This is a genomic window from Caulobacter sp. GW821-FHT05F04 (genome assembly GCF_059419665.1).
The window spans coordinates 53,109-107,901 of sequence record NZ_JBWKSF010000001.1 but is presented as its reverse complement, the minus strand read 5'-3'; the positions used below and the strand labels follow the sequence as shown (position 1 = coordinate 107,901).

The window sequence follows — 54,793 nt, the reverse complement described above, 5'->3', positions numbered from 1 at the left end:
ACATGGCCGAGATGAAGGCCGTGATGTCCGGCGTCGGCCGGCTGGGCAAGGAAGCCCGCCGTCGGACCCAGGCCGTCATGGGCCGCCTGGTCAAGGTCCCAGAGCCTTTCGACGTGGCCGAGGCCCGCGCCCGCTTCGACGCCGCGTTCGACGGCAAGTACGCTTGAGCACGGGCTTCCAGCCGACCTTCGACTTCGCGGCCGCCAACGAGGCGGCCGAGGACGGCGCGGCGCTGGTCATCGACATCGACGGCTATGAAGGCCCGCTGCACGTGCTGCTGGCCCTGGCGCGCAGCCAGAAGGTCGACCTGCTGCAGCTGTCGATCACCAAGCTGGCCGAGCAGTACCTGGCCTTCGTGCAACAGGCTCGCCGCGTGCGTTTCGCCCTGGCGGCCGACTACCTCGTCATGGCCGCCTGGCTGGCCTACCTCAAGTCCCGCCTGCTGCTGCCCAAGCCCGAGCGCGCCAAGGCCGAGGAGCCGCCGGCCGAGGAAATGGCCGCCCAGCTGGCCTTCCGCCTCGCCAAGCTGGACGTGATGCGCAAGGCCGTCGAGGCTCTGAAGGACCGCCCGATCCTGGGCCGCGACGTCTTCATGCGCGGCGATCCGGACGCGGTAAGGATCGTCTCCTCGACCCGTCTGGAGGGCGATCTCTATAGCCTGATGAGCGCCTACATCACTCAGCGCAAACGCGAACATAGCCGCCACTACGCCCCGCGCCCGCCGACCGCCTATCCGCTGGAAGACGCCCGCGACCGCCTGCGCGGCCTGCTGCCGAAGATGCAGGACTGGACGGTCCTCTCCACCGTCGCCCCGATCGAGCGGGCGCTGGAAGAGGAGGACGGCCCCACGCCCGCCTCCTACCTGGCCTCGACCCTGTCGGCCTCGCTGGAGCTGGTCAAGGAGGGCATTCTGGAGGCGCGGCAGATGGGGGCGTTCGAGGACATCTACTTGCGGACCAGAGCGGAGCCGCTGGAGGTTACCGAGTGATCTTCCCCTCTCTCCCGATCTCCCCGGCGAAGGCCGGGGTCCAGATCGAACCCACCAACGCCCGACAAGCCGACAGGGCGTTTCTCGGATCATCCCAAGCCGCCCAGGATGAATCTGGGCCCCGGCTTTCGCCGGGGAAATCGGATATGGGGTTTGAATGACCGTCGAACTCGAACCCCTCTTCGTCGAGCGCTGCATCGAGGCCCTGCTGTTCGCGGCGGCCGAGCCGCTCAGCGACGTTGACCTGGCCAAGCGCTTGCCGGCGGGGGCCGACATCGCCGCTGGCCTCGCGGGCCTGCGGACGCGCTACGAGGGCCGGGGAATCGAGCTGGTCTGCGTGGCCGATCGCTGGCGTTTCCAGACGGCGACCGACCTGGCGTTCCTGATGACGGAGGAGCGCGAGGAGCCGCGCCGCCTGTCCAAGGCCGCGCAGGAGACCCTGGCCATCGTCGCCTATCACCAGCCCGTCACGCGGGCCGAGATCGAGGCCGTGCGCGGGGTGCAGGCCAGCCGGGGCACGCTGGACGTTCTGCTGGAGCTGGGTCTGATCCGCATGCGCGGCCGCCGGCGCACGCCGGGCCGGCCGGTGACCTTCGGGACGACGGACGCTTTCCTTGAGCATTACGGCCTGGCCGCGCTGTCGGACCTGCCGGGCATCGCCGAGATGAAGGCCGCGGGCCTGCTGGAAATGAACCTGCCACCAGGCTTCACCGTGCCCGATCCGCTGGGCCTGCGCACCGATGATGAGGATCCGCTGGATCTGGACGACGGCGAAACGCCGGAATTCGCCCAGGACTTCCTGGGCGAGCCGGAGAAGGCGGATCGCTAGGCGAGGACGTCGGCGATCTGGCCGGTCTTGTCCTTCTTGTCCGGATCGTTCTGGACCTGCTGCTTGATCATGTCCTTGAGCTTTTGCTCGATCTTGGCCCGATCCTCGGGGCCCATCGCCTTGAGCTGCTCCTCGGTGACGCCCAGCTTTGCCAGCATCGCGGCCCGCATCTTCTGGGCCGGGGTCATCGCCTGGTACTTCAGGAACTCGTCCTTGGCGGACGTTTCGCCGATGGGCGACGAGGTGCTGGCGGACATGCCGCTATAGGCGCCGGCGTAGCTGGACGAACCGATGGACGAAATGGACATGACGCGCTCTCGAACTTGAGGGTGCGACACTCTGTGCAAGGCGTGGGCCACGGCCGGGAAGCTAGACTTTACAGATCCTTGGCAGGCAAGGGCGCGCTGAAAGCGTGGCCGGTCGGTCAACTCCGCCGAGCAGAACTTGCCCGGAAGTCGCGCCAGGCCTCGCGACCTCGCGACTCTCGGGCGAACCATGGTCTCCGGCCCCGCGAGCGCCTATATTCTTCGGCATGTTGTAACGACGCGTCGCAGCGGCTATCTGGCGCTGTCGCAAGGAGTCTCGATTATGGGAAGTCTAGGTCCGATTCACTGGATCATCGTCGCCGTCGTGGTGCTGCTGCTGTTCGGCGGCCGCGGCAAGCTGTCGGGCATCATGGGCGACGCGGCCAAGGGCATTCGCGCGTTCAAGGATGGCCTGAAGGACGACACCAGCAGCGAAGTCGCCGACAACAAGTCCAAGGGCGCCCTGCCGCGCACCGAGCAGGAAGCCGAAGAGCTTCGCAAGTCGTAAGACCTTGAAGCGCGCGGGGAGGGGTTCTTCGCGCGCGTCTGTCCAATCACGCGGGGAGCCATCGGCTCCGCCGTTCTAAGGCGCGTCCATGCTTCCTGATATCGGCGGCACAGAACTCCTTGTCATCGCCGCCGTCGCTTTGATCGTGGTCGGTCCCAAGGATTTGCCCGCTCTGCTGCGCAAGCTGGGCCAGTTCGTGGGCCGGATGCGGGGCATGGCCTCGGAATTCCGCGCCAGCTTCGACGAGATGGCGCGCCAGTCCGAGCTGGACGAGCTGCGCCGCGAAGTGCAGGCCATGCGCTCGGGCCAGTTCACCAATCCGACGCCGGCCGCGGATCCGCACGTCGACCAGGTCTTCGCCGACATCGACGCCTCGCTGTCCAGCGGCGCGACCCAGATGCACCCCTATGCCGGGGCCGAGATCCACAATCCGGCCCTGAGCACCGACAATTCGGTTCCGGCCCCGGCGGCCCAGATCGTCGAGAAGCCCAAGCGCGCGCCGCGCAAGAAGGCCGTCGCGGTCGCCGAGCCGGCTCCGGTTGAAACCGCGAAAGCTCCGCGCAAGCGCGCCGCCGCACCCAAGAAGGACATCACGGTCGAGGCCCCCAAGGCCGTCCGCGCGCCGCGTAAGCGCGCGGCCAAGGCCGGCGGCTCCACCGCTTCGGACATCGTCTCGTGAACGACAAGGCCATCGGATACGACCCCAGGGATGAGCACGAGGACGAGATCGAGTCCTCGCGCGCGCCGCTTCTGGATCACCTGATCGAACTGCGCACCCGCCTGATCGTCTGCGTCGGCGCGATCGCCGTCGCCTTCGGCGTCTGCTTCGCCTTCGTGAAGCCGATCTTCCTGTTCCTGGTCCGCCCCTTCACCGTGGCCGAGGGCCTGAAGGCCGTGCAAGACGCGGGCGGCCACCACGGCTCGTTCGACCTGATCCTGGCCCTGGTCGGCATCAAGCACGTGCCGCCCGCCGCTCTGAAGGACATCACCCTGCAGGCAACCGCGCCGCTGGAGCAGTTCTTCACCAACATCAAGCTGTCGGCGTTCGCGGCCATCGTCGTGGCCTTCCCGATCATCGCCTGGCAGCTGTACCGCTTCGTCGCGCCCGGTCTCTACAAGAAGGAGCGCAACGCGTTCCTGCCGTTCCTGATCGCCTCGCCGGTGCTGTTCCTGATGGGCTCGGCGCTGGTCTACTACGTGATGCTGCCGTTCGTGCTGTGGTTCTCGCTGAGCCAGCAGATCGTCGGCGACGGAGTGAAGGTCGTGCTGCAGACGCGGGTCTCGGAATACCTGACCCTGGTCACGACCTTGCTCCTGGCCTTCGGCCTCAGCTTCCAGCTTCCCGTGGTGCTGTCGCTGGGCGGCCTGGCGGGTCTGGTCACGTCGGATATGCTGCGGACGGGCCGTCGCTACGCCATCGTCGCCGTCTTCGTGGTGGCCGCCATCGTCACCCCGCCGGATCCGATCAGCCAGATCACCTTGGCCGTGCCGCTGTGCCTGCTCTACGAGATCTCGATCTGGTGCGTGTGGCTGATCGAACGCCGCCGCAAGCGGGAAGACGACGAGGAAGCCGGCAAGGACATAGTGGCCGTTTAACGGTCCATACCTCCACCCCGTCATTCCCGCCCTCGTGGCGGGAATGACGGCGGTATCTTGGACATAAAAAAGGGCCCCGCGACTGAGCCGCGGAGCCCTTCTTTTTCGCTCAGATAAGCGAGCGAAACTTGAAGCCTTAGGCGGCGGCGCCGACGCGCGCCTGCAGTTGGGCCTTGGCGGAGCGGACGGTGTCGGCCACGCACGACGAGTAGCTCACGACGCTGAAGTTCGGGCGCTGGGCCTTGCAGACCGTCTGGGCGGCGGTGCGGATCTCGGCGTGGATCTGGTTCTGGGTCTTGCCCTTCAGCGAGATGCGGACGACCGAGACGGTCTCGACGGCGGCCGGCTTGCCGGTGTCGCGCGCGCGCATGATCGAGGCCAGCTGGCGGTGAGCGTTCATCAGGGCGTTGTCGACGCAGGTCGCGTCGCCGGCGCCGCAGACCGAAACGGCGGCGGTCTTGATCTCGTTTTCGATCTGGACCGAGTTCTTGCCGGTCAGCGACACGCGGACTTCGGTGGCGGTCTTGGCGCCGGCCGGAACGGCGACAGCGGCGGCGATGGCGAGGGCGGCGAAAGCGGCGAACGTCTTCATGATTTCAAATTCCTAGGAATGATCGGGCGGCCGAGGAGGGCCGAAAAAGGACGCGTACTGAAGTTGGCGCGGCTTTTCGGCTATTGGGATTAAGTCCGTGTGACAAAGTCCGGCTAATTTCCGTTAGCGGTTGGATTTTTCGTGCCTAGGTACCGCTATCGTGCGCGATAACCGGCTTTTCGAGCCTCTTCAAAGGGAGGTATGTTCCTCGGATCTAGGCTTTTTGCGCAATGCGGGGCCGTCCCGGCCGCCCTGGCCGGGGATCACGAAGCCGTGGAGAGGCCGCCCGCCCATCCGGAAAGCTTGGCGCCCCCGCCGACGCGCCTTAGAGAGGGCGTTTCTCCATCGCCCATCTCCCGAGCTTGCGTCCGATGCACGACATCAAGGCCATCCGCGAAAACCCCGAAGCCTTCGAAGCCGCATGGTCGGCCAAGGGGCGGTCGGGCGAGGCCGCGCAGGCGGTCAAGCTGGACGCCCAACTCCGCGCGGCCCAGACGGCGCTGCAAGAGGCTCAGGCCAAGCGCAACGAAAGCTCCAAGCTGATCGGCATGGCCAAGGCCAAGAAGGACGAGGCCGAAGCCGCGCGCCTGATGGCCGAGGTCGAGGCGCTGAAGGGCGTCATGGCGACCGCCGCCGAGGAAGAGGCCCTGGTCGGCGGCAAGCTCAAGGACCTGCTGGCCAGCCTGCCCAATATTCCGGCTCCGGAGGTGCCCCCGGGCGAGGACGAGCACGGCAATGTCGAGGAACGCCGCTGGGGCGACGCCGCCAAGCTGCCGGCCGGCCGCCTGAACGCGCCCAAGGACCACGTCGACCTGGGCGCGGCCCTGGGCGGCATGGACTTCGAATCCGCCGCCCGCATGAGCGGCGCGCGCTTCGTGGTCCTGAAGAAGGAAATCGCCCGCCTGGAGCGCGCCATCGGCCAGTTCATGCTGGACCTGCAGACGGTCGAGCACGGCTACACGGAAATCAGCCCGCCGCTGCTGGTGCGCGACGAGGCGCTGTTCGGCACCGGCCAGTTGCCGAAGTTCGCCGACGACCTTTTCCACACCACCGACGATCGCTGGCTGATCCCCACCGCCGAGGTCTCCCTCACCAACATCGTCCGCGAGCAGATCCTGGCCGAGGAAGAGCTGCCGATGCGCCTGACGGCCCTGACGCCGTCGTTCCGCGCCGAGGCCGGGTCGGCCGGCCGCGACACGCGCGGCATGATCCGTCAGCACCAGTTCTACAAGGTCGAACTGGTCTCGATCACCACGCCCGACCAGTCCGAGGCCGAACACCAGCGCATGGCCGAGTGCGCCGAGACGGTGTTGAAGAAGCTGGAGCTGCCGTTCCGCACCATGCTGCTGTGCACCGGCGACATGGGCTTTGGCGCCAGGAAGACCTACGACCTGGAAGTCTGGCTGCCGTCGCAGAACATGTATCGCGAGATCAGCTCGTGCTCGAACTGCGGCGACTTCCAGGCCCGCCGCATGGAGGCCCGCTATCGCAAGACCGGCGAGAAGGGCGGCCACTTCGTCCACACCCTGAACGGCTCGGGCCTGGCCGTCGGTCGCACCCTTGTGGCCGTGCTGGAGAATTACCAGGACGAGGCCGGCCGCATCCACATCCCGGCGGCGCTGCAGCCCTATATGGGCGGGCTGACCCACATCGGAGGCGCTGCGTGAGGATCCTCCTCACCAACGACGATGGCGTCAACGCGCCAGGCCTGAAGAGCCTGGAGAGGATCGCCCGCGCCCTGACCGACGACGTCTGGATCTGCGCGCCGGAATACGAGCAATCGGGCGCCAGCCGGGCTCTGACTCTCTCGGACCCGATCCGCGTCCGCAAGCTCGATGATCGCCGCTTCGCCGTCGAGGGCACGCCGACCGACTGCGTGATGATGGCCGTGCAGCAGCTGATCGACGGTCCCGCGCCGGATCTGGTGCTGTCGGGCGTCAACCGCGGCCAGAACCTGGCCGAGGACGTCACCCTGTCGGGCACGGTGGCCGGCGCGATCGAGGGCATGGCCCACGGCATCCGCTCGATCGCCCTGTCCCAGACCATGAACTTCTTCCACGACGAGGTCGTCGCCCACTGGGAGACGGCCGAGCACTTCGGCCCCGGCGTCGTCCAGCGCCTGCTGGAGGTGGGCTGGCCGACTGACGTGATCATGAACGTCAACTTCCCGGCCGTGACGCCGGACGAAGTGACCGAGGTCGAGGTCACCCGCCAGGGCTTCCGCGACGGCCTGCTGCGCAACATGGAAAAGCGCACCGATCTGCGCGGCCGCGACTATTACTGGATGGGCTTCTCGGCCAAGGCCTCCGAGCCCGCCGACGGCACCGACCTGAAGGCGATCTATTCGGGTCGCATCTCGGTCACGCCGCTGCACATCGACCTGACGCACAACGAGACCGTCCATAAGCTGAAGGGCGTGCTGGGCGGCGCTCCGCCGAAGCTGAAGGCGGCTCCATGAGCGGAGGGACGTCCAAGGCCGCCGAGAACGCCAAGGCCGACCTTCCGCGCCTGATGCAAGCCCTGCGCGACCAGGGGGTCACCGATCCACAGGTGCTGAAGGCCATCGAGACCACGCCGCGCGACCTGTTCACGCCGGACCTGTTCAAGGACCGCTCGTGGGAGGATTCGGCCCTGCCGATCGCCTGCGGCCAGACGATCAGCCAGCCCTATATCGTCGGTCTGATGACCCAGGCCCTGACGATCGAGCCGCGATGCCGGGTGCTGGAGATCGGCACGGGCTCGGGCTACCAGACCACGATCCTCAGCAAGGTCTCGCGCCTCGTCTATACGATCGAGCGCTATCGCACCCTGATGAAGGAGGCGGAAGGCCGCTTCCACAAGCTGGGCCTGACCAACGTCATCACCAAGTTCGGCGATGGCGGCGAGGGGTGGGCCGAACAGGCGCCGTTCGACCGCATTATGGTCACGGCCGCGGCCGAAGATGATCCGAAGCGGCTGCTTTCGCAGCTGAAGCCCAACGGCGTGCTGGTCGCGCCGGTGGGGAAGGGGCCAGTTCAAAGCCTTCGCCGCTATGCCGGCGACGGCAAGGGGGGCTTCCGGGTCGAGATTCTCTGTGACGTGCGTTTCGTGCCCCTGCTGGCCGGCGTCGCGAAGGATCAGTGAAGGTTGGGGGACGCGGCGTTTCGCGGCCTCTGGTGTTAAAGGTTGATTTACCCTGGCGGCGCCCTTTGGTGGCTCCGGCGGGAAAGGAGAGGCTATGAGGCAGTTGTGGACGCGCGCGGCGGTGATCGCCCTGACGGCTGGAACGCTCGGCGCCCATGCGGAGGCCGCGCGGGCCGCGGGCCAGCGCTTCACGCCGAACTTCCCGATCACCCAGCCCCCCGCCGCCCAGCCGGCTCCGCAATCCACGGCGCCCGCGTCTGAGGCCGTCTCGACCGCGCCCGGCGAGGCCGAGACCCTGCCGCGTCCGACGCCGATCTCGACCTCTGCCGCGCCGTCGGTCACCCAGTCCGAGCTGCCGCCCCCCGCCCGCGCCACGACCTCGGCGCCCGCGCCGCAACTGCGCGCCGCCCCGCCCAGGACCGTGGTCACCACCACCGTCACCGGTCCCGTGGTCAATGTTCCCGGCAAGCCGCAGGTGCGCGTCGTCGAATCCGGCGACGCCCTGGACGCCATCGCCCGCGGCTTCGGCGCGACCCGCGCCGAGCTGGTCGAACTGAACGACCTGAAGGCCCCGTACCGCCTGAAGCTGGGCCAGAAGATCAAGGGACCGGCCAAGGACGACCAGAAGGCTTACGTAGTCCAGACCGGCGACACGATGTTCGCCATCGCCAAGCGCTTCAGCGTCACCGCGGCGGCCCTGGCCGACGAGAACGACCTGAAGGCCTCCTCGGCGATCAAGAAGGGCCAGAAGCTGATCCTGCCGGACGGCTACAAGGACAAGGGGCCGATCAAGACGACGACCGTGCTGGCCGGCGCGCCCGCCTCGCAGCAGACCGTCGCTGAGGCCGAACCGAGCCGTCCCGCGCCGAGCCGGCCGACGACCACGACGCCCTCGCGTCCGACCTACACGCCGCCCGTCGCGAGCGAGCCGGACACCACCCCCGCCACGACCTCGACGACGACGCTCAGCGTCACCGGTTCGGTCACGACCGTCGCGGGGCCGCGCCAGATCCACACGGTGAAATCGGGCGACACCCTGACCGCCATCGCTCGTAAGTTCGACGTCAGCGTCAGCGACCTGGCCGACGACAACAAGCTGAAGGCCGACAAGCCGCTGAAGCTGGGCGCCAAGATCAAGGGCCCGGCGACCACCCAGAAGGCCTATGTCGCCGTCAGCGGCGATACGCTGGCCGGCATCGCCAAGCGCTTCAATGTCAGCGTCAAGGGACTGGCCGCCGAGAACAACCTGCGCTCCACGGCCTCGGTGAAGAAGGGCCAGAAGATCCTGCTGCCCGACGGCTACAAGGACAAGGGCCCGATTCGGACCACGACCACCACGGTGGTGAAGCGTCCCGAGCCGACACGGGCGCCTTCGCCGTCGACGCCCTCGAACACCTACGCCCGCGTCGACAGCTCCGCGCCCACGGCCCCCGCGCCATCGACGCCCTCCAACCCGCAGCCCTATCAGCCCAGCGGCAACAGCTATTCGCGCCCCAGCGCGCCGGTCGCCGCCCAGCCGGTCAGCCCGCCGCCGTCCGCGCGTCCGATCATCGAGAGCAGCGCCGCCCCGACCGAGGCCGAGATCATCGCCTCGGGCAAGGGCAAGTTCGCCTGGCCGGTGCGGGGCGAGATCATCTCGACCTTCGGCGTCAAGGGCACGGGCCAGCGCAATGACGGCCTGGACATCCGCGCCGCGCAAGGCACGCCGGTGCTGTCAGCCGCTGACGGCGAAGTGGCCTATGCCGGCAATCAGGTCCCGACCTTCGGCAATCTGGTGCTGGTCAAGCACGCCGACGGCTGGGTCACGGCCTACGCCCACCTTTCCAGCATTAACGTCAAGATGCGCCAGCAGGTACGGCAGGGCGAGCAACTGGGCGCGGTCGGCGCCACGGGCGGCACCAACGAGTCCAAGCTGCACTTCGAGATGCGCTACGCGCCCACGGTCAAGGACAAGGCCAAGCCGGTCGACCCGGCCCTGGTGCTGCCGCGCTAAGGCGACGCCTTCACTGAAACCTGGCACGGCCCGCTTCGAAAGAGGCGGGCCGTTCTGCTGTTCAGCTGGGCAGCTTGACGCCCAGTTCGCCGGCCAGATCCCGCACGAACTGCCAGGCCACGCGGCCCGAGCGGGCTCCGCGCATCTGCGACCACTGCAGGGCGCGGCGGTCGAGATCGGGCGCGGTCAGGCCGAACTGCTCGGCATAGCCGCGGATGGCGGCCAGATAGGTGTCCTGGTCCATCGGCGGGAAGCCGATCCACAGGCCGAAGCGGTCGGAGACGCTCATCTCTTCTTCGGCGTTCTCGGCGGCGGCGATGGCGCCCTGGCTTTCGACGTGGTCGCGCGGCATCAGGTGGCGACGGTTCGAGGTGGCCACGAACAGCACGTTCTCGGGCGGGCCCGACACGCCGCCCTCCAGCGCCGACTTCAGCGCCTTGGCCGCGGCGGCCCCGTCCTCGAACGAAAGATCGTCGCACAGCACCACGAACCGCTCTGTACGCGCGCGGAGTTGATCGAACAGCGGCGGCAGGGCCGCGACCTCGTCACGATCGACCTCGATCAGTTTCAGGGCCGGGAATTCGTCGGCCAGGCTGACGAAGGCGGCCTTGGTCACTGAGCTCTTGCCGGTGCCGCGCACGCCCCACAGCAGCACGTGGTTGCAGGGCACGCCGAGCGCGAAGCAGCGCAGGTTGTCGACGAAACGGCCTTTCTGGCGGTCGATTCCCACCAGCAGGTCCAGCGACAGCGGATAGTCGGCCGCCGGGACGAAGGCGCCGTCCTTGGGCTCGTGCCGGAACAGGCGCGCGGACGAAAAGTCCGGCGCGGGCGGCGCGGGCGGCGCCAGGCGTTCCAGGGCTTCGGCGATGCGGGCGAGCAGGGGCGTAAGTGAGGGACTGGGCGCGTCGGTCATGGGCACGCTGCATACCGGGTGCGCTTGGATTGCAAAAGGGGAGGCGAACGCATAGCTTCCGCCGACTTGGCGCGACCCTATGAGCTTGTCTCTCTTTGGCTGGCGCGCCGCATCGGTTTTGTTGGAGACGTCATGTCCGGTCTGAACGCTCAATTCCTGCAGCTCGCGCCCATCCTTCTGATGGTCGTGCTGTTCTACTTCATGCTGATCCGTCCGCAACAGAAGCGCGCCAAGGAGCATCAGGCGATGCTCACCAACCTGAAGCGCAACGACACGATCGTCCTGTCCAGCGGCATGATCGGCAAGGTCGTCCGTGTCGAGGACAAGGAAGTCGGCGTCGAGATCGCCACCGGCGTGACCGTGAAGGTCATCAAGGGCATGATCACGGAAGTCCGCGCCAAGGGCGAGCCGGCCCCGGCCAACGACGCCAAGAACTAAGGCGATACCGAATCCGTCTCGAGGCGTCCGTCGCGGCGTCGCCTGAAAGTCACTGATCCATGCTGACCCTCTCCCGCTGGAAGATCATCGCCGTCACCCTGTCGGTGATCTTCGGCATCCTGTTCTCCCTGCCCAACGTCCTCCCGCAGAAGACGTTGGACGCCATGCCCGGCTGGCTGCCGCACCAGAAGCTGAATCTCGGCCTCGACCTGCAAGGCGGCTCGTATCTGCTCTATGAGGTCGACACCGACGCCCTGCACCGCGAGCGTCTGTCCGACCTGATGGAAGACACCCGCACTCAGCTGCGGAACGAGCAGATCCCGTTCGGCGAACTGGCTCAGCAGGGCGAGGTGATCAGCGTGCGCATCGGCGACGCCTCGCGCTACGAAGCGGCCCTGAATCTGCTGCGCAAGAATCTCGGCGCGCCTCTGGCCGGCGTGATCGGCGGCAAGGACGTCAGCGTCCAGGGTAAGGGCGACAACCGCATCGAAGTCACCTTCGTGCCGGAAGCCCAGCGCGCCGACGCCGCCAAGGCCGTCGACCAGTCGATCGAGACCATCCGTCGCCGTATCGACAGCCTGGGCACCAAGGAGCCCTCGATCAACCGCCAGGGCACCAACCGGATCATGATCCAGGCGGCCGGCGAGAGCGATCCCGAGAAGCTCAAGAGCGTCATCGGCAAGACCGCCAAGCTGACCTTCCAGATGGTCGACGAGACGGTGACGCCCGAAGACATCCAGGCCGGCCGCATCCCCCCCGGCTCGGAACTGCTGCAGAGCGAAGACCAGTACGCGCCGTATTACGTGGTCAAGAAGCGCGCCGTCGTTTCGGGCGACGAACTGACCAATGCTTCGCAAACCTTCGACCAGAATGGCCGGCCGGCCGTCGGCTTCGCGTTCAACGGTTCCGGCGCCAGGAAGTTCGGCGACATCACCCTGCGCAACCCCGGCAAGCGGTTCGCGATCGTCCTGGACAAGAAGGTGATCTCTGCCCCGGTGATCAACGATCCGATCACTAGCGGCAGCGGCATCATCACCGGCAGCTTCACCGTCGAAAGCGCCAACGAACTGTCGCTGCTGCTGCGCTCGGGCGCCCTGCCGGCCCCGCTGAACGTGGAAGACCAGCGCACGGTGACCGCCGAGCTCGGCGCCGACGCCGTCAAGGCCGGCGCGATCTCGCTGGCCATCGGCGCGGCGTCGATGTTCGTGTTCGTGATCCTGGCCTATGGCCTGTTCGGCGGCTTCGCGGCCATCGCGCTGGTGGTCAACGTGCTGCTGATCGTCGGCATCATGTCGATGACCCAGGCGACCCTGACCTTCCCGGGCATCGCCGGCCTGATCCTGACCCTGGCCGTCGCCGTCGACGCCAACGTGCTGATCTACGAGCGCATGCGCGACGAGGCCAACGCCGGGCGCACGCCCATGGCCGCGGCCGACCACGGCTACAAGCTGGCCCTGACCTCGATCCTGGACGCCAACATCACCAGCCTGATCTCGGGCCTGATCATGTTCAGCTTCGGTTCGGGCCCGGTGAAGGGCTTCGCCTGGACCCTGGTGATCGGCGTGTTCACGTCGCTGTTCACCGCCATCTTCATCACCCAAGTGCTCATCGGCTGGTGGTTCAAGACCACCAAGCCGAAGAAGCTGCCGATCGCATAGGAGAACCGACCATGCGTTGGCCACTCATTCGCTACATCCCGCGTTCGACCCACTATCGGTTCGTGCGCTGGGCCCCGGTCGCGGCCGTCATCTCGGCGGTCCTGATCGCCGCCTCGATCGGCCTGCTGGTCTTCCAGGGCCTGAACCTGGGTATCGACTTCAAGGGCGGCGTCGCCCTGGAAGTGCAGATGTCGCGCCCGGCTCCCTTGGCCGAGCTGCGCACGACGCTGGACCAGATCGGCGCCCATGACGGCCAGGTCCAGGGCTTCGGTTCGCCGAACTCGGCCATGGTCAAGTTCCTGCCGGCCAAGGGTGAAAAGCCCAGCGACGCGTCCAAGCACGTCGAAACCGAACTGGTGAAGCGCTTCCCCGACCTGAAGGTGACCAGCCGTTCGGAAGTGGGCGCCAAGGTCTCGGGCGAGCTGCTGCTCTCGGGCTTCAAGGCCCTGGGCGTGGCCCTGCTGCTGACCCTGGGCTACATCTGGTTCCGCTTCGGCCTGTCGTACGGCACGGGCGCGGTCGTGGCCGTGATCCACGACATCGTCCTGACCCTGGGCCTGCTGTCGGTCATGCGCATCGAGTTCTCGATGACCGAGATCGCGGCCCTGCTGACGGTCATCGGCTATTCGATGAACGAGAAGGTCATCACCTTCGACCGGCTGAAGGAGAACCTGCGCAAGTACAAGACCACCCCGCTGCGCGACATCATCGACCTGTCGGAAAACGAGCGTCTGTCACGGACGATCATCACCGGCACCACGGCCCTGCTGGCCCTGGGCGGCACGATGATCTTCGGCGGGCCGGTCCTGTTCCCGCTGGTGTTCACGATGATCTTCGGGATCATCATCGGCACCTATTCGTCGATCTATATCGCCCTGCCGATGATCCTGATCTGGGGCGTGAAGCGGAACGACGAGGAAGCCACGCCGATCAAGCTCGGCGCGGCCTCGCGCCCCTGATGCGTCAGCCGCCGTCCATCGACGCCTGGGGCGGCGGCGGCTTCCGGGTCTCCGGCGACTGGCGGCCCGGCTCGCTGCTGATCCTCGACGATCAGCCTCGCGACTGGTCCGCCACGTCCCTGGCCGAGCTGACCCCTGAGACCTTCGCCGAGGTGTTCGCCGCCGGCGGGGCGGTGGAGTTCGTTCTGCTGGGCACGGGCCTCAACAATGGCCTGCCGCCGCGCGCGGTCCGCGACGCCCTGAAGGCGGCGGGCGTGGGCCTCGAGTTCATGAGCACCGAAGCGGCGGCCCGGACGTACAACGTCCTGGCCAGCGAAGGCCGCAGGCTGGCGGCCGCGCTGATCGCGGTCTAGGCTGTCTGGTCGACGGTCGCGCCGGGTTCTTCGGCGCGATCCTTCTTCGCCTTGGCTTCGGCGCGTTCCTCGGCCGCCTTTCGCAGCATGCCCAGGGCCGCCTCGGCGACGCCGCCGACGCGGTTCTCGTCGGTCAGGGTGTCCAGGGCGGCCTTGGCGTCGTCCGACAACGAGACCTGCACGGCCGCGTCCTTGCCGGTCTTCTCGGCCTTTTCAGCCTTCTCCTCCGCCAGCTGCTGCTCGCGTCCATCGGCATTGGTTTGGAGGAAGGCCTTCCAGCTCTCCAGGGTCCCGGTCTGCTCAAGGCTGGCCGTCCCGGCGAAGATCATCTTCTGCTGCTGGGGCGACATCCGGTTCAGGGCGACGATCTGGTCGGCCATCACGTTGCCTTCGCGCGGCGTGCGCATACCCCGGGCGTTGAAGTCATCGGCGGCCTGGCGGATTTGCTTGGCTATGGTCGAGTTGTTCCAGGCGGCGTTCAGCGCGTCGCGATCGGCCTGGGTGCTGGACTTGAACCAGTCGGCCCGCCCCTGGTCCGAGGCGTACAGCGCCTTGCCGATGGCGACATAGGCGTCGATCTTCTGGTCATCCGAGGCGCCGGAGCCGTCGGCTAGGATCGCGGACTGGCGCAGAACCACGGCGACGCCGCCGCCACCGCTGGCGAGCTGCGGGGAGAGGGGCTGGGCGACGGACGACACTTGCATGGCGGATCTCGCTTTGGCGCAACTTGAGGTTACGGCATTCGCCTTAACGGCGTCCTAGCGGCGACTTTGCCGACTCCCGAAAACGGTCCTATGGTCCAGGCCAAGCTTTCAGAAGGACTTGGGGGAAACGATGTCCGGGCTGCTTACCAACTTCCGCAACACCATGATCGTCAGCTTCGTGCTGGCCCTGGTGATCGTGATCGGCTACGCGCACGGCCCCGACGGGCATGGCGCGATCTTCCTGCAGGCCGTTTTCCGCTGGCTGCACGTGCTGTTCGGCATCCTGTGGATCGGACTGCTCTACTACTTCAACTTCGTGCAGATCCGCGTGATGCCGCAGATCCCGGCCGAGCTGAAGCCGGCGGTCAGCAAGTACATCGCGCCCGAAGCCCTGTTCTGGTTCCGCTGGGCGGCGCTGTTCACCTGGGTGATGGGCGTGATCCTGGCTTTCAGCCGCGGCTACCTGCTGGAAGCGGCGACCCTGGGCCTGGCCGGCGGCTACACGCCCGGCGTGGACATGCAGTACACCTTCATCGGCACCGGCATGTGGCTGGGCACGGTGATGTTCTTCAACGTCTGGGTCTTCATCTGGCCGAACCAGAAGATCGCGCTGGGCATGGTCGAGGCCGACGCGGACGCCAAGGCGAAGGCGGCCAAGCTGGCCATGCTGTTCTCGCGCACCAACACCCTGCTTAGCCTGCCGATGCTGGCGACCATGGCGATGAACCAGACCGTCTTCGGCTGACGCCCGACGCGACACGCTGTAAGGGGAGGGCCCGCCAGCTCGGCGGGCCCTTCTTCGTCTTGAGACCATGGCCGACACCGAAACCCTCGACGATCTCGTCCGCCGCGTCGATCCCGACCGCTGGCTGGCCAGCCGGTTCATCGGCGACCTGGCCGCGCGGGCCGACGTCATCGCGCTGTTCGGCCTGAACTACGAGCTGGCCCGGGTGGCGGGCGGAGTCTCCAACGCCCTGATGGGCGAGATCCGCATCACCTGGTGGCGCGAGGCGATGGAAGAGATCGCCGCCGGCAAGCCGCCGCGCAAGCATCCCAATGTCGAGGCCCTGGCCGCGTCCCGGTTCGATCCGAACGCGCTCGCGACACTGGCCGAGGCGCGCTTCGCCGATCTGGACGAAGGTCCCCTGAAGGATGAGGCCGCCGTTCTGGCCTATGTCGACGCCACGGCCGGCGCGTTGGCGGTGCTGGCGGCGCGGCGGCTGGATGCGAGCGCCGATCCGCACGCCGTCAAGGGCGCGGCGCGGGCGTTCGGCCTCACAGGTCTGTGGCGGCTGAAACAGGCTGGGCGGTCGCGTCTGCCCGAGACCTGGACGCGTGAGGACGTGGTCGGGCGCGTCGAGGCGCAACTGAAGGCGGCCCGGGGCGAGGTGAGGGGGCTGCCCGTGGCGTCTTTCCCGGCCGTGGCCCCGGCGGCGCTGGCGCGGCCCCACCTGAAGGGCCGCGAGATGAGTGATCTCGAAAGGAAGGCCCGTCTCACCTTCGCGGTGGCGACGGGCCGCCTCTAGGCCTACTTCCCCGGCCGGTTGTTCCCCGTCCACTGGTCCAGCCAGTCCAGCACTTCCTTGTGCCACTGCACCGAGTTCTGGGCCTTCAGCACCCAGTGGTTCTCGTTCGGGAAGTACAGCAGCTTGCTGGGCACGCCCTTGCGCTGCAGGGCCGTGAAGGCTCCCAGGCCCTGTTCGACGGGGATGCGATAGTCCAGTTGGCCCTGCACGATCAGCTGCGGCTTGGTCCACTGGGCCACGTGCAGGGCGGGGTTGAAGGTCTCGTAGGTCGTTCCGGGCTGCCAGGGCGTTCCACCGTTCTCCCACTCGGTGAACCATAGCTCCTCGGTGGCGTAGCCCATGGCGCGGGTGTCGAAGACGCCGTCGTGGGTGACCAGGCACTTCCAGGGCTGGGGCCAGGCGCCAGCGATCCAGTTGACCATGTAGCCGCCGTAAGAGGCCCCCAGGGCGCAGGCGCGGTCGCCATCCAGGAAGGCGTACTTGCCCAGCGCCGCGCTCCAGCCCTTCTGCAGGTCCTCCAGCGGGCGGTCGCCCCAGTGCTGGCTGATCGCGTCGGTGAAGGCCTGACCGTAGCCGGTCGAGCCGTGGAAATCGACCATCACCACGGCGTAGCCGGCATTGGCGTAGATTTGCGGGTTCCAGCGATAGGACCAGCTGTTGCTGAACGAGCCCTGCGGACCGCCGTGGATCAGGAAGGCCACGGGATACTTCTTGGCCGGATCGAAGTTGGCCGGCTTCACGATGAAGCCATGCACGGTTTCGTCGTTCCAGCCCTTGAAGTTGAACTGTTCCGGCTCGCCCCAGGCTACGTCCTTGAGCGCTTCGCTGGAGACGCTGGCCACCCTCACCACCGGGCGCTTGGACCCGAGCAGGAACAGCTCCGACGGACTCTTCAGCGAGTCCGAGGCGTAGACGATGCCCGCCGGGCCCACATCGAAGCCGGTGACATGGCCGTCGCCGGTGAGCGCGACGACCTTGTCGCTCTTCACGTCGATGGCGAACAGCTTGCCTTGGCCGACGTCCAGGGCGGTGGCGTAGATCGTCGTGCCGTCCGGGCTCCAGGCGATGGAGTCGGCCGAGCGGTCCCAGTTGGGCGCCAGTTCGCGTTCCTGGCCGGTGGCCATGTCGCGCACAATGATGGCGAAGCGATCAGCCTCGAAGCCGGGGCGCTTCATGGCGCGATAGGCGGCCAGCTTGCCGTCGGGCGAGAACACCGGGGCGGCGTCCCAGGCCTTGTTGCCGGCCGTGAGGTTCTGGACCCTGGCCGAGCCGTCCAGCGGCGCGCTCCAGACGTCATAGTTGGTCGTCCAGGCCTCATCCTTGCCCGCGACCTTCGCCGAGAACACCAGACCCTTGCTGTCCGGCGTGATCGTGAAGTCGGCGTCGTCGCCATAGGGCTTGGTGGGCGTGTCGCCGTCGAAACCCTTCATCAGGTCGACCGGTTGGCCTGCCGCCACGCCGTTGGCGTCCAGCGTCCAGGCGAAGAGGTGGTTCTTGGTCCCGTCGTTCCATGTATCCCAGTGGCGGACGAAGAGGCGATCATAGACGACGCCCGTGGCCTTGGTCGCGGTCTTGGCGGCCAGCTTGGCCTCGGTGCAGGCGAAGTCGGCGCAATCGGGGAAGACGGCCAGGCCCACGACGATGGTCTTGCCGTCCGGGGCGACCTTGAAGGCCTGGACGTCGAACGGGGCCGCGGTCACCTGGGTCGCGGTCTCGCCCATGACGTCGGTCTTGAACACCTGCTCGATCCCGCCGGCGCGGCTGGATGAGAAGTAGATGGTCTTGCCGTCGGCGCTCCAGCGGCCGCTCGACGCGCCGCCGTCCGAGATCTTCAGCCGGCGCGGCGCCATCCTGGCCTTCAGGTCGGCGATCCACAGCGACATCGCGGCCTTGTTGGCCGGATAGTCCATGGTCCGCACCGAATAGAGCACATGGCGACCGTCGGGCGAGACGCGCGGATCAGACAGGCGATCCAGGCTCGCCATGTCCTTGGCGGTGAAGACGTGCGGCTTGGCGGGCGTCTGCGCGTGGGCCGCCCCGGCGAGGGCGACGGCGAGGACCGCCGCGGAAGCGGCCATGGGGGCGACGATACGCAAGCTCTTGATCATGAAACCGAAATTCCCGGAAACGGTTATCGCTTTGGCGGCGGAGCGTAGTCCTGGTTTCGCCGAGCCGCTAGGGGAGCCGGGGACCAAGATTCCCGAGCACGGATCGTCGACCGACGGTCTGTTTCCGCGCCTGCGTTTCTGTGACAAATCTGTAATCAAGTCAGTCGTTTAGCGCGTAACAATCCGAAACAGACTTTGCTTTGCCGCGACGCAGCATCCTTCCTAGATGGAAGCTGGGGCGAAAGGACGACCGCAGAGTCGTCCGTCGAACGATAAGGTGTCTCTAGTGTCGGCTTCGGGTTATTTTCAGCACACGGTCGCGGGACCGGTGATCTTCGCGGGGATCGGCCTGCACACGGGCGCGCACGTGCGCGTCTCGGTGCGTCCGTCGGCCCCTGACACGGGGATCGTCTTCGTGCGGACCGATGTGCAGAACCGCGACAACCGCGTCCCCGTGACCGCCCAGGCGGTCTGCCAGACGCAGCTCGGCACCGTGATCGGCAATGGCGACGACGTCCGCGTCTCGACCATCGAGCACCTGATGGCGGCCCTGGCGGCCCTGTCGATCGACAACTGCGTCGTCGAGGTGGACGGTCCGGAAGTGCCGATCATGGACGGCTCGTCCGAGCCCTTCGTCCAGATCCTGGATCGCGCCGGCCGCCGCAAGCAGGAAGCCGTCCGCCAGTACATCGAGATCCTGGCCCCGATCACGGTGGAGGAGGGCGACAAGCGCGCCAGCCTGTTGCCGTCGGACCGGTTCGAGGTCGCCTTCGAGATCGCCTTCGGCTCGCGGGCCATCGGCCGTCAGGCCGTGGATCTGGTCGTCGACGAAGACTCGTTCCGCGCCGAGCTCTCCGACTGCCGCACCTTCGGCTTCGTCCGCGATGTCGAGGCCCTGCGCGCCATCGGCCTGGCCCGGGGCGGCTCGATGGAGAACGCCGTGGTCATCGACGGCGATCGTGTGCTGAACCCGGAAGGCCTGCGCCGTCCGGACGAGTTCGTTCGCCACAAGGCGCTGGACGCCATCGGCGACCTCTATGTGCTGGGCAAGCCGCTTGTGGGCCGCTTCGAAGGCGTTCTGGCCGGTCACGGCCTCAATAACGCCGTGGTTCGGGCATTGATGGCCCAGCCGCGCGCTTGGCGCCTACGCGCCCTCGCGTCGGAACTGGCTGAAGCGGTCTAGATAGCGTCTCCGGGAGTCGGGCTCGGCGTTCGCATTTGCGCCTTCGACGGCGTGGTGTAGAAGCCTTGCACGGCGCTGGGGCGCACGTTTGCTTCGAGGGTGAGAGACTCCGTGCTTCGTAATTTCAAGGGACGTTCGGCCGTCACGATCGCCGCCATGCTGGTCGCCGTGTCGGTGGCGGGCTGCGCGGGCAAGGCCAAGAAGCCGACCCTCGCCTACGAAGAGCGCCCGGTCGAGCTGCTGTATTCCACGGGCGCCAACCGCCTGGACCGTGGCAACTGGAACGAAGCCGTCGACTATTTCCGCGAGGTCGAGCGCCAGCACCCTTATTCGGAATGGTCGCGCCGCTCGATTCTGATGACCGGCTACGCCCACTACATGGGTAACCAGTACGCCGACGCCATCGGCGACTCGGACCGCTTCATCTCGCTGTACCCCGGCAACCCGTCGGCCCAGTACGCCTACTATCTGAAGGCCATCTGCTATTTCGAGCAGATCGTCGACGTGAACCGCGACCAGGCCGCCACCGAGCAGGCCCTGGCCGCGCTGCGCGACGTCGTCCAGCGCTACCCGACCACCGAGTACGCCCAGGACGCCCGCTTGAAGATCGACATGGTCAACGACCAGTTGGCCGGCAAGGAAATGGCCATCGGCCGTTACTACCTGAAAAACGGCCAGACCCTGGCCGCCATTGGCCGCTTCAAGACGGTCATCGAGAAGCACCAGACCACCTCGCACACGCCTGAAGCGCTCTATCGTCTGGTCGAGGCCTATCTGACCATCGGCCTGACCGAGGAAGCCAAGCGCAACGGCGCGGTTCTGGGCTACAACTTCCCGGGCGACCGCTGGTACGCCGACGCCTACAAGCTGCTCAACGACAATGGCCTGCGTCCCGCCGTCGAGCCGCTGAAGGCCGGCGCCAAGCGCAACGTCCTTGAGCGCGTCCTGTCGAAGGACAAGGACACGACCCTGGCGCCTCCGGGCGAAAAGAAGTCCAGGAAGGGCCTGATGGGCGTCCTGGGCATGTAGAAGCGACGGGATCGGATGCCTGGTCCCGTTTCGTTCTACCTTTGCGCTTTGAAAAATCCTGATTCCCGGCGATCTTGCGCATCATGCTGATCGGCCTCTCCATCCGTGACGTCGTGCTCATCGAGAGCCTAGACTTGGCCATCGGCGAGGGCCTGACCGCGCTGACCGGCGAGACCGGGGCGGGGAAGTCGATCATTCTCGACGCCCTGGGTCTGGCCACTGGCGCGCGCGCCGACGCGGGGCTGGTGCGCCGAGGGGCCGCCGGCCACGCCTCGGCCACGGCGATGTTCGCCCTGCCGGCCGACCACCCGGCCTTCGCCTATCTGGACGACAAGGGCCTGGCCTACGCCCGTGACGAGGATCTGGTCCTGCGCCGGCAGTTGTCGCCCGACGGTCGCAGCCGCGCCTTCGTCAACGACCAGGCCACCAGTGTTGGCGTGCTGAAGGACCTCGGCGCGCTGCTGCTGGAGGTTCACGGCCAGCACGAGACCGTCGGCCTGCTGGATCCCAAGACCCACCGCGGCCTGCTGGACGTCTTCGGCGGGGTCAGCGTCGGCGCCGTCGGCTCGGCCTGGAGCGCCTGGCGCGCCGCCCGCGAGGCGGCCGCCGCGCTGCGCGACCTGGCTGGCCGCGCCGCCGCCGAGACCGAGGAACTGACCCTGCGCCTCTCCGAACTGGACCGTCTCGATCCCCGCGAAGGGGAGGAGGCGGCCCTGGCCGAGGAGCGGGCCCTGCTGAGCTCGGCCGAGAAGGCGATGATCGACATCGCCTCGGCCCAGGACGCCCTGGGCGGCGACGCCTTGTCCGGAAAGCTGGCCCAGGCCTATCGCGCCTTGGAGCGGGCCCGCGAGCGCGCCCTGCAGGCCGGCGCCCCGGCCGACGGCGCGGCCATGACCCGGCTATCCGCCGCCTGCGAGGCCGTCGACCGGGCTCTGGTCGAGGCCCAGGAAGCCAGCGCCGCCATCGACTCGGTCGCCGAGAGTTTCGAGTTCGAGCCCGATCGCCTGGAAAAGGCCGAAGAGCGCCTGTTCGCCCTGCGCGGCATGGCCCGCAAGCTCAATGTCCTGGTCGAGGATCTGCCGGCCAAGCGCGCCGAGTTCGCCGCGCGCCTTCAGGCCATCGAAACCTCCGAAGAGGCCCTGAAGGCCGCCGACAAGGAGGCCGCCGAGGCCCGCGAGGCCTATCTCTACGCCGCCGAGGCCTTGTCGACCGAGCGCCGCGCCGCCGGCGACGCCCTGGCCAAGGCCGTCGAGGCCGAACTGGCCCCGCTGAAGCTGGAAAAGGCCCGGTTCCGCGTCGCTGTCGAGCCCCTGGCCGAGGATCGCGCTGGCCCGACCGGCCTGGACCGCATCGCCTTCGAGATCTCGACCAATCCCGGCGCGCCGTTCGGCCCGATGGAGGCTATCGCTTCGGGCGGCGAACTGGCCCGCTTCGCCCTGGCCCTGAAGGCGGCGCTGGCGGGGCGCGGCGGCGGTCCGCAGCCGCTGATGATTTTCGACGAGGTGGATCAAGGCGTCGGCGGGGCCGTGGCCGACGCGGTGGGCTTGCGCCTGAAGCGCCTGGCCTCGAACGCCCAGGTTCTGGTCGTCACTCACTCGGCCCAGGTCGCCGCGCGGGGCGACGCCCACTGGCGGATCTCGAAGTCGGGCGACGACACCTCGACCCGCACCAAGGTCGAACCGCTCAGCCCGGGCGAGCGCGAGGAAGAGATCGCGCGGATGCTGTCGGGCGCCGAGGTGACGGAAGCCGCGCGCGCGGCGGCGCGGGCCTTGATGGCTTAGAGCCGGCACTACCCAGTCAAATCTATTCTTGTCATCCCGGCCGCAGCGAAGCGAAGAGCCGGGATGACAAGTGAAGTTAGGCTTGAGCGGTAGAAGCTGACACCTTCACTTCAAGCAGTTGTTGGGAACGGCCCTTCATCCACCGCTGCAACGGCGCGTCGACCGCCCGCTCGAACAGCCACGCCACGACGATCGTCGCCGGGATGGCCAGCGCCCACAGCGCCCAGGCCGCCGCCGAGGACAGGCCGAGCTTGCTCTCGACCATCCGCGCGACGCCGAACCACATGGCCGCCGTCAGGGTGTTGGTCAGAAACAGCGAGAACGACAGCTTCCCGGCCACGCCGGCCCAGCGCCAGGCGCGCGGCTTGGAGGCGCCGGCCGCGTAGATCAGGAAGCCCAGCAGGGCCAGGCTGAAATAGTCGAACCGGCCCAGGGCCTGGATGCCGACGACGGCAGCCAGGGTCGCCACGGCCAGCGGCAGGGCCTGTCGGCGCGCCAGGGTCGTCACCGGCAGGCGGGCGACCAGCAGGCCGATCATGAACAGGGGGACGCCCCGGATCAGGCCGAAGCGCAGCGGCAGCTGGTAGCCGGGGATGCCGAAGACCATCAGCGCGGCCTGGTCGATGGCGACGTAGGCGCAGACGCCCAGGATCAAGAGCGTCAGCGGTCGCCGCGTCGCCGCCACCCGCCGCCAGACCATCGGGAACAGAGCGTAGGCCACGATCAGGGCCGACAGGGTCCAGGTCGGGGTGTTCCAGCCCGAGCTCCCTGGCACGAACCAGGCTTGGACCAGGAAGACCTGCGGCAGCAACTGGTCCCACTGGAACCACTGCGGGTTCTGCGGCGCCAGGCCGATCGCCGAGGTTCCAACGAAGAACGCGACGAACAGAGCCAGCATCACCAGATGCGGCGGCCAGATGCGCTGCACGCGCCGCTTCAGGAAGGTCAGGGTGTCGACGTCGGCGCTTTCAACGCGGGGGCCATAGGCCCGGGCCAGCACATAGCCGGACAACATCAGGAAGAAATCCGTCGCCAGATAGCCGCGCCCGAAGGCCGGCGACAGGCTGAACAGCGACACCGGGGCCCGCTCGGCCACGTGGTAGAGCACGATGAACAGCGCCGCCAGGAACCGCAGGGCGTCCAGCGGACCGTCCCGCGACAGGACGGGCAGAGCGTTATTTGTGCCGGCTTTGAACATCGAAGGCTCCTTCAAGCCTTGCGGCGCAAGGGACGGGCCAAATTTCCCCTGACAGGCGACCACATCGCTGACTCCCCCCGTCAGGACGGCGTTGCTAACCTGCGGGGACTTCCCGTCTTTCGGATTCGCCGCTGTGTCCCTCATCCCCGTCGCCGACCTCACCGAAGCCCAGGCCGTCGAGGAACTGGAGCGCCTGGCCGACCAACTGACCGCGCACGACATCGCGTATCACCAGAAGGACGCGCCCACGATCAGCGACGCCGAGTACGACGCCCTCAAGCGCCGCAACCTCGACATCGAGACCCGCTTTCCGCATCTGGTTCGCGACAATTCCCCGTCCATGCGGGTTGGCGCGGCGCGGGCCGAGCAATTCGCCCCGGTCGAGCACGGCGTGCCGATGCTCAGTCTCGACAACGCCTTCTCCAACGACGAGGCGATCGAGTTCGACGCGCGGATTCGGCGTTTCCTGCGTCTCACGCCGTCCGACACCGTCGCCTATACGGCCGAGCCCAAGATCGACGGCCTGTCGGCTTCGCTGCGCTACGAGAAGGGCGTGCTGGTCCAGGGCGCGACGCGCGGCGATGGCCGGGTGGGCGAGGACGTCACCGCCAACCTGCGCACCATCGCCGACATCCCCCACCGCCTGAAGGGCTCGGGCTGGCCCGACGTGATCGAGGTGCGCGGCGAGGTCTATGTCGAGCTGGAGGCCTTCGCAGCCTTCAACCAGGCCGCCGAGGCGGCCGGGCAGCGCACCTACGCCAATCCGCGCAACTTCGCCGCCGGCTCGCTGCGCCAGATCGATCCGAAGATCAGCGCCCAGCGGCCGCTGCGGTTCTTCGGCTATGCCTGGGGCCTGGTGTCCGAGCCGTTCGCCGACAGCCAGTGGGGCGCGCTGGAGAAGCTCGCCGAGTGGGGTTTCGTCACCACGGCCCCGCCAGCCAGGCGGGTCGAGAACGCCCAGGGCCTGCTGGACGTCTACGCCCAGTTCGAGGCCCTGCGGCCCACGCTAGGCTTCGACATCGACGGGGTCGTCTACAAGGTCGACGACCTGGAGCAGCAACGCCGCCTGGGTTTCGTGTCGCGCTCGCCGCGCTGGGCCATCGCCCGCAAGTTCCCGGCCCAGCGGGCCCGCACGATCCTGGAAGCCATCGACCTGCAGGTCGGCCGCACCGGCGCGATCACGCCGGTGGCGCGGCTGAAGCCGGTGACGGTCGGCGGCGTTTCGGTGACCAACGCCACCCTGCACAACGCTGACGAGATCGCCCGCCTGGACGTCCGCCTCGGCGACACCGTGGTGATCCAGCGGGCCGGCGACGTGATCCCGCAGATCGTCGAGGTGGCCCTGGATGCGCGGCCCGATCCGGCGCCCGCGCCTTACGAATTCCCGCACGTCTGTCCGTGTCCGCTGAAGACGCCGCTGGCCCGCGAGGTCACGGCCTCGGGCCAGGAATCGGTGGTGCGCCGCTGCACCGGCGAGTTCGCCTGTCCGTTCCAGCGGGTCGAGCATCTGCGCCATTTCGTGTCGCGCCGCGCCTTCGACATCGAGGGCCTGGGCGAGAAGCAACTTCAGGCCTTCTTCGACGAGGGCTGGATTACCGAGCCGGCCGACATCTTCAAGCTGGCCAAGGACGAGGACAAGCTCTCGGCCCTGCGCGAACGCGAGGGGTATGGCGAGACCTCGGTCGCCAACCTGGTCAAGGGCGTCGAGGCGCGCCGTACGATCGGCATGGACCGGATGATCTACGGCCTGGGCGCGCGCGACATCGGCGAGACGACCTCGACCGTGCTGGCCCGCAACTTCGACCGCTTCGAGGACCTGCGAGCCGCCGCCGAGGCCGCCGCCAAGGGCCTGCCGGGCGAGACCTATCTGGAGCTTTCCACCGCGCCGGGCGTCGGGCCCAAGGCGTTGGACACGCTGGTCGAGGCGGGGAGAGGCGGTCTGGTCGCCGATCCCTGGCCGCAGACCGACGACCTGGAGATCAAGATCGGCCATGCCGTGCCGAAGCTGACCAAGCCCGCCCGCGCGGCCCTGGCCCAGCGCTACGGGACCTGGGACGCCTTCGCACAAGGGCTGGTCGCCGCCGCCTCGGGTGCGCCCGGCGAGGACTACCTGCACCTGGCCGCCATCGACGGCGTTGGTCCGGTGGCCGCCCAGTCGCTGGCCCGGTTCTTCGCCGAGGAACATAACCGCGCCAAGGTCGCCAACCTCGTCGCCGAGCTGGACATCCAGCCGGTCGCCAAGCCCAAGACCGACACGGCCGTGGCCGGCAAGACCATCGTCTTCACCGGTTCGCTGGAGAAGATGACCCGCGATGAGGCCAAGGCTCAGGCCGAAAGCCTTGGTGCGAAAGTCGCCTCGTCGGTGTCGAAGAAGACCGATCTGGTGGTCGCCGGTCCCGGCGCGGGCTCGAAACTGAAGACGGCGACCGACCTAGGCATCCAGGTGATGACCGAAGACGAGTGGCTGGAGATGGTCGCCAAATGAAGGTCATCGCTCTGGACTTCGAGACCGCCAATGAGCAGCGCGCCAGCCCGTGTTCGATCGGCCTGGCCTGGATCGAGGACGGCCAGGTGGCGAGGGTCGAGCACCACTACATCCGCCCGCCCGGGAACCGGTTCGCGCGGTTCAACATCGCCTTTCACGGCATCGGTCCTCAGCATGTCGAGGACGCCGACGAGTGGCCGGACGTTCTAGAGCGGCTGCGGCCCGAACTGGAGGGCGCGCTGGTGCTGGCCCACAACGCCTCGTTCGACGTCAGTGTGATCCGCCGGACATGCGAGCACTATGGGGTGCGGGCGCCGGGCTTCGACTATCTGTGCACGGTGCAGGTGGCGCGCGGCGTCTGGCCGGAGCTGTCGTCGCACAAGCTGAACGTGGTCTGCGGCCACCTGGGCGTCGACTTCAAGCACCACGACGCGGCGGGCGACGCCTATGCCTGCGGACAGGTGGCGCTGGCGGCGGCGAGCTTGAACGGCGCGCCGCATGTACGCGACCTTCCGGGCCGCCTGGGCATGACCCTCGGCCGGCTGGACCACGACGGCTACACGCCGCCCAAGGGGGCGGTCAGCGCTCGCCGCCCCCGGGTCCACGGCTGAGGCCCGTCGCCGCAAACGCAATTCCCGCCTCGTTTTCGCCTTCGGCCTTGTCCTGACTGGGCGGATCACGCAACGAATGGGTTCAAACGCGCATTTGATGGCGCGAACCTACTGGGAGTATCGAATGCTGCGCACTATCCTGCTCGCCGCCGCCATGGCCGTTACGGCCGGCTCGGCCGGCTCGGCCTTCGCGGCCGACGTCACCGGGGTCTGGCAGACGCCGACCAACGGCGGCCAGGTCGAGATCGCCCGCTGCGGCAACAGCCTGTGCGGCAAGCTGATCACGTCCGACCACATCAAGGCCAACCCGGCCCAGAAGGACGCCAAGAACAAGGACGAGTCCCAGCGCGGCCGTCCTTTGAAGAACCTGCAGATGCTGTACGACTTCTCCGGCGGCCCGACCAAGTGGACCGGCGGCAAGGTCTATAACCCCGACGATGGCGGCACCTATTCGGGCACGGTCGAACTGCTCAGCGACAACGAACTGAAGCTGAAGGGCTGCATCGTCGCGCCGCTCTGCAAGACGCAGCGGTGGACGCGGTTGAAGTAGGCTTCGCGCGCGCCGCCTAGAGCGGCGCGCAGACCTCTTCCATCCAGGCGCGGACCTCGGGCTCGACCCGAGGTCCGATCTCGCGCAATACGCGAGCGTGATAGGCGTCGAGCTGCGCTGTTTCCTCGGCGCTCAGCAGGCTCTTGTCGATCAGGCGGCGGTCGATCGGCGCCAGGGTCAGGGCCTCGAAGCGGTGCATCGGGCGGTCGCCGCCGGGGACGTCCTCGGCCGGCATGACGACTTCCAGGTTCTCGATCCGGATGCCGTATTCGCCGTCCTTGTAGTAGCCGGGCTCGTTCGAGACGATCATGCCGGGCTGCAGGGCGATGAGGTTCGGGGCTTTGGAAATCCGCTGCGGGCCCTCGTGAACCCCCAGATAGACGCCGACGCCGTGGCCGGTGCCGTGATCGTAGTCCAGGCCGTGCGCCCAGAGCGCGGCGCGGGCGAAGGCGTCGATGGCCGAGCCGGTGGTGCCGGGCGGGAAGCGCAGGCGCGCGATGGCCAGGTGGCCTTTCAGCACCAGGGTGTTGCGGTTGATCATCTCCGCCGACGGCTCGCCGATGGCGACCGTGCGCGTGACGTCGGTGGTGCCGTCCAGATACTGCCCGCCGCTGTCGACCAGCAATAGAGAGCCCATGGCGGCGCGCTCGTTGGAGCGTTCGGTCGGGTGGTAGTGGGGCAGGGCGCCGTGGCCGTTGGCCGCGCCGATGGTGTCGAAGGACAGGTCCTTCAGCCGGCCCGTGGCCTCGCGGAAGCCTTCCAGCTTGGCGACGGCCTCCTTCTCGTCCGGCGGGTTGATCTGGCCCTCGGTGGCCAGCCAGTGGAGGAAGCGGGTCAGGGCCGCGCCGTCGCGCTTGTGGGCCTCCCGCGTGCCGTCCAGCTCGACGCCGTTCTTGCAGGCGCGCGGGAGGGCGCAGGGATCCATGGCCCGGACGATCTTGGAACCGGCGGCGGCCAGCATGTCGAAGTACCAGGCCGAGGACTGGCCGGGATCGACGAGCACGGCCTTGCCCGACAGGTCGCCCAGTGCCTCCTCCAGCTTATCCGGCGTTTCCAGCGAGACCTGGTTGCCGAGCCAGGCGGGCAGATCGGTGGTCACCTTGGCCGGTTCGAGGAACAGGCGGGCCGTGCCGTCGGCGTTGAGGATGGCTTGCGCCAGCGGCAGGGGGGAGCGAATGACGTCGCCGCCGCGCACGTTGAACAGCCAGGCGATCGAGGCCGGAGCGGTGATCACCGCCGCATTGGCGCCAAGGGCGGCGATCGACGCGCCGACGCGGGCGCGCTTGGAGTTGGACTCCTCACCGGCATATTCAACGTACTGCGGCACGACCGGCGCCATCGGCTGGGCTGGGCGAGCTTCGCCCCAGGCCTGGTCGATCGGGTTGGCGGCGACGGGCTTGAGCACCGCGCCGGCGCGGGTTGCGGCGGCCTTCAGGCCGTCCAGGGCGGAGGGGCTGTGCAGGCGGGCGTCGTAGCCGATCACCGCATCCCTTTCGACGGTCTCCAGATAGGCCTGCACCCCGCCCTCGACGAGGTCGCGGATCTCGAACACGCCCTGGTCGACTTGCTGGCGGACTTGCAGCGTATAGCGACCGTCGACGAAGACGGCGGCGCGGTCCTTGAGGATCACGCCCGCGCCGGCCGAGCCGGTGAAGCCGCTGGCCCAGGCCAGGCGATCGTTGGCGGCCGGCAGATATTCGTTCTGGTGCTCGTCCTCGTGCGGCACGAGGAAGCCGTCCAGCCCCTGCGCGGCCATGGCGGCGCGGATCAGCGGAACATGCTTGGGCCCGAAGGACGGGTCGGTGGATTCGTCGAAGGTCTGGCGCATGGGGAGGATTTAAGCCTCCCCATGCGAACAGGGAAGTCCTACGGCCGCTGCAGAACCAGCGTCGCCCAGGCGTCGCGGTGGATGCGGCTCACGACCTTGAAGCCGCGCGAGAGGTAGGCGGCCTTGACCATCCGCTCCTGGGTGCGCAGCAGGCCCGACAGGATGACCGTGCCGCCGGGAACCAGGGCGCGCTTGATGTCCTGGGCCAGGCTGATCAGCGGGCGGGCCAGGATGTTGGCGAACACCAGATCGTAGGGGGCGTTGTTGGCCACAAGCGGATTCGACAGACCCGAGGCGTGCACGAACCGGGCGTTGGCCTTGTTGACCTTGGCGTTCTCCTTGGAGATCCGCACGGACGGCTTGTCGATGTCGGTGCCGACGGCCAGCTTGCTGCCGGTGCGGGCGGCGGCGATGGCCAGCAGGCCGGTGCCGGCCCCGACGTCCAGCACCTTGTTGAACTTGCGGGCCTTGATCAGGCGGTCATAAGCCTGCAGGCAGCCGACGGTGGTGCCGTGGTGGCCCGTGCCGAACGCCGCGCCAGCCTCGATGCGCAGGTTGACGGTGCTGGCTGGCAGGCGGCCGCGGTCGTGCATGCCATAGACGAAGAAGCGGCCGGCGCGCACGGGCGGCAGGCCCGACAGCGCCATGGCCAGCCAGTCGGCGTCGGCCAGGGTGTCGCGCACGACCTTCAGGTCGTATTCGCCCAGCAGGGCCATCAGGCTGGCGTCTTCCTCATCGGTGGTCGGGAACGCGTCGATGCGCCAAATGCCCTTATCCTCGTCCTCTTCGAGGATCGAGTAGGTGGCGCCTTCCAGGCCCGGATGGTTGTCGATGGCGTCGGCGGCGGTCTCGGCTTCGGCGCGCGCGCCGCGGGCGACGATCTGCTGGGGCGTATAGTCGGTCATGCCGCTCCGTTAGCGGCAAAGGCGTCAAAAAGCGAGCCTTCAGCGCGTCGTCATGCCCGTGGCGGCGGCGTCGACCATCATCGGGGGCGTGGAGGCCGATATGGTTTGGGGCTTGCGGTCCTCGGGCAGGGAGATGTCGAGGATGTCGCCGCGTTCTGACGCCCAATTCGGCGCATCGGCTGGCGGTGGGGGCGTCGCCGGACCGTGCTGGGCGGGGACATAGGGCGGTAGCTCGGGCGCCGGCGGCGGTTCGTAGTCAGCGTACTGGATCGGCGGCGGGGGCTGCGTCGCCCGCAGGAAGTCCGTACCGACCACGTAGTCCGGGATCTTGCCCGCCGGCCAGGAGATCGGCTCGGCGTAGTCCTGTCGCGCATACTGGGCGGGTTCCATCTCGGGCGTGTAGCCGAGATGCTGGTCGCCGGTCTGCATGGCCAGGCCCGCCAGGCCCGCCAGGGCGCCGAGCACGGCGCAGGCCGGCGCGCCAAGGGCGACGGGGCGGGTGAGGGCGAAGGCCTTCAGACGGCCAAGGATGTGTTCGAGCCACGGGGCCATGTCGGCATAGCGCGCGACGAAGGCTTTTGGTTCGAAATCCCGCTCGCGAGACTCAGCGGCCGGACTCTAGGTTGGGCGTGAAGAGGGACGTCATGAGCCAAAAGCCGCTGCTGCGCGAACGCCACGGGCGCGAACACGCCCGCGTCACCTATGTGGAGCTGTTCTTCGACCTGGTCTTCGTGTTCGCGGTCACCCAGCTGTCCCACGCCGTCATCGGACACCCGACCGGCCTTGGCCTGCTGCACGCGGGCCTGTTGCTGCTGGCGGTCTGGTGGGCGTGGGTGTTCACCGCCTGGGTCACTAACTGGATGGATCCCGAGCGGACGCCGGTGCGGGTGATGCTGTTCGTGATGATGGCGGCGGGCCTGGTGCTGTCGGCCGCTATCCCGGACGCCTTCGGAAAGCGCGGCCTGGTCTTCGCCTGCGCCTATGTGTTCATCCAGGTCGGGCGGAGCCTGTTCTTCCTGGTCGGCGTCTGGCGCGAGCCCGCCCACCGGCTGAACTTCATCCGCATCCTGTCCTGGCTGTCCCTGTCGGCGGTCTTCTGGATCGGCGGCGCCTTCCAGCAGGGCGAGGCGCGGCTGCTGATCTGGGCTCTGGCCATGGCCATCGAATACGCCTCGCCGGCCATGGGATTCTGGACGCCCGGCCTGGGGCGCTCGTCCTCGACCGACTGGGTCGTCGAGGGCGGTCACCTGGCCGAGCGCTGCGCCCTGTTCACGATCATCGCCCTGGGCGAGTCGGTGATCGTCACCGGGACCACGGTGGTCGGCCTGCCATGGACTTTCGAGGTGATCGCCGCTTTCGCCAGCGCCCTGGTCTGCAGCATCGCCATGTGGTGGATTTATTTCTCGTTCACGGCCGAGGCGGCCAGCGAGGCCATCGCTCATTCCGACAATCCCGGCCGGATCGCGCGGGTGGCCTACACCTACAGCCACCTTCTACCGGTGGCCGGGGTCATCGTGGCGGCGGTCGGCGACGAGTGGGTGCTGCACCATCCGCTGGGCCATACCGATTTCAAGACCGCCGCCGCCGTGATCGGCGGACCGGCGCTGTTCCTGTTCGGAGCTCTGGTCTTCAAGCTGGCGGTGTTCAGGCAGTGGTCGAGGACGCGGATCGTCGGCCTGGCGCTGTTGGCGGGGCTGACCCCGATCGCGAGCCACGTCAGCCCGCTGACCTTGTCGATGGCGACGACCTTGATCCTGGTCGTGGTCGGGGCGTGGGAGACGTGGCTGGCGGAGAGACGGCTGACTTAGCCGATCTGGTCGATGACGATGTCGCGCAGTTGGGCGCGGGTAAGGCCCGGCCAGACCCAATCGGGCTGGGCGGAACGCGCGGGCGTCGCGGTGCGGAAGGTCGAAGGCATGTGGGGCGCGCTCTTGGCGGCGGCCTTACGGGTAAAGTTGGTTTTCATAAAGTTCCAGACAAGGGTCGGGCGTGTCGCCGGACCCGATAGATCATAAGGGGTGGAGATATCCGCCCGGAGCCGTCGATGACGGTGGGGGCGATGGAGCGCCTAGTTGCTCAGCCACCTTGGCTGAAGCGTTTGGCTGCTTCCTGACTAGCATATGGTTATCGGCTTGTCGCGTTCAACCCCCGCGACATCGGGGCGCGGGGGAAAGATGCTCCTCACGCGCCGCGGGGGAGCATCCGCCATTGTTTCAAGCCTTCTCGACGAAGCTGTCGATGACCTTCTTCTCGCCGGCCTTATCGAAGGCCACGGTCAGCTTGTTGCCCTCGATGGACGTCACTTGGCCGTAGCCGAACTTGACGTGGAACACCCGGTCGCCGCGCGCATAGGCGCTGCCGGCCGGGGCCGAGACGGCGACCAGGCGGCCTTCGCCCTCGATCGGCGCTGAGCGGGCGGACGAGCCGGCGCGGACGCCCTGGGGGCCGCGCCAGGCGGGGTTGCGCTCGCCAAAACCCGCCGTGCGTTCCTGGGCGCGCTTCCAGCCGGGGCTGTCATAGCTGCTGCCGGCCTGGAAGGCGGAGGTGCCGGGATCGTCCCAGCGCGAGGCGGCCGTCGACTGCATCCCCGGGCCGCCACCGTAGTAGCCGGTCTCGGAGCCCGCATCGACGTGGGCGATTGGCAGTTCGTCGACGAAGCGGCTGGGCAGTTGCGATGTCCAGCGGCCATAGACCTGACGGTTGGCGACGAAGCTGATCAGGGCCTGCTCGCGGGCGCGGGTAATGCCGACATAGGCCAGGCGGCGCTCTTCCTCGAGACCCTTTTCGCCCTTGTCGTCCATGCTGCGTTGGCTGGGGAAAACGCCTTCCTCCCAGCCGGGCAGGAAGACCAGCGGGAACTCCAGACCCTTGGCCGAGTGCAGGGTCATGATCCAGACGGCGTCGCCGGTGGCTTCGCGGTCCAGGTCCATGACCAGCGACACGTGCTCTAGATAGGCCTCCAGAGTGTCGAAGGCGCCCATCGACTGGACCAGTTCCTTCAGGTTCTCCAGCCGCGTCTGGCTGGTTGGGCCCTTGTCGAGGCGCAGGGCGTCGGTATAGCCGCTCTCCTCCAGCACCGTCTCCAGCAGGCGCTGGTGGTGGACCGAGCCGATCAGCGAGCGCCAGCGGTCGAGGTCGCGGATGAAGTTGCTGAGCGCCGTGCGCGTGCGGGCCGGCAACTCGTCGCTGGCGATGATCTGGCGCGCCGCCTCGACGGTCGAGACGCCGCTCAGCCGGGCGATCTGCAGCAGCTTCTGCACCGAGGTGTCGCCGATGCCGCGCTTGGGCGTGTTGACGATCCGCTCGAAGGCCAGGTCGTCGTCGGGCGACTGGATCAGGCGCAGATAGGCGTGGGCGTCGCGGATTTCGGCCCGTTCGAAGAAGCGCGGGCCGCCGACCACCTTGTAGGGGATCTGCAGCATCACGAAGCGCTCTTCGAAAGCGCGCATCTGGAAGCTGGCCCGCACGAGAATGGCCATCTGGTTGTACTTGCGACCAGCCTTCTTGGCCCGCTCGATCTCGTCGGCGATCATCCGGCTCTCGGCCTCGCCGTCCCAGACGCCGCTGACCCGGACCTTCTCGCCGCCGGTCGCCTCGGTCCACAGGGTCTTGCCCAGCCGGCCCTTGTTGGCGGTGATCAGCCCCGAAGCGGCCGCCAGGATGTGCTCGGTCGAGCGGTAGTTGCGTTCCAGCCGCACGACCTTGGCGCCGGCGAAGTCGCGCTCGAACCGCAGGATGTTGTCGACCTCGGCTCCGCGCCAGCCATAGATCGACTGGTCGTCGTCGCCGACGCAGCAGACGTTTTGGCGGCCCTGGGCCAGCAGGCGCAGCCACAGGTACTGGGCGACGTTGGTGTCCTGGTACTCGTCGACCATCACGTATTTGAAGCGGCGCTGGAACTCGTCCAGCACGTCGGGATGGCCGGTGAACAGGCTGATATTGTGCAGCAAAAGGTCGCCGAAGTCGCAGGCGTTCAGGACGCGAAGGCGGTCCTGGTACTGACGATAGAGGCTGATGCCCTTGCCGTTGGCGAATTCGCCGGCCTCGCTGGCCGGCACGCGGTCGGGCGTCCAGCCGCGGTTCTTCCAGCCGTCGATGATCTGCGACAGAATCCGCGGCGTCCATCGCTTGGCGTCGATGTTCTCGGCCTCGATCAACTGCTTGAGCAGCCGCTCGTTATCGTCGGTGTCGATGATCGTGTAGTTCGACTTCAGCCCCACCAGCTCGGCGTGGCGGCGCAGGATCTGGGCGGCCACCGAGTGGAAAGTGCCCAGCCAGCGCAGCCCTTCCGCCTCCGGACCGATGATGTGGGTGATCCGCTCGCGCATCTCGCGCGCGGCCTTGTTGGTGAAGGTGACGGCCAGCATTTCCCAAGGGCGGGCGCGGCCCGTCGCCAGGATATGGGCCAGCCGGGTGGTCAGCACGCGGGTTTTGCCGGTGCCGGCCCCGGCCAGGACCAGCAGCGGGCCTTCGGTGGTCTCGACCGCCTCGCGCTGCTCGGGGTTCAGGCCGTCCAGATAGTTGGGCGTGGCATGGCCATGGGCCGGCGGCTGCGGCCGGGCCAGGTCGGAGATGCGCGGAGAGGGCAGGTCGCCCGGAAAGCCGCCAGCGGCTTCGAGCGAGTCATCATCGGGATACATGGAACATATGTAGCACAAACCGCGCGCAGCTTAAGCCCCAACAGCGCCGCCGCGCGGCGGTGAAAGTGTCGGGAAAGGAACTTCGGAGCTCGCGTACCGTTGATCCGCCATCACGAACAAAGCCGAACAGGCACGGAGACTCTCATGGCCGAAGAAACCAGCGGCGGCGGCGGCAACATGGGCTTGGCGTTCATCGTGGGCGGCCTGGTGGTCATTGTCGCGGTGCTCGCCTTCTTCATGATGTCCGGCGGCTTCACGCAGAACAAGAAGGTCGACGTGAACATCTCGGCCTCGGCGCCCAAGTTGCCGGATGCGCCGAGGCTTCCGGAAGCGCCCAAGGCGCCGGGCTGATCGATGGCCAAGACGCTTGCTCATAACGGCGGTCATCATGGTCGGCGCGAGGGCGGCGGCCTCTGGGCGGCCTTGCTGGTCGTGGCCGTGCTCGGCGCGGCGGTCTGGGGCGCGTGGACGCTGGGTGTGATGGCCGGTGATCGGGCCGACTGGCGCCAGAGCCTGCCGGTGCTGTCGAGAACACTGCGCCAAGCGCCGAACCCGCAGCCAACGCCGATCCCAACACAGCGTCGTCCAGCGGTGACGCCCGAAGCGCACGCTAGCCTGTCGCGCTAGTCTCAGTCGCCCGCGCCAGCGCGAACACCCGACAGGCCGAGGCCAGCGGCCGCTCCCCGCGCTCCAGGTCGATCCTCTGGACCAGACCGGCCAGGCTCACCGCCTCATCGGTCGCCGCGCGCTCCAGCACCGCCCAGAACTCCGGCTCCAGAGCCAGCGAGGTCGCGTGGCCGGCCAGGTTCACCGAGCGTTTCTTCAAGCCAGCCATATGACGTCCATTGGCCTCAATCCTCGCGCTTGGCGCCGTCGAGGTCGCGCTTAAGCTTGTCGGCGCGCGCCGCGTCCAGGGTTTTCTCGGCCTTGGTGCGGCCGAACTTGGCGCGGTTCTCGGACGCCCGGGCCTTGTCATCGGCCTTAGCCTTGGCCTTGCGGGCCTGGTTCAGATTGACGATGTCGGCCATTTCTCCAGGCTTTCTTGCGGGCTTACGGGGACTTCTTCTTGGGGATGGGACGAATGACCAAGGTTTCCTGAAGATGCAACGCCTCATCCTTCTTGAGGACCAGCGGCGCGCGGCCGGGGAAGACGCAGTTCTGCATCGAGCGGTCGCTATACAGCATCCAGCGCGTGACCGCCTGACCATTGGCCTTGCAGGCCAGGCCCACCGCCCAGGCGGGCGCGGCGTCCCCGGTCCAGGCGAAGCCCATGTTGCCGCCGGCGGTGATCGCCGCGCCATTCGGGGTGATCGTCTTGCCCCCAGAGGCGAAGGTCAGGTGCTCGGGATCGACCAGCCGGATCGAGAAGCCGCCGAAGCCGCGGTCGTCCTCGCTGCCGCCCAGGCCCAGGGCGTCGACGCGCGAGGTGATCGTGGTGTCGAATTCCACCCGTCGCGCGCCGCTCTTCAGGGGACGCACGGTGACCTTGGTGGTCTCACGGGCGACATAGGCCAGCTCCGGTCCGGAATTGACCATCCAGTCGACCTCGACCGTCAGGGTCCCGCCGCCCTCGGCGTCGCCCAGGAACGTCTTGGAGCGGACGAAGTAGCTGAGGCCCTTCATGTGCCAGCCGTCGGCGACGGTCTTGCCGTCGGTCTGGACCTTCATCCAGGCCCACCAGATACCGCGCTGGTGCGGGTGGTCGCCGGGTCTGTCCTCGGTCAAGGCCGTTCCGTCCGGCGCGTAGAGCACGCCGACATAGTTTGAGCGGCCCGGCTCGGCGGCGGGATCGAGCGGCTTGGTTCGGTAGACCAGCACGGTCCTGCCCGCCTCGGTCAGGGTCACCGCATCGTCGGCGAAAATGGCGTCGACCCGCTTGCCGATCGCGGGATCCGCCCTAGCGGAAGACAAGCCTGGGCCGGCGACCAGGAGCAGGGCGCTGGCGAGAAGGGCGCGGAGGCTCATACGTCGTCCCTCGAATTCTTCAGAACGTATCAAGAACAATCCGTGCGTGCATGGCAAGCTGAAACTTAACCACGGGCGTGGCCGTTTGATGTCGCGAGGGACCCGTGACGGTCTCGCTCAATCTTGGAGACGACACATGATCGACCTCTCGCAAATCAAGGAGCACCAGGAAGTCGTGGGCTCGGACGGCGGCCATGTCGGTCGCGTCGATCACATCGTCGGCGGGGAGATCGAGCTGGCCAAGCTGGATCTGGGCGCCGGCTTCAAGCACCACATGATCCCGCTGGACTGGGTTGAATATATCAATGACGACAAGCTCCACCTGAGCGTGACCAAGGACGACGCCAAGTCCAAGTGGCGCGAAAAGCCCAAGGACTAGACACTCGGTGAACTCCAAGGCCTTCGCCTGAAAAGGGCGGAGGTCTTTTGCTTGACCGGACCCCGGAAGCATCCGCCTATCCGCCGCATCAGCGGAGAGGGTTTGATGTACACGTTCTATGGTTCACCCAGCACGGCCGGCACGGCCATCCACTGGCTGCTGCTGGAGTTGGGCGTTCCGTTCGAGGCCAAGCTGCTCGATTTCGACAAGGCCGAGCACAAGACGCCCGAATATCTGGCGCTCAATCCTGACGGCGTCGTGCCGACCCTGATCGTCGATGGCGCGCCGATCACCCAGATGGCTGGCATCGCGACCCTGCTGGCCGAGCGTCACCCGGAGGCTGGCTTCGCCCCGCCGCCAGGATCTGCCGCTCGGGCCGAGTATCTGAGCTGGACCCTGTGGCTGGCCAACAGCTTCCAGCCGCACTTCCGGGCCTGGTTTTATCCGCATGAGCCCGCCAGTGGCGAGGCGCAGGCGGCCGTCCAGGCGGCCGCCCGTGAACGGATCGAGGCGGGTCTGGCGCGGCTGGACGCCCGCCTGGCCGACCGCGACTATCTGGTCGGCGGCCACTTCACGACCGTGGATCTGCTGGCGACGATCCTGTGCCGCTGGACGCGCAACATGCCCAAGCCGGCGACTGAATGGCCGAACCTGAAGCGCTATCTCGACACGATCCGCCAGCGGCCGGCGCTGCGGGAAGTTCACGCCCGCGAAGGCCTGACCGACTGGATCGATGGCTAAAAAGAAGAAGGGGACCGGCGCGAACCGGTCCCCTTCATCGTTTCAACGCCGTAGCGCTGTTTACTTCACGCTGGCGCAGAAGCGCTGGATGCGCGCGCAGGCGTCTTCCAGGATCTCGTTGCTGGTCGCGTAGCTGATGCGGAAGAACGGCGACAGGCCGAAGGCCGCGCCGTGCACGACCGCCACGCCCTCGGCTTCCAGCAACTCGCCGGCGAAGTCCTCGTCGGTCGCGATGACCTTGCCCGACGGCGCGGTCTTGCCGATCAGGCCGGCGCACGACGGATAGACGTAGAAGGCGCCTTCCGGGGTCGGGCACTGCAGGCCAGTGGCCTGGTTCAGCATCGACACCACCAGGTCGCGGCGCTCCTGGAACAGCTTGGCGTTCGGCTTGATGAAGTCCTGCGTGCCGTTCAGCGCCTCGAGCGCGGCCCACTGCGAGATCGAGCAGGGGTTCGAGGTCGTCTGGCTGATCATCTTGCCCATGGCCTTGATCAGCGCTTCGGGACCCGCGGCGTAGCCGATGCGCCAGCCGGTCATCGAATAGCCCTTCGAGACGCCGTTCATCGTCAGGGTGCGATCATAGAGCCTGGGCTCGACCTGGGCGATGGTGGTGAATTCGAAATCGTCGAACACCAGGTGCTCGTACATGTCGTCGGTCAGCACCCAGACCTGCGGGTGGCGCAGCAGGACGTCGGCGATGGCCTGCAGCTCGGCGCGGGCATAGGCGCCGCCCGAGGGGTTCGACGGGCTGTTGATGATCAGCCACTTGGTCTTCGGGGTGATCGCCGCTTCCAGGGCTTGCGGCGTGAGCTTGAAGCCGCTCTCGGCGGTGGTCTCGACCGGCACCGGCGTGCCGCCAGCCAGGAGGACCATGTCGGGGTAAGACACCCAGTAGGGCGCGGGGATGATGACTTCGTCGCCGGGGTTCAGGGTGGCGACCAGGGCGTTGTAGATCACCGGCTTGCCGCCCGGGGCGACGTGGACCTGGCTCGGCTTGTAGTCCAAACCGTTCTCGCGCTTGAACTTCGCGCAGATGGCGGCCTTCAGCTCGGGCATGCCGTCAGGGTCGGTGTATTTGGTCTTGCCGGCCTTGATCGCCTCGATCGCGGCGTTCTTGATATTGTCCGGCGTGTCGAAGTCGGGTTCGCCCGCGGAAAGGGCGATCACGTCACGACCAGCGGCTTTCAGCGCGCGCGCCTTGGCGCTGATGGCGATGGTGGCCGACGGTGCGATGCGCCGCAGTGCGGCGGACTCGAGCGACATGATGCAGGACTCCCCTGTGCTTACTGGTCCGCCAAACGGGACCGTTTCAGGATTGCGGGGGTCTTTACGCGCCCGTTCGCCGCGGCGCAACGCGGTTAGGCGACATTCTGGTGAAGGCTCGGAAAGCGTCAGGCCTGGTTCGCGGCGAGGGTCTTGACGTGGTCGCCCAGCAACAGGGGGGCGATCAGATCCCATAGCCGGTTGATCTCCTCGGCGGCGGCCGAGCCGGGCTCCCATTCGCAAACCGAGCGGCCGTGGGCGACCGACTGCTGAAAGACGGCGCGGGCGCGCAGGCCGACCGGGGCCAGCGGCATACCGGTGAAGCGCAGGGCCTCGGCGGCCTTGATCACGGCCGGCGGCTCCACGCCGTTGCGGCGCGAGGGGGCCTGGCTGAGAACGATGACGCCCTTCTTGCCCAGGCGACGGACCGACTCGGCCGAACGCGCCACCGAGGCGATATCCAGGAAGGTCGGGCGGCAGACCAGCACGCACAGGTCGGCGCTGTTGATCGCCTGCAACACGTCGGCTTCCGGGGAGGCGGGGGTGTCGATGACCAGGGCGTCGAAGTCGCCGTGCTGCGCCTGGGTCTGGGTCGAGAACAGCTTGCCGGCGTTGATCTCGGCCAGCAGCGGGCCGTCGCCGGTGCGGGCGCGCAGGGAGTCCGACGCCGACCGCTGCGGGTCGATGTCGGCCAGCATGATCTTCAGTCCCGCCAGATGGGCGGTAATGGCCAGGTTCACCGCCAAGGTCGTCTTGCCGGCGCCGCCCTTGCGCGAGATCACAGCCAGGGTCTTCACGATAAAACTCCTTACAGGGCCAAGGTTTTCCGTCCTTGCGGCCTGTGGATAAGTAACGCTGTCATGTGAAGCCCGTGCAACCGAAATGTCGTAACGGGCGAATCATGTGTCCCCGGATCGCGTTTCGCGGCGCCCGCCGGAAAAGCGCCTCTTTCTCCAGCAGGTGTCCGCTGTCGTTTGCCGCGGCGCCGCTTGACCCTGGCCGGCGCCTGGGCGAGGAGGGGCCGTGATCCGCCGCATCATCGACTTCTTGACCAATATGGACGCCCGCGCCTGGCGCACGGTGGCGGTCTCGTTCGTGCTGTTCGGCGGAGTCGGCGTCGTTTTCCTGTTCGGCGCGCAGATGCTAGGCGTCAATGGCGAGACGGCGGTCGAGCACTGGCTGGGCGCGGCCAGCGGTCCGTGGGCCCTGCCGATGGCCGTGGCGGCTTTCGCGGTCATGGCCTTCCTGGGCGTGCCGCAGTTCGTGCTGATCGCCGCGGCGGTGGTCGCCTTCGGGCCGTGGACCGGTTTCGCCTATAGCTGGATCGGCACTCTGGTCTCGTCCCTGGTCGGCTTCTGGCTGGGCCGGGCCTACGGCGCGCGGATCCTGCGCGACTTCGCGGGCGAGGGCGTCAACAAGTTCATGCGGATGATCGGCAAGAACGGCTTCACGGCCAGCCTGATCGTGCGCCTGGTGCCCTCGGCGCCGTTCATCATCGTCAACATGGCCGCGGGCGTGACGCCGATGAAGCTACGCGACTTCGCCGCTGGCACCGCTATCGGCATCGTGCCGAAGATCGCCCTGACCGCCTTCGCCGGCAATTCGATCGTCCAGGCCATGAGGGGCGGCGGCAAGCAGCATATCGTCATGATCGCCCTGGCCGTCGTCATCTGGCTGGCCATGGGCCTGGTCAGCCGCGCCTGGCTCAAGAAGCGTGAAGCGGCGGAAGAGGCGGAGTCGTAAGCCCCGCCGCCGCGTAGGTCGCTTCGCGCCAGGCGCGGACAATCTCGCCGAACCAGCGCGTGCGGGTGGTGTCGTCCATGCCGTCGGTCTCTTCGACCCCGGCCGCCCAGGCTTCGATCACGAACGGCATGAAGGTGCGGGCCGCGTGTCTGCAGGTCGCGCGCTGGGCGTCCGAGGCGTCTTCCGGCGGCGCGACGAACGGTTCGATCAGCTTGGTCAGCAGGATTTCCAGGGCCTCTCGCCAGACAGCCGCCTCGGGCGCGCCTCGGGCGTCTCGGAGCAGCAGCAAGGCCAGCTTCGGATTGGCGCGCGACATCTCGACCAGGCGCGCGATGCTGGAACCGTAGCCGCCCCAGGGCCGGCCGGCGTCGGCCTTGATCCGGACCAGCATCTCGCCGAACAGCGCGTCGATCAGGCTCTGGCGCGAGGGATAGAGCCGATAGATCAGGATCTTGGCCACGCCCATGCGGTCGGCGACGTCCTGCATGGTGGCGACCTGCAGGCCCTTTTCGGAGAACACCTCGACGGCGGCCTCCAGCACCGCGAGACCGCGCGCGGCCTTGTCGACCCGGGGCTTGGGCTGACCTGGGCGACCTCTGGGGACAGGGGCCTTGGTCGGGGGGACTTTCGCGACTCCGCTCATGGATGCTATGTATAATGAAACTATAAAGTTTCAAAACATGGAGGGCGGGATGCGTAGGGAGATTCTGGCGGCCGGTGTCGCGGTTCTGGTGATAGTCGCGGGCGCGGCGAGGGCAGGGGATCTGGCCACCGCGATCACGGCCGACAGGCAGAAGGCCTTCGCCGCGACCTTGCCGATGGCCGACAATCAGGACTTCGCCTTCGCCGACCAGGGCTTCCTGGGCACGCGCGCGGATCCTTTGATCAAGCGCGCCGATGGCCAAGCCGCCTGGAACCTGGCGGCCTATGATTTCCTGAAGGGCGAACCGCCGGCGACCGTGAATCCCAGCCTGTGGCGACAGGCGCAACTGCTGTCCAAGCACGGGCTCTTCAAGGTCAGCGACCGCGTCTACCAGGTGCGCGGCTTCGACATCTCCAACATCACCTTCGTGCGCGGCGACAGCGGCTGGATCGTCATCGACCCGCTGACCATGAAGGAAACGGCCCAGGCCGCCCTGGAGCTGGTCAACGACAAGCTGGGCGTCCTGCCGGTCAAGGCGGTGATCTACACCCACAGCCACAGCGACCACTTCGGCGGCGTGCGCGGGGTTGTGGACGAGGCCGACGTCAAGGCCGGCAAGGTGGCGATCGTCGCCCCCGAGGGCTTCATGAAGGAGGTCGCCGCCGAGAACATCCTGGCCGGCAACGCCATGGGCCGTCGGGCCCAGTACCAGTTCGGCATCATGCTGCCGCCTGGCGTCGAGGGGCAGATCACTTCGGGCATCGGCCAGACCATCGCCAAGGGCTCGATCACCCTGATCCCGCCGACCATCAGCATAGACCATACGGGCCAGGAATTGACGCTCGACGGCGTGAAGATCCGCTTCCAGTACACGCCCGGCACCGAGGCGCCGGCCGAGATGAACCTCTATTTCCCGGACCTGCGCATCCTGGACATGGCCGAGAACGCCAATGTCACCATGCACAATATCCTCACGCCGCGCGGCGCGCTGGTCCGCGACAGCAAGGCCTGGGCCGACGACCTGACCGAGTCCATCCGCCTGTTCGGCGATGTCTCCGACACCATGATCACCAGCCACGGCTGGCCGCGCTTCGGCGGGACGGCGGTCAGGGATTTCCTGGCCGATCACCGCGACGCCTACAAATATCTGCACGACCAGACGGTGCGGATGATGAACCTGGGCCTGACCGGGGACGAGATCGCCGCCAGGATCCAGCTGCCGCCGGCCCTGGCCAAGGACTGGTTCAATCGCGGCTACTACGGCTCGATGAGCTTCAACAGCCGCGCGGTCTATCAGCGCTACATGGGCTGGTACGACGCCAACCCGGCCCACCTGGAGCCCGCGCCGCCGGCCGACGCGGGCAAGCGCTACGTCGCCGCCATGGGCGGGGCGACCAAGGTCAAGGCGATGGCCAAGGAGGCGGCGGGGAAGGGCGATTACGCCTGGGCCGCCACCTTGCTGAACCACGCGGTGATGGCCGACGACGGCGACAAGGAGGCCAAAACCCTGCTGGCCTCGGCCTACGACCAGATGGGCTACCAGACCGAGAACAGCCTGTGGCGGAACATCTACCTGACCGGCTCCGACGAGCTGCGGGGCGGGGTGCGCAAGCTGCCGGCCTCGATGACTCCGCTGGGCATGCTGGCGGCCCTGGACAGCGCGATGATCTTCGACGTGCTGTCGGTGCGCCTGAACCCCGACAAGGCCAAGGACGGGCGCCTGCGGATCATCTTCGTGTTCCCTGATCGGAACGAGCGGTTCCTGGTCGAGGTGCGCAATGGCGTGCTGGTCGCCCAGCCGTCTCCCAAAAGCGAAAATGGGGAGGGCGAGAAGGCTGACGCCACTCTGACCGTGGCGCGGCCGGTGTTTTTGGAGTCGCTGTTCACGGGCAAGTCGCTGGTTCCGAAGATCCTCACCGGGCAGGTCAAGCTCGAGGGCGATCGCGCGGCGATGGGGCGGATGACGGGATGGTTTGACGCGTTCCCGACCGACTTCCCGATCGTTACGCGCCCAAATTAATCTAGACCTGGAATAAACTTGCGCCAGCGGCGACGGATCGCGCGGCTGGCGCAAATTGCTTGCTCGATTCCAGGGCGATGTGTAGAAAGTCCGCCATGAACGTCGCGCGCGCACTGCTTTCGCTTCGGCTTATCAGCCCCTGGGCGCTCTAGGGGCCGCGCTTCGTCGCGGCCGGGCGCACAGGGGATAGTTCCCGCAGCCCGCACGCAGACACCCCATTCGACGAGTACTTCCATGACCACCGTATCCGCAGGCGCTTTCGACAAGCGCGACAACGTCGTCATTTTCGACACCACCATGCGCGACGGCGAGCAGTCGCCCGGCGCCTCGATGTCGCTGGAAGAGAAGCTGGAACTGGCCAAGATCCTCGAGGAGATGGGGGTCGACATCATCGAGGCCGGCTTCCCGATCGCCTCGAACGGCGATTTCGAGGCCGTCCGCGAGGTGGCCAAGATCGTCAAGAACTCGACCATCGCCGGCCTGTGCCGCGCCCACCAGGTCGACATCGACCGCTGCGCCGAAGCCCTGAAGCCGACCCAGCGCGGCCGGATCCACGTGGTTATCGCCACGTCCGACCTGCACATGAAGCACAAGCTGCAGATGGAGCCGGACGCCGTCATCGACGTGATCGCCCGCTCGGTGGCCCACGCCCGCAACCTGCGCGACGACGTCGAGTGGTCGGCCGAGGACGCCACCCGCAGCGACCGCGAGTTCCTGCGCCGCGCCACCGAGACCGCCATCAAGGCCGGCGCCACGACGATCAACCTGCCCGACACCGTCGGCTACACCTATCCGTCCGAATATGCCGACCTGTTCAGCTGGATGGTCAATAATGTCGAGGGCGCCGACAAGGTGATCTTCTCGACCCACTGCCACAACGACCTGGGCCTGGCCGTGGCCAACAGCCTGGCCGGCGTGCAGGGCGGGGCCCGGCAGGTCGAGTGCGCCGTGAACGGCCTGGGCGAGCGCGCCGGCAACGCCGCGCTGGAAGAGATCGTCATGGCCCTGAAGGTGCGCGGCGATCGTCTGCCCTACCAGACCGGCATCGACACCACCCACATCACCCGCGCCAGCCGCTACGTCTCGGCCATCACCGGCTTCCCGGTGCAGTACAACAAGGCCATCGTCGGCAAGAACGCCTTCGCGCACGAGAGTGGCATCCACCAGGACGGCATGCTCAAGAACCGCGAGACCTACGAGATCATGACGCCGGAATCGGTGGGCCAGGCCCCGTCGAGCCTGGTCATGGGCAAGCACTCGGGCAGCCACGCCTTCCGCGCCAAGCTGAAGGACCTGGGCTACGAACTGGGCGAGAACGCGCTGAAGGAGGCCTTCGGCCGCTTCAAGGACCTGGCCGACCGCAAGAAGCACGTCTACGACGACGACATCATCGCCCTGGTCGATGACGCCCTGGCCCGCGGCTCGGAGAAGATCCGCGTCTCGCACCTGCGCGTGGTGGCCGGCACCGACGGTCAGTCGGCCGAGCTGACCCTGGACGTCGATGGCGTCTCGAGCACGGCCGAGGCCACCGGCGACGGTCCCGTCGACGCGGTGTTCAACGCGATCCACAAGATCGTGCCGCACAGCGCGGCCCTGCGCCTGTTCCAGGTGCACGCGGTGACCGAAGGCACGGACGCCCAGGCCCAGGTCTCGGTGCGTCTTGAGGAGGATGGCCGCATCGCCACCGGCGCGGCCGCCGACACCGACACCCTGACCGCCTCGGCCAAGGCGTACGTCAACGCCCTGAACAACCTCTTCGCCCGCAAGGAGAAGAGTCGGCCCGAAGCGGCGATCGCCAGCGGCTTCTAGGGACCGAAAACCTCGCCCTTCGACAAGCTCAGGGTGAGGTTTTCGACTGAGCCGCAATAGTCCTCACCCTGAGCTTGTCGAAGGGCGAGGGCGGCTCCTCTGACTATGCCGCCTGCCGCTTGCTGAACGGCCGCGTCGCCAGGATCTCGGCCCCCAGGTGCGCCTGGGGCTGAACCTCCAGGCCCAGTTCTCGCAGACTGTCGGCGAGCGCCCTGCGGGGCGCCTCGTCCAGCAGCGCGCCCGCGTCCACGACCAGCGTCCCGCCGGGACGCAGCATGGCATAGGTCGCGGCGACGATCGCGCGCGCGTCCTGCAGCGTCTGGCAGTCCAGGACCAGCAGCAAGTCGCTGCGCTCGTCGGCCGCGCCGCACGTGGCTCGGCGGGCGGCCTCGACGCGCTGATAGCCGCGACGCCACAGCTGGCACATCGCTTCGCCCGCGCCCGGGCCGGCGACGGCCACGAAGCACAGCGGCGTGGCCTCGGCGAGGTCCAGCATGCGGTCCAGGGCGGGATTGATCCCCTCGGTGGGCACGCCCAGCAGGAACTGGGCGGCCTGCCTAAGAGGCGTTTTCCTGGGCGGGTGGGGCGACATGTTCGGTAAGCCTTCTTCTGACGCGGCCCGCCACGCGGCGAGTCCGCCTCCAGCTTTTGCGCCCAAGGCCCGAAAGGGCTCCATTCGGAAATAGGCCTCTTCGCATAAGGGCCGCGTAAGGAGCGACATGATGTTCGGCGACAACGCGCGCGCCGCCCCGGCGGCCTGGCGCCAGATCCAGGCCCGCACGGCCGCGCTCGGCTTCGACATGCCCTCCGAGGTCAACACCGGCGCGCTTCTGCGCCTGCGGACCTATCCAGGCCTGACCAGCGTGGCTATGGACTGGGCCTCGGGCCTGATCGTCGCGGCGAAGGGGTAGGGTGCATGATCTGGATTCCCATCACCGTGGGCGCGGCCGCCCTGCAGGTGGCGCGCAACGCCGCCCAGCGCTCGGTCATGGGCGGGGCGGGGCCCTGGGGGGCGACTCTGGTGCGGTTCCTGTTCGGCCTGCCGTTCGCCACCGTCTTCGCGGCCGTCGCCTGGCTGGCGACGCCTGGCGCCAACGCCCACCCGACACCAGCCTTCTGGCTGGCTTGCGCCGCCGGCGCCGGCCTGCAGATCGCGGCGACGGCGGCGTTGCTGACGGCCATGCATCGCTCGACCTTCGCCCTGGGCACGGCCATGCAGCAGAGCGGCCTGCCGTTCGCCCTGATCTGGGGCGCGCTGTTCTTCGGCGATCACGTCGGTCCGATGACCTGGGCCGGCGGGCTGATCGTTAGCGTGGGTCTGGCCGCCCTGACCTGGCCGCGCGGCGAGGTGGTGATGCGCAAAGGCGCGGCGCTGGCCGGTCTGGGCTCGGGCGCGATCTTCGCCCTGAGCGCCAACTGCTTCCGGCAGGCCAGCCTGGCCTTCGATCCGGCCCACGCCGCGGCTTCGGCCCTGGTGACGGTGATGGTGGTACAGGCCATCCAGACCGTGGGCCTGACCAGCTATCTGGCCTGGCGAAACCCGGACTCCCTGAGGGCCGTGATCGCCGCCTGGCGGCGGTCGCTGGGCGCGGGCTTCTGCGGCGCGGCGGCCTCGGGCCTGTGGTTCACGGCCATGGCCCTGTCGCCCGTGGGGCCGGTGAGGGCGGTCGGGGTGGTCGAAATGCCCATCGCGGCCATCGCCGGACGTCGTCTGTTCAAGGAGCGTCTGACCCTCTTCCAGATGGCCGCCGGCGGCATAACGGCGGTCGGGGTCGTCATGGCCGCGCTCGGCTAGATTTCGCCATGTTCGGGTGCTTGGTCGGCTTGACCGCAAAAGCCTTCGAGAACCCCGCTAATAGACCTTGAATTCAACGCTTTCGCAGGGCACACGGGCGGACGTCGGCGTGCTTTTGGCCGTTCGGACGACGGCGCGGCCAGGGGGCGGCGCTCCCGCCGAACATCGAGGCATGTCGACCGGATCGAAATCCGCCAAATGCGGGAATCATGTTGTCCTCGCATTGAATTGAAGTAGGAGCCTTTTTTCTCAGCCGACCCCGTCTTCAGGACGGATCAGGCCCCTTCTTCACCGATCTGCCGTCTGTAACGCCCCTCCTACCCCTCAGTCAGGGCTTTCAATGTTCTCTTCCCTCTTCGGCGTGATCTCGAACGACATCGCCATCGACCTCGGCACGGCCAACACCCTCATCTACATGAAGGGTAAGGGGATCGTTCTGAATGAACCGTCGGTGGTGGCTCTACGCAACGTGGGCGGTCGCAAGATCGTCCACGCCGTGGGCATCGAGGCCAAGCAGATGTTGGGCCGCACCCCGGGCCACATGGAAGCCATCCGTCCGATGCGCGACGGCGTCATCGCCGACTTCGAAGTCGCCGAGGAGATGATCAAGTACTTCATCCGCAAGGTTCACAACCGCAAGGGCTTCGTGAACCCGAAGGTGATCGTGTGCGTGCCATCGGGCGCCACCGCCGTCGAACGCCGCGCCATCAACGACAGCTGCCTGAACGCCTCCGCGCGTCGCGTCGGCCTGATCGACGAGCCGATGGCCGCCGCGATCGGCGCCGGCCTGCCGATCCACGAGCCGACCGGCTCGATGGTGGTCGACATCGGCGGCGGCACCACCGAGGTGGCCGTGCTGTCGCTGTCGGGCATCGTCTATTCGCGCAGCGTCCGCGTCGGCGGCGACAAGATGGACGAGGCGATCATCAGCTACATGCGTCGCCACCATAACCTGCTGATCGGCGAGACGACCGCCGAGCGCATCAAGAAGGAAATCGGCACCGCCCGCGCGCCGGCCGACGGCGAGGGGCTGTCGATCGACGTCAAGGGCCGCGACCTGATGCAGGGCGTGCCGCGCGAAGTCCGCATCAGCGAAAAGCAGGCCGCCGACGCCCTGGCCGAACCGGTCGGACAGATCGTCGAGGCCGTGAAGGTGGCCCTGGAAGCCACCCCGCCGGAGCTGGCCTCGGACATCGCCGACAAGGGCATCATGCTGACCGGCGGCGGCGCGCTGCTGCGCGGCCTGGACGCCGAGATCCGCGACCACACCGGCCTGCCGGTGACGGTGGCCGACGATCCGCTGTCGTGCGTGGCCCTGGGCTGCGGCAAGGTTCTCGAGCATCCGAAGTGGATGAAGGGCGTCCTGGAATCCACGCTGGCCTAAAGCTGGTATTGCTCTAGAGGCGCCTGGGGGGCGTCGGGAGAAACTACGTGCCCTTTCGCGAAGGTCCCCTCGGCGACCTGAAAGTGCCGCTTACCTGGACGGCGGCGGTGGCCCTGATCGTGGCGGCCGTCATCGCCATCGCCTTCCTGCTGGCGGACCGTCGCGAGACCCTGCAGGAGCAGGCCTACGGCGTCACCCGCCAGACGGTGGACGTCGTCGCCCGGCCGGTCAGCGGCGCCATCGCCGCGCCCGGTCGCTGGACGGGCCTGGGCCTGGACTTCGTCCGCAGCTACTTCTTCACGGCCTCGGAGAACCGTCGCCTGAAGACGGAGCTGGCCGAAATGCGCCAGTGGCGCGACCGGGCCCTGGACCTGCAAGACCAGAACGAACGCTTCAAGAGCCTGCTGGGCCTGCGCACCGATCCGCCGATCCCGATGGCCTCGGCCCGGGTGGTGGCCGACAGCCGCGGTCCCTTCGCCAACACCCGCCTGGCCGACGCCGGTTCGGAGCGCGGCATCGAGGTCGGCAATCCGGTCCTCAACGAACGCGGCCTGGTCGGTCGCGTGGTCGGCGTCTCGCGCGGCGCCAGCCGCGTGCTGCTGCTGACCGACATCGCCTCGCGCACGCCGGTAATGATCGACCGCACCAACGCCCGCGCTATCCTGACCGGCGATGGCGGCCCGAATCCCAAGCTGGAGTACCTGCGGGGCGTCGATCCCATCCAGCAGGGTGATCGCGTAGTCACCTCCGGTGACGGGGGCGTCGTGCCGCGCGGCCTGCCGGTGGGCGCGGCCGTGAAGGGGCTGGACGGCCGCTGGCGCGTGGTGCTGTTCGCCGACCAGTCGTCGATCGACTACATCCGCGTCCTGCTGTTCAAGGACTTCGCCCAACTGGCCGACGAGAAGCAGCTGGAAGCCAAGACCCTGCCGCCGGTGACGACCGAGGATCCGCAGACCTCGATCCTGTCGGCCCCGACGCCGCCCGCGCCGAAGCCGGCGGCCACCACGACCCCGCCGTCCGCCGCCACGGCGACGCCGTCCGCCGGGGCTCAGCCCAAGCCCGCGACGCCCAAGCCGGCGGCGCCGAAACCGGCCCAGCCCAAGCCCGCCACGGCCGCGACGCCCGTCCCGACGGGATCGCCGCGATGAGCATGAGCGGCGGGCGAGCGCTCAATCCCGCCCGTTGGTTGGGCGTGCCGATGTTGCTGTGCATTTTCGCGACGATCCTGTTCGCCGCGCCGATCCGCATCTGGGGCCTGCAGTTGCCCGAACCGGTGTTCGCCATGGTGCCGGCCTTCGCCTGGGCGATGATCCGCCCCTCGATCCTGGCCCCGTTCGCGCTGTTGATCCTGGGCCTGTTCCTGGACATCTTCTGGGGCGGTCCAACGGGCCTGTGGGGCCTGTCGCTGCTGGTCGCCTACGCCATGGTTCTGATCCTGCGCAACGCCATGACCGGCCAGAGCCGGCCGATGATGTGGGCCTGGTTCGCCGGGGTCACGGCCGTCGCCATGGTCGCCGGCTTCCTGTTCACCATGCTCGACAGTCTGGCCATGCCGAGCCTGCTGGCGGTGTTCTGGCAGTTCCTGGTCACGGCGCTGCTGTTCCCGTTCGCCCACCGCCTGGTCGATCGCTTCGAGGACGCCGACGTGCGGTTCCGGTGAGGCCATGAGCGAACCGTCCATCTTCTTCTTCGAGGTCAACGAGCGTCAGGGGGTCTTCCACCGGCGCGCGTTCCTGCTGGGCGGCCTGACGGGCGCGGGCCTGCTGGCCCTGGGCGGACGCCTGGCGCAACTGCAGCTCGTCGAGGCCCAGCGCTATCAGAAGCTCTCGGCCGGCAACCAGTTCAACTACCGCCTGGTGCCGCCGCCGCGTGGCCTGATCCGCGACCGCAATGGCGTATCGCTGGCGTCCAACCGCCCGAATTTCCGGCTGATCATCAACAAGGACAAGGGCCTGGACGCCGAGGCCGTCATGGACGACCTGGCCAAGCTGGTGCCGATCGACGGCTCGCGCCGCGCCCGTGTGTTGAAGGAGCTCGACCGCGCGCCCCGCAAGGCCCCGGTCGTGGTGATGGAGGACCTCTCCTGGGAGGAGTTCTCGCGGGTCAACATCCGGGCCCCCGAACTGCCCAGCGTCACCGCCGACATGGGCGAGGTGCGGGTCTATCCGTTCGGGGGCGCCTTCGCCCACGTGATCGGTTATGTCGCCAAGGTCTCGGACCGCGACCTCATAGCGGCCAAGGACGACGCGACCCAGGATCAGGAACTGCTGCACCACCCGGGCTTCCGCATCGGCAAGCAGGGCGTGGAGAAGGCCTTCGACAAGGAATTGCGCGGTCGCGCCGGCGCCACCAAGACCGAGGTCGACGCGCAGGGCCGCGTCGTACGCCTGGATCCGGCCGGCGACGTGCCGCCGACCCCGGGCAAGGAAGTCCTGCTGACGCTGGACGCCGACATCCAGAACCGCGCCCTTGAGGTGATGGGCGAGGAGAGCGGCGCCATCGTCGTGATGGACGTGCGTAACGGCGACCTGCTAGCCATGGTGTCGGCTCCCAGCTTCGACGCCAACCGCTTCGTGAAGGGCCTGTCGGGCGCCGAGTACAAGGCGCTGGCCGAGTACGAGCGCAAGCCGATGCTCGACAAGTCGCTGACCGGGGTGTTCCCGCCGGGCTCGACCTTCAAGCCGACCGTGGGCCTGGCGGCGCTGACCGCCGGCATCAATCCCGAGGTCCGCGTCAACTGCGGCGGCAGTTGGTACTATGGCGGCCGGACCTGGCGGTGCTGGGAGCCGCGCGGCCACGGCTCGCAGAACCTGCACGAGGCGATCAAGAATTCCTGCGACATCTATTTCTACCAGACGTCGCTGAAGATCGGTCCCGACGCCATCGCGAACGCGGCGCGGGCCATGGGCTTTGGCCAGATCTACGACATCGGTATTCCCGGCCAGAAGAGGGGCAATGTCCCCGACCCGGCCTGGAAGAAGCGGGCGTTCAAGAAGAATCCGGCCAACCAGACCTGGTTTCCGGGCGAGACCCCCAGCTACGGGATCGGGCAGGGGGCCTTGACGGTCAACGCCCTGCAACTGGCGGTGATGACCTCGCGCCTGGCCAACGGCAAGAAGGCGCTGGTCCCGCGTCTGATCAAGTCGGTTGGCGGGGTGGAGCAGCCCAGCGGCGCCGCCGTGCCCGACCTGCCGTTCTCCCCCGAGCACCTGAACTATGTCCGCGGCGGCATGGCGGCCGTGGCCAACGACGTGCGCGGCACCGCCTACAGGCAGAGCCAGCTGGGCCTGGGCGACGTGCAGATGGCCGGCAAGACCGGCACCGCTCAGGTGCGCAGCTATGACGGGGTCAAGAACCGCAAGGGCTACGCCACGACCTGGCGCCTGAAGGACCACAACCTGTTCGTGGCTTTCGCCCCTTATGACGACCCGCGCTACGCCGTGGCGGTGATCATCGAGCACGGCGGCCTGGGCGGCGCCACCGCCGGCGCCCCACGCGCCCGCGAAGTCATGCGCGTGGCCCTGCTGAAGGATCCCGAGATCCGCGCTCGTATCGAGCGCCCCGCGCCGCTGCCCGAGGTCGCTCCGGAGGACGTCATGGAGGGCGCCGCGCCGGACGACCCCGTCGAGGGCGTCGCGCCGCCCGCGCCCGATGTCGGCGCCGCGCCGACCGTTCCGCCGACCACGCCTCAGGGAGACCAAAGATGACCTTGAGCGGCGGCCTCACCCGGCCCGGCGAACGCGACCGGCCGATCATCAAGTTCATGGAGGTCGACTGGACCTTCTGCCTGGTGCTGGCGATGATCGCCGGCGTCGGCGGCCTGATGCTGTTCTCGATCGCCGGGGCTTCGTGGGAGCCCTGGGCCGACAAGCATCTGCTGCGCTTCGGCGTCTACTTCATCATCATGATCGCCCTGGCGATGTGCGACCTGCGCTGGTGGTTCGCCGCCGCCTATCCGATCTACGGGGTAGGCCTCATCCTGCTGGTGGCCGTCGACCTGGTCGGCGACATCTCGCTGGGGGCCCAGCGCTGGCTGCAGCTGGGGCCGCTGCGCTTCCAGCCGTCCGAGGTGATGAAGATCGGCCTCGTGCTGGCGCTCGCCCGCTACTACCACGGCCTGTCGTCCGACAGCGCCCGGTTCTCCTGGCGCCTGCTGATCCCGGCCGCGATGATCGGCGTGCCGTTCCTGCTGGTGGCCAAGCAACCCGACCTGGGCACCGCCATCCTGATCGCCGCCACCGGCGGGGCGATCATGATGCTGGCCGGCCTGTCCTGGCGGGTGATCGCGGCCCTGGGCGCGATGGCGGCCGTGGCCATTCCGCCCTTCATCATGTTCGGGCTGCACGACTATCAGCGCAACCGGATCCTGACCTTCCTGAACCCCGAGCAGGACCCGTCCGGCGACGGCTACCACATCCTGCAGTCGAAGATCGCCCTGGGCTCTGGCGGCTTGCTGGGCAAGGGCTTTGGCCTTGGCTCGCAGAGCCAGCTGAACTTCCTGCCCGAGAAACAGACCGACTTCATCTTCGCCACCCTGGCCGAGGAGTTCGGCTTCGTCGGCTGTTTCGGCGTGCTGTTCCTGTACGGCGCGGTGATCTTCATGGCCCTGCGGATCGCCTCGATCAGCCACAGCCACTTCGGACGCCTGGCCGCGGCCGGGGTGACGGCGACCTTCTCGCTGTATGTGCTGATCAACGGCGCCATGGTCATGGGCTTGGCCCCCGTCGTCGGTGTGCCGATGCCGATGCTGTCCTACGGCGGCACCGTCATGCTGACGGTCATGGTCGGCTTCGGCCTGGTGCAGGCCGTGCGCGTGCATCGCTACACCGAAGTGACCAGCGGCAAGGGCTCGTTGATGTGATGACGGGCGGCGAGGCGGAACTGTTGCCCGTTCTCGTGACCCCGCGCCTTCGGCTCCGCGCCTTCCGCGAGGGCGACGCGTCAATCCTGTCGACGAATCTGACGTCTGGTGTCGTACGTTGGCTGACGTCCTGGCCGGATCCGACTTCGACCGAGCTCGCCGCCGCGCGTATTTCCGACGCGCGGCAAGGCGCGCGTGAGGGGTGGCATGTCGGCTACGCCGTAGAGCGACGGGAGGATGGCTTGGTAATTGGCGGCTTTGGCGGCGGTTCGCCCGATGGCCGCGTCGAGATTGGCTATCACCTCGCCGAGAACGCGCAGGGCCGGGGCTACATGCTGGAGGCGGCGACCGCCGGCTTGGCGTCGATCTGGGATCTTCTGCCGGTCCGGACGATCGAGGCTCAGGCGCACCCGGACAACGCCGCCTCGCGCGCGATCCTCATCAAACTGGGGATGCGAGAGGTCGGTGAGCGGCTGGTCTACGCCTCAGCGCGTGACGCCTGGGAGCCCGGCTGCTGGTACGAGATCGACAGGCCTAGCTGACCAGCGCCGCTTCCGTCGCCCGGATCAGCCCGTCGATCACGCCGGGCTCGGTCGAGGCGTGGCCCGCGTCCCAGACGATGTCGAAGCGCGCCTCGGGCCAGGCCCTGTGCAGCTTCCAGGCGCTGTCCAGCGGGGTGACGACGTCGAAGCGGCCCTGGACGATCCAGCCGGGGATGTGGCGGATCTTGTCGATGTTCTTCAGGATCCAGCCGTCGTGATCGAAGAAGCCCTTGTTGGTGAAGAAGTGGCACTCGATCCGCGCGAAGGCGATCGCGAAGTCCTCTTCATTGAACTTGGGCGGCCGGGCGTCGGGGCCGCGTAGGGAGATGGTGTCGCCTTCCCACTGGCTCCAGGCGGCGGCGGCTTCCAGCTGCACGCGGCGGTCCTGGGCGGTGAGGCGGCGGTGATAGGCGGCCATCAGGTCGCCGCGCTCCTCCTCGGGGATCGGGGCCAGGAACCGCTCCCAGGCGTCCGGGAACAGCATCGAGGCGCCGTCCTGGTAGAACCAGCCCAGTTCGCGCTCGGTCAGCAGGAAGATGCCGCGCAAGACCAAGCCGGCGACGCGATCGGGGTGCTTGATAGCGTAGGCCAGGGCCAGGGTCGAACCCCAGGAGCCGCCGAACACGGTCCATTTCTCGACGCCCAGATGCTCTCGCAGGCGCTCGATGTCCTCGACCAGGCTCCAGGTGGTGTTGTCTTCCAGGCTCGCGTTCGGGCGCGACCGGCCACAGCCGCGCTGGTCGAACAGGGTCATGCGCCATTTGGCTGGATCGAAGAACCGCCGCATGGTCGGATTGACCGCGCCGCCCGGGCCGCCGTGCAGGATCACGCAGGGCTTGCCCCGC

The 54,793-nt window shown here is 67.9% G+C and carries 58 protein-coding genes and 1 pseudogene (2 of these 59 only partly in view); 39 read left to right on the top strand and 20 right to left on the bottom strand.

The genetic code is table 11. The features are described 5' to 3' along the window. The 3 genes from nagZ to scpB all read left to right on the top strand — a co-directional run. A protein-coding gene (gene nagZ, locus AC07R7_RS00625; RefSeq protein WP_494633603.1) for a beta-N-acetylhexosaminidase crosses the window boundary here: on the top strand, positions 1-167 show its end. The gene continues 859 nt to the left of window position 1, outside the view; only the last 167 of its 1,026 coding nucleotides appear in the window; its start codon lies off the left edge, out of view; its stop codon occupies positions 165-167. Continuing rightward, complete coding sequence (locus tag AC07R7_RS00620) at positions 164-988, top strand: segregation and condensation protein A (RefSeq protein WP_492883734.1); 825 nt, start codon at positions 164-166, stop codon at positions 986-988. The genes nagZ and AC07R7_RS00620 overlap by 4 nt, the downstream gene beginning before the upstream one ends. 157 nt (positions 989-1,145) lie before the next feature. Further along, positions 1,146-1,817: an SMC-Scp complex subunit ScpB gene (scpB, locus tag AC07R7_RS00615; RefSeq protein WP_494633601.1), complete on the top strand. Its 672-nt coding sequence runs from the start codon at positions 1,146-1,148 to the stop codon at positions 1,815-1,817. Here the strand turns inward: scpB and AC07R7_RS00610 are convergent. Beyond that, positions 1,814-2,125: a hypothetical protein gene (locus AC07R7_RS00610; RefSeq protein WP_492883738.1), complete on the bottom strand. Its 312-nt coding sequence runs from the start codon at positions 2,123-2,125 to the stop codon at positions 1,814-1,816. The genes scpB and AC07R7_RS00610 overlap by 4 nt on opposite strands. A 280-nt stretch (positions 2,126-2,405) precedes the next feature. Between AC07R7_RS00610 and tatA the strand changes: the two genes are divergently transcribed. The 3 genes from tatA to tatC all read left to right on the top strand — a co-directional run bounded on the left by tatA (position 2,406) and on the right by tatC (position 4,226). Next, positions 2,406-2,630: a twin-arginine translocase TatA/TatE family subunit gene (tatA, locus tag AC07R7_RS00605; RefSeq protein ID WP_099579690.1), complete on the top strand. Its 225-nt coding sequence runs from the start codon at positions 2,406-2,408 to the stop codon at positions 2,628-2,630. A gap of 88 nt (positions 2,631-2,718) precedes the next feature. Next, positions 2,719-3,309 carry a Sec-independent protein translocase protein TatB gene (tatB, locus tag AC07R7_RS00600; RefSeq protein ID WP_492883740.1) on the top strand — a complete coding sequence of 197 codons (591 nt, stop codon included), beginning with the start codon at positions 2,719-2,721 and terminating at the stop codon, positions 3,307-3,309. Next, positions 3,306-4,226, top strand: a complete 921-nt coding sequence (gene tatC, locus AC07R7_RS00595; RefSeq protein WP_492883742.1) for a twin-arginine translocase subunit TatC — start codon at positions 3,306-3,308, stop codon at positions 4,224-4,226. The genes tatB and tatC overlap by 4 nt, the downstream gene beginning before the upstream one ends. A gap of 136 nt (positions 4,227-4,362) precedes the next feature. On the opposite strand, the gene AC07R7_RS00590 is transcribed toward tatC, so the two are convergent. Further along, the gene (locus AC07R7_RS00590; protein WP_492883743.1) at positions 4,363-4,818 is read right to left on the bottom strand and encodes a UrcA family protein; all 456 of its coding nucleotides are present in this window, start codon (positions 4,816-4,818) and stop codon (positions 4,363-4,365) included. A gap of 371 nt (positions 4,819-5,189) precedes the next feature. On the opposite strand from AC07R7_RS00590, the gene serS reads away from it, so the two are divergent. From serS to dipM, 4 genes are all read left to right on the top strand, one after another. After that, a complete protein-coding gene (gene serS, locus AC07R7_RS00585; RefSeq protein ID WP_494633598.1) occupies positions 5,190-6,485 on the top strand; it encodes a serine--tRNA ligase in 1,296 nt (431 codons plus the stop codon). Then, positions 6,482-7,276, top strand: a complete 795-nt coding sequence (gene surE / locus AC07R7_RS00580) for a 5'/3'-nucleotidase SurE (RefSeq protein ID WP_492883746.1) — start codon at positions 6,482-6,484, stop codon at positions 7,274-7,276. Before serS ends, surE begins: the two co-directional genes overlap by 4 nt. Then, the gene (locus tag AC07R7_RS00575; protein ID WP_395443123.1) at positions 7,273-7,941 is read left to right on the top strand and encodes a protein-L-isoaspartate(D-aspartate) O-methyltransferase; all 669 of its coding nucleotides are present in this window, start codon (positions 7,273-7,275) and stop codon (positions 7,939-7,941) included. The genes surE and AC07R7_RS00575 overlap by 4 nt, the downstream gene beginning before the upstream one ends. A gap of 94 nt (positions 7,942-8,035) precedes the next feature. Further along, the gene (gene dipM, locus AC07R7_RS00570) at positions 8,036-9,934 is read left to right on the top strand and encodes a cell division endopeptidase DipM (RefSeq protein ID WP_494633595.1); all 1,899 of its coding nucleotides are present in this window, start codon (positions 8,036-8,038) and stop codon (positions 9,932-9,934) included. 61 nt (positions 9,935-9,995) lie between these two features. On the opposite strand, the gene AC07R7_RS00565 is transcribed toward dipM, so the two are convergent. Then, entirely contained in the window at positions 9,996-10,847 is an 852-nt protein-coding gene (locus AC07R7_RS00565; protein WP_494633593.1) for an ATP-binding protein, read from the bottom strand. 132 nt (positions 10,848-10,979) lie between these two features. Here AC07R7_RS00565 and yajC point away from each other — a divergent pair, with 132 nt between their 5' ends. From yajC to AC07R7_RS00545, 4 genes are read left to right on the top strand one after another with little or no spacing between them, the layout of a single operon-like run. Continuing rightward, a complete protein-coding gene (gene yajC, locus AC07R7_RS00560) occupies positions 10,980-11,285 on the top strand; it encodes a preprotein translocase subunit YajC (RefSeq protein WP_494633591.1) in 306 nt (101 codons plus the stop codon). 59 nt (positions 11,286-11,344) lie between these two features. Then, entirely contained in the window at positions 11,345-12,943 is a 1,599-nt protein-coding gene (gene secD / locus AC07R7_RS00555) for a protein translocase subunit SecD (RefSeq protein ID WP_494633589.1), read from the top strand. 11 nt (positions 12,944-12,954) lie between these two features. Then, positions 12,955-13,902, top strand: a complete 948-nt coding sequence (gene secF, locus AC07R7_RS00550; RefSeq protein ID WP_492834557.1) for a protein translocase subunit SecF — start codon at positions 12,955-12,957, stop codon at positions 13,900-13,902. Next, positions 13,902-14,255, top strand: a complete 354-nt coding sequence (locus AC07R7_RS00545; RefSeq protein WP_494633587.1) for an Mth938-like domain-containing protein — start codon at positions 13,902-13,904, stop codon at positions 14,253-14,255. Before secF ends, AC07R7_RS00545 begins: the two co-directional genes overlap by 1 nt. Here the strand turns inward: AC07R7_RS00545 and AC07R7_RS00540 are convergent. After that, positions 14,252-14,959, bottom strand: coding sequence for a hypothetical protein (locus AC07R7_RS00540; RefSeq protein ID WP_494633586.1), 708 nt, complete (start codon positions 14,957-14,959; stop codon positions 14,252-14,254). The two genes, AC07R7_RS00545 and AC07R7_RS00540, sit on opposite strands and share 4 nt — an antisense overlap. Positions 14,960-15,089: 130 nt before the next feature. Here AC07R7_RS00540 and AC07R7_RS00535 point away from each other — a divergent pair, with 130 nt between their 5' ends. Beyond that, positions 15,090-15,704 (top strand): urate hydroxylase PuuD, encoded by a 615-nt coding sequence (locus AC07R7_RS00535; RefSeq protein ID WP_492883762.1) that lies wholly within the window; start codon positions 15,090-15,092, stop codon positions 15,702-15,704. 67 nt (positions 15,705-15,771) lie between these two features. Then, complete coding sequence (locus tag AC07R7_RS00530; protein WP_492883764.1) at positions 15,772-16,485, top strand: squalene/phytoene synthase family protein; 714 nt, start codon at positions 15,772-15,774, stop codon at positions 16,483-16,485. Between the two features lie 2 nt (positions 16,486-16,487). On the opposite strand, the gene AC07R7_RS00525 is transcribed toward AC07R7_RS00530, so the two are convergent. Continuing rightward, positions 16,488-18,593, bottom strand: coding sequence for a S9 family peptidase (locus tag AC07R7_RS00525; RefSeq protein ID WP_492883766.1), 2,106 nt, complete (start codon positions 18,591-18,593; stop codon positions 16,488-16,490). Positions 18,594-18,879: 286 nt separating this feature from the next. On the opposite strand from AC07R7_RS00525, the gene lpxC reads away from it, so the two are divergent. The 3 genes from lpxC to recN all read left to right on the top strand — a co-directional run bounded on the left by lpxC (position 18,880) and on the right by recN (position 22,586). Then, complete coding sequence (gene lpxC, locus AC07R7_RS00520; protein ID WP_492883768.1) at positions 18,880-19,776, top strand: UDP-3-O-acyl-N-acetylglucosamine deacetylase; 897 nt, start codon at positions 18,880-18,882, stop codon at positions 19,774-19,776. Positions 19,777-19,875: 99 nt separating this feature from the next. After that, entirely contained in the window at positions 19,876-20,805 is a 930-nt protein-coding gene (locus AC07R7_RS00515) for an outer membrane protein assembly factor BamD (protein ID WP_492883770.1), read from the top strand. 83 nt (positions 20,806-20,888) lie between these two features. Beyond that, positions 20,889-22,586: a DNA repair protein RecN gene (gene recN / locus AC07R7_RS00510; RefSeq protein WP_494633582.1), complete on the top strand. Its 1,698-nt coding sequence runs from the start codon at positions 20,889-20,891 to the stop codon at positions 22,584-22,586. Positions 22,587-22,662: 76 nt separating this feature from the next. Here recN and AC07R7_RS00505 read toward each other — a convergent pair whose 3' ends face one another. Beyond that, the gene (locus AC07R7_RS00505) at positions 22,663-23,784 is read right to left on the bottom strand and encodes an acyltransferase family protein (RefSeq protein WP_494633580.1); all 1,122 of its coding nucleotides are present in this window, start codon (positions 23,782-23,784) and stop codon (positions 22,663-22,665) included. A 133-nt stretch (positions 23,785-23,917) separates the two neighbouring features. On the opposite strand from AC07R7_RS00505, the gene ligA reads away from it, so the two are divergent. From ligA to AC07R7_RS00490, 3 genes are all read left to right on the top strand, one after another. After that, a complete protein-coding gene (gene ligA / locus AC07R7_RS00500; RefSeq protein WP_494633579.1) occupies positions 23,918-26,269 on the top strand; it encodes an NAD-dependent DNA ligase LigA in 2,352 nt (783 codons plus the stop codon). Further along, on the top strand, positions 26,245-26,880 hold the full coding sequence (locus AC07R7_RS00495) for a 3'-5' exonuclease (RefSeq protein ID WP_494633577.1): 636 nt from the start codon (positions 26,245-26,247) through the stop codon (positions 26,878-26,880). Before ligA ends, AC07R7_RS00495 begins: the two co-directional genes overlap by 25 nt. 124 nt (positions 26,881-27,004) lie before the next feature. Then, positions 27,005-27,430 carry a DUF2147 domain-containing protein gene (locus AC07R7_RS00490; RefSeq protein ID WP_494633575.1) on the top strand — a complete coding sequence of 142 codons (426 nt, stop codon included), beginning with the start codon at positions 27,005-27,007 and terminating at the stop codon, positions 27,428-27,430. 16 nt (positions 27,431-27,446) lie between these two features. On the opposite strand, the gene AC07R7_RS00485 is transcribed toward AC07R7_RS00490, so the two are convergent. The 3 genes from AC07R7_RS00485 to AC07R7_RS00475 are packed head-to-tail and all read right to left on the bottom strand — an operon-like array spanning position 27,447 to position 30,715. Next, on the bottom strand, positions 27,447-29,258 hold the full coding sequence (locus AC07R7_RS00485) for an aminopeptidase P family protein (protein WP_494633573.1): 1,812 nt from the start codon (positions 29,256-29,258) through the stop codon (positions 27,447-27,449). Positions 29,259-29,296: 38 nt separating this feature from the next. Continuing rightward, positions 29,297-30,163, bottom strand: a complete 867-nt coding sequence (locus AC07R7_RS00480; RefSeq protein WP_492841175.1) for a 50S ribosomal protein L11 methyltransferase — start codon at positions 30,161-30,163, stop codon at positions 29,297-29,299. A 39-nt stretch (positions 30,164-30,202) separates the two neighbouring features. Further along, the gene (locus AC07R7_RS00475; protein ID WP_494633571.1) at positions 30,203-30,715 is read right to left on the bottom strand and encodes a hypothetical protein; all 513 of its coding nucleotides are present in this window, start codon (positions 30,713-30,715) and stop codon (positions 30,203-30,205) included. Between the two features lie 92 nt (positions 30,716-30,807). On the opposite strand from AC07R7_RS00475, the gene AC07R7_RS00470 reads away from it, so the two are divergent. Continuing rightward, the gene (locus AC07R7_RS00470) at positions 30,808-31,971 is read left to right on the top strand and encodes a low temperature requirement protein A (RefSeq protein ID WP_494633569.1); all 1,164 of its coding nucleotides are present in this window, start codon (positions 30,808-30,810) and stop codon (positions 31,969-31,971) included. Here the strand turns inward: AC07R7_RS00470 and AC07R7_RS00465 are convergent. Next, entirely contained in the window at positions 31,968-32,129 is a 162-nt protein-coding gene (locus AC07R7_RS00465; protein WP_494633567.1) for a hypothetical protein, read from the bottom strand. The two genes, AC07R7_RS00470 and AC07R7_RS00465, sit on opposite strands and share 4 nt — an antisense overlap. 247 nt (positions 32,130-32,376) lie before the next feature. Further along, on the bottom strand, positions 32,377-34,803 hold the full coding sequence (locus tag AC07R7_RS00460; RefSeq protein WP_494633565.1) for a DUF3553 domain-containing protein: 2,427 nt from the start codon (positions 34,801-34,803) through the stop codon (positions 32,377-32,379). A gap of 144 nt (positions 34,804-34,947) precedes the next feature. On the opposite strand from AC07R7_RS00460, the gene AC07R7_RS00455 reads away from it, so the two are divergent. Further along, positions 34,948-35,154, top strand: coding sequence for a hypothetical protein (locus AC07R7_RS00455; RefSeq protein ID WP_494633563.1), 207 nt, complete (start codon positions 34,948-34,950; stop codon positions 35,152-35,154). Between the two features lie 3 nt (positions 35,155-35,157). Beyond that, positions 35,158-35,430, top strand: a complete 273-nt coding sequence (locus AC07R7_RS00450; protein WP_492883788.1) for a hypothetical protein — start codon at positions 35,158-35,160, stop codon at positions 35,428-35,430. On the opposite strand, the gene AC07R7_RS00445 is transcribed toward AC07R7_RS00450, so the two are convergent. The 3 genes from AC07R7_RS00445 to AC07R7_RS00435 are packed head-to-tail and all read right to left on the bottom strand — an operon-like array spanning position 35,414 to position 36,768. Next, complete coding sequence (locus tag AC07R7_RS00445; protein WP_492883790.1) at positions 35,414-35,638, bottom strand: ribbon-helix-helix domain-containing protein; 225 nt, start codon at positions 35,636-35,638, stop codon at positions 35,414-35,416. The two genes, AC07R7_RS00450 and AC07R7_RS00445, sit on opposite strands and share 17 nt — an antisense overlap. Positions 35,639-35,654: 16 nt before the next feature. Then, on the bottom strand, positions 35,655-35,831 hold the full coding sequence (locus tag AC07R7_RS00440; RefSeq protein WP_492101026.1) for a DUF4169 family protein: 177 nt from the start codon (positions 35,829-35,831) through the stop codon (positions 35,655-35,657). A 22-nt stretch (positions 35,832-35,853) separates the two neighbouring features. Next, a complete protein-coding gene (locus tag AC07R7_RS00435) occupies positions 35,854-36,768 on the bottom strand; it encodes a DUF6807 family protein (protein WP_494633562.1) in 915 nt (304 codons plus the stop codon). A 136-nt stretch (positions 36,769-36,904) separates the two neighbouring features. Here AC07R7_RS00435 and AC07R7_RS00430 point away from each other — a divergent pair, with 136 nt between their 5' ends. Together AC07R7_RS00430 and AC07R7_RS00425 are read left to right on the top strand one after the other, a co-directional pair. Next, the gene (locus tag AC07R7_RS00430) at positions 36,905-37,147 is read left to right on the top strand and encodes a DUF2171 domain-containing protein (RefSeq protein ID WP_492841155.1); all 243 of its coding nucleotides are present in this window, start codon (positions 36,905-36,907) and stop codon (positions 37,145-37,147) included. 102 nt (positions 37,148-37,249) lie between these two features. Continuing rightward, the gene (locus AC07R7_RS00425; RefSeq protein ID WP_494633560.1) at positions 37,250-37,888 is read left to right on the top strand and encodes a glutathione S-transferase family protein; all 639 of its coding nucleotides are present in this window, start codon (positions 37,250-37,252) and stop codon (positions 37,886-37,888) included. Between the two features lie 60 nt (positions 37,889-37,948). On the opposite strand, the gene AC07R7_RS00420 is transcribed toward AC07R7_RS00425, so the two are convergent. Both AC07R7_RS00420 and AC07R7_RS00415 read right to left on the bottom strand, forming a co-directional pair. Continuing rightward, a complete protein-coding gene (locus AC07R7_RS00420; protein ID WP_494633559.1) occupies positions 37,949-39,151 on the bottom strand; it encodes a pyridoxal phosphate-dependent aminotransferase in 1,203 nt (400 codons plus the stop codon). A 128-nt stretch (positions 39,152-39,279) separates the two neighbouring features. Continuing rightward, positions 39,280-39,948, bottom strand: a complete 669-nt coding sequence (locus tag AC07R7_RS00415; RefSeq protein WP_492883798.1) for an AAA family ATPase — start codon at positions 39,946-39,948, stop codon at positions 39,280-39,282. Between the two features lie 226 nt (positions 39,949-40,174). Here AC07R7_RS00415 and AC07R7_RS00410 point away from each other — a divergent pair, with 226 nt between their 5' ends. Then, complete coding sequence (locus AC07R7_RS00410; RefSeq protein WP_492841149.1) at positions 40,175-40,894, top strand: TVP38/TMEM64 family protein; 720 nt, start codon at positions 40,175-40,177, stop codon at positions 40,892-40,894. On the opposite strand, the gene AC07R7_RS00405 is transcribed toward AC07R7_RS00410, so the two are convergent. Beyond that, on the bottom strand, positions 40,857-41,537 hold the full coding sequence (locus tag AC07R7_RS00405) for a TetR/AcrR family transcriptional regulator (RefSeq protein WP_494633556.1): 681 nt from the start codon (positions 41,535-41,537) through the stop codon (positions 40,857-40,859). The two genes, AC07R7_RS00410 and AC07R7_RS00405, sit on opposite strands and share 38 nt — an antisense overlap. A 49-nt stretch (positions 41,538-41,586) precedes the next feature. Between AC07R7_RS00405 and AC07R7_RS00400 the strand changes: the two genes are divergently transcribed. The 3 genes from AC07R7_RS00400 to AC07R7_RS00390 all read left to right on the top strand — a co-directional run bounded on the left by AC07R7_RS00400 (position 41,587) and on the right by AC07R7_RS00390 (position 45,366). After that, the gene (locus AC07R7_RS00400; RefSeq protein ID WP_494633554.1) at positions 41,587-43,557 is read left to right on the top strand and encodes an alkyl/aryl-sulfatase; all 1,971 of its coding nucleotides are present in this window, start codon (positions 41,587-41,589) and stop codon (positions 43,555-43,557) included. 95 nt (positions 43,558-43,652) lie between these two features. Then, entirely contained in the window at positions 43,653-43,709 is a 57-nt protein-coding gene (locus tag AC07R7_RS00395) for a hypothetical protein (protein WP_199170726.1), read from the top strand. Between the two features lie 82 nt (positions 43,710-43,791). Beyond that, positions 43,792-45,366, top strand: a complete 1,575-nt coding sequence (locus AC07R7_RS00390; protein WP_395443146.1) for a 2-isopropylmalate synthase — start codon at positions 43,792-43,794, stop codon at positions 45,364-45,366. Between the two features lie 6 nt (positions 45,367-45,372). Here AC07R7_RS00390 and AC07R7_RS00385 read toward each other — a convergent pair. Together AC07R7_RS00385 and AC07R7_RS00380 are read right to left on the bottom strand one after the other, a co-directional pair. Then, a pseudogene (locus AC07R7_RS00385) lies at positions 45,373-45,473 on the bottom strand (hypothetical protein); the annotation flags it as partial. Next, positions 45,470-45,958: a hypothetical protein gene (locus AC07R7_RS00380; protein WP_494633552.1), complete on the bottom strand. Its 489-nt coding sequence runs from the start codon at positions 45,956-45,958 to the stop codon at positions 45,470-45,472. The pseudogene AC07R7_RS00385 and the gene AC07R7_RS00380, both read right to left, overlap by 4 nt. A gap of 130 nt (positions 45,959-46,088) precedes the next feature. Here AC07R7_RS00380 and AC07R7_RS00375 point away from each other — a divergent pair, with 130 nt between their 5' ends. From AC07R7_RS00375 to AC07R7_RS00340, 8 genes are all read left to right on the top strand, one after another. After that, entirely contained in the window at positions 46,089-46,277 is a 189-nt protein-coding gene (locus AC07R7_RS00375; RefSeq protein WP_494633550.1) for a hypothetical protein, read from the top strand. A 5-nt stretch (positions 46,278-46,282) separates the two neighbouring features. Then, positions 46,283-47,161: a DMT family transporter gene (locus AC07R7_RS00370; RefSeq protein WP_494633548.1), complete on the top strand. Its 879-nt coding sequence runs from the start codon at positions 46,283-46,285 to the stop codon at positions 47,159-47,161. A 340-nt stretch (positions 47,162-47,501) separates the two neighbouring features. Then, a complete protein-coding gene (locus AC07R7_RS00365; RefSeq protein ID WP_004623009.1) occupies positions 47,502-48,545 on the top strand; it encodes a rod shape-determining protein in 1,044 nt (347 codons plus the stop codon). A 47-nt stretch (positions 48,546-48,592) separates the two neighbouring features. Further along, the gene (gene mreC, locus AC07R7_RS00360) at positions 48,593-49,693 is read left to right on the top strand and encodes a rod shape-determining protein MreC (protein WP_494633545.1); all 1,101 of its coding nucleotides are present in this window, start codon (positions 48,593-48,595) and stop codon (positions 49,691-49,693) included. Then, a complete protein-coding gene (locus AC07R7_RS00355; protein WP_492841135.1) occupies positions 49,690-50,205 on the top strand; it encodes a hypothetical protein in 516 nt (171 codons plus the stop codon). The genes mreC and AC07R7_RS00355 overlap by 4 nt, the downstream gene beginning before the upstream one ends. 4 nt (positions 50,206-50,209) lie before the next feature. Beyond that, the gene (gene mrdA / locus AC07R7_RS00350) at positions 50,210-52,252 is read left to right on the top strand and encodes a penicillin-binding protein 2 (RefSeq protein WP_494633544.1); all 2,043 of its coding nucleotides are present in this window, start codon (positions 50,210-50,212) and stop codon (positions 52,250-52,252) included. Continuing rightward, positions 52,249-53,406 carry a rod shape-determining protein RodA gene (rodA, locus tag AC07R7_RS00345; RefSeq protein ID WP_492841131.1) on the top strand — a complete coding sequence of 386 codons (1,158 nt, stop codon included), beginning with the start codon at positions 52,249-52,251 and terminating at the stop codon, positions 53,404-53,406. The genes mrdA and rodA overlap by 4 nt, the downstream gene beginning before the upstream one ends. After that, entirely contained in the window at positions 53,406-53,948 is a 543-nt protein-coding gene (locus AC07R7_RS00340; protein WP_494633542.1) for a GNAT family N-acetyltransferase, read from the top strand. Before rodA ends, AC07R7_RS00340 begins: the two co-directional genes overlap by 1 nt. Here AC07R7_RS00340 and pip read toward each other — a convergent pair. Then, positions 53,941-54,793, bottom strand: the 3' portion of a protein-coding gene (pip, locus tag AC07R7_RS00335) for a prolyl aminopeptidase (protein WP_492883813.1). The gene runs 137 nt beyond the window's last position; 853 of the gene's 990 nt are visible here — the last part of the coding sequence; the start codon falls outside the window, past its right edge; its stop codon occupies positions 53,941-53,943. The genes AC07R7_RS00340 and pip overlap by 8 nt on opposite strands.

Bases quoted from the DNA above. Each gene is read 5' to 3' on its own strand.
- AC07R7_RS00460 (WP_494633565.1), bottom strand. From the start codon at position 34,803: ATGTATCCCGATGATGACTCGCTCGAAGCCGCTGGCGGCTTTCCGGGC.
- AC07R7_RS00475 (WP_494633571.1), bottom strand. From the start codon at position 30,715: ATGGCCCCGTGGCTCGAACACATCCTTGGCCGTCTGAAGGCCTTCGCC.
- serS (WP_494633598.1), top strand. From the start codon at position 5,190: ATGCACGACATCAAGGCCATCCGCGAAAACCCCGAAGCCTTCGAAGCC.
- yajC (WP_494633591.1), top strand. From the start codon at position 10,980: ATGTCCGGTCTGAACGCTCAATTCCTGCAGCTCGCGCCCATCCTTCTG.
- AC07R7_RS00590 (WP_492883743.1), bottom strand. From the start codon at position 4,818: ATGAAGACGTTCGCCGCTTTCGCCGCCCTCGCCATCGCCGCCGCTGTC.
- AC07R7_RS00400 (WP_494633554.1), top strand. From the start codon at position 41,587: ATGCGTAGGGAGATTCTGGCGGCCGGTGTCGCGGTTCTGGTGATAGTC.
- recN (WP_494633582.1), top strand. From the start codon at position 20,889: ATGCTGATCGGCCTCTCCATCCGTGACGTCGTGCTCATCGAGAGCCTA.
- AC07R7_RS00565 (WP_494633593.1), bottom strand. From the start codon at position 10,847: ATGACCGACGCGCCCAGTCCCTCACTTACGCCCCTGCTCGCCCGCATC.
- rodA (WP_492841131.1), top strand. From the start codon at position 52,249: ATGACCTTGAGCGGCGGCCTCACCCGGCCCGGCGAACGCGACCGGCCG.
- AC07R7_RS00490 (WP_494633575.1), top strand. From the start codon at position 27,005: ATGCTGCGCACTATCCTGCTCGCCGCCGCCATGGCCGTTACGGCCGGC.
- AC07R7_RS00485 (WP_494633573.1), bottom strand. From the start codon at position 29,258: ATGCGCCAGACCTTCGACGAATCCACCGACCCGTCCTTCGGGCCCAAG.
- mrdA (WP_494633544.1), top strand. From the start codon at position 50,210: ATGAGCGAACCGTCCATCTTCTTCTTCGAGGTCAACGAGCGTCAGGGG.
- AC07R7_RS00390 (WP_395443146.1), top strand. From the start codon at position 43,792: ATGACCACCGTATCCGCAGGCGCTTTCGACAAGCGCGACAACGTCGTC.
- AC07R7_RS00525 (WP_492883766.1), bottom strand. From the start codon at position 18,593: ATGATCAAGAGCTTGCGTATCGTCGCCCCCATGGCCGCTTCCGCGGCG.
- AC07R7_RS00450 (WP_492883788.1), top strand. From the start codon at position 35,158: ATGGCCAAGACGCTTGCTCATAACGGCGGTCATCATGGTCGGCGCGAG.
- AC07R7_RS00420 (WP_494633559.1), bottom strand. From the start codon at position 39,151: ATGTCGCTCGAGTCCGCCGCACTGCGGCGCATCGCACCGTCGGCCACC.
- AC07R7_RS00540 (WP_494633586.1), bottom strand. From the start codon at position 14,959: ATGCAAGTGTCGTCCGTCGCCCAGCCCCTCTCCCCGCAGCTCGCCAGC.
- dipM (WP_494633595.1), top strand. From the start codon at position 8,036: ATGAGGCAGTTGTGGACGCGCGCGGCGGTGATCGCCCTGACGGCTGGA.
- AC07R7_RS00365 (WP_004623009.1), top strand. From the start codon at position 47,502: ATGTTCTCTTCCCTCTTCGGCGTGATCTCGAACGACATCGCCATCGAC.
- AC07R7_RS00530 (WP_492883764.1), top strand. From the start codon at position 15,772: ATGGCCGACACCGAAACCCTCGACGATCTCGTCCGCCGCGTCGATCCC.
- AC07R7_RS00465 (WP_494633567.1), bottom strand. From the start codon at position 32,129: ATGAAAACCAACTTTACCCGTAAGGCCGCCGCCAAGAGCGCGCCCCAC.
- AC07R7_RS00340 (WP_494633542.1), top strand. From the start codon at position 53,406: ATGACGGGCGGCGAGGCGGAACTGTTGCCCGTTCTCGTGACCCCGCGC.
- AC07R7_RS00470 (WP_494633569.1), top strand. From the start codon at position 30,808: ATGAGCCAAAAGCCGCTGCTGCGCGAACGCCACGGGCGCGAACACGCC.
- AC07R7_RS00440 (WP_492101026.1), bottom strand. From the start codon at position 35,831: ATGGCCGACATCGTCAATCTGAACCAGGCCCGCAAGGCCAAGGCTAAG.
- tatB (WP_492883740.1), top strand. From the start codon at position 2,719: ATGCTTCCTGATATCGGCGGCACAGAACTCCTTGTCATCGCCGCCGTC.
- AC07R7_RS00575 (WP_395443123.1), top strand. From the start codon at position 7,273: ATGAGCGGAGGGACGTCCAAGGCCGCCGAGAACGCCAAGGCCGACCTT.
- AC07R7_RS00435 (WP_494633562.1), bottom strand. From the start codon at position 36,768: ATGAGCCTCCGCGCCCTTCTCGCCAGCGCCCTGCTCCTGGTCGCCGGC.
- AC07R7_RS00430 (WP_492841155.1), top strand. From the start codon at position 36,905: ATGATCGACCTCTCGCAAATCAAGGAGCACCAGGAAGTCGTGGGCTCG.
- AC07R7_RS00370 (WP_494633548.1), top strand. From the start codon at position 46,283: ATGATCTGGATTCCCATCACCGTGGGCGCGGCCGCCCTGCAGGTGGCG.
- AC07R7_RS00380 (WP_494633552.1), bottom strand. From the start codon at position 45,958: ATGTCGCCCCACCCGCCCAGGAAAACGCCTCTTAGGCAGGCCGCCCAG.
- secF (WP_492834557.1), top strand. From the start codon at position 12,955: ATGCGTTGGCCACTCATTCGCTACATCCCGCGTTCGACCCACTATCGG.
- AC07R7_RS00405 (WP_494633556.1), bottom strand. From the start codon at position 41,537: ATGAGCGGAGTCGCGAAAGTCCCCCCGACCAAGGCCCCTGTCCCCAGA.
- AC07R7_RS00610 (WP_492883738.1), bottom strand. From the start codon at position 2,125: ATGTCCATTTCGTCCATCGGTTCGTCCAGCTACGCCGGCGCCTATAGC.
- secD (WP_494633589.1), top strand. From the start codon at position 11,345: ATGCTGACCCTCTCCCGCTGGAAGATCATCGCCGTCACCCTGTCGGTG.
- scpB (WP_494633601.1), top strand. From the start codon at position 1,146: ATGACCGTCGAACTCGAACCCCTCTTCGTCGAGCGCTGCATCGAGGCC.
- AC07R7_RS00535 (WP_492883762.1), top strand. From the start codon at position 15,090: ATGTCCGGGCTGCTTACCAACTTCCGCAACACCATGATCGTCAGCTTC.
- AC07R7_RS00505 (WP_494633580.1), bottom strand. From the start codon at position 23,784: ATGTTCAAAGCCGGCACAAATAACGCTCTGCCCGTCCTGTCGCGGGAC.
- tatA (WP_099579690.1), top strand. From the start codon at position 2,406: ATGGGAAGTCTAGGTCCGATTCACTGGATCATCGTCGCCGTCGTGGTG.
- AC07R7_RS00455 (WP_494633563.1), top strand. From the start codon at position 34,948: ATGGCCGAAGAAACCAGCGGCGGCGGCGGCAACATGGGCTTGGCGTTC.
- AC07R7_RS00355 (WP_492841135.1), top strand. From the start codon at position 49,690: ATGAGCATGAGCGGCGGGCGAGCGCTCAATCCCGCCCGTTGGTTGGGC.
- AC07R7_RS00545 (WP_494633587.1), top strand. From the start codon at position 13,902: ATGCGTCAGCCGCCGTCCATCGACGCCTGGGGCGGCGGCGGCTTCCGG.
- AC07R7_RS00445 (WP_492883790.1), bottom strand. From the start codon at position 35,638: ATGGCTGGCTTGAAGAAACGCTCGGTGAACCTGGCCGGCCACGCGACC.
- AC07R7_RS00375 (WP_494633550.1), top strand. From the start codon at position 46,089: ATGTTCGGCGACAACGCGCGCGCCGCCCCGGCGGCCTGGCGCCAGATC.
- AC07R7_RS00480 (WP_492841175.1), bottom strand. From the start codon at position 30,163: ATGACCGACTATACGCCCCAGCAGATCGTCGCCCGCGGCGCGCGCGCC.